The sequence below is a fragment of the Agrococcus sp. BE272 genome, from assembly GCF_031457935.1.
Classification (GTDB): Bacteria; Actinomycetota; Actinomycetes; order Actinomycetales; family Microbacteriaceae; genus Agrococcus; species Agrococcus sediminis.
The window spans coordinates 1-55,194 of record NZ_JAVDXL010000005.1; the positions used below are offsets into that span (position 1 = coordinate 1).

Consider the following 55,194-nt stretch of genomic DNA (forward strand, 5'->3'; position numbering starts at 1 on the left):
CGCAACACGAGAAGAGCCCCCGGCCGATGGCCAGGGGCTCTCTCTTCGTGACACATGTCGCGACTCAGGTGAGACCTATGTCGCGACTCATCACAGTGCGCGCCCGGAGGGACTCGAACCCCCAACCTTCTGATCCGTAGTCAGATGCTCTATCCGTTGAGCTACGGGCGCTTGGCCGAACGGCCAGCGATCAGACTACCCGATCACTGGCCGTCGACGCGAATCGAGGCACGTCATGGACGCGCCCAGGCTCACAGGGGGCGGATGTTCGCAGCCTGCGGGCCCTTGTTGCCCTCAACGATCTCGAACTCGACTGCCTGAGCCTCTTCGAGGGTCTTGAAGCCGTTGGACTGGATCTGGCTGTAGTGAGCGAACAGATCCTTGCCGCCGTCGTCCGGAGCGATGAAGCCGAAGCCCTTGCCGGAGTCGAACCACTTGACGGTGCCGGTTGCCATATTTCCTTCAATCATGCTGTGCGGCCTGAGCCGCGCGAAAAGCGCAGAACAAGAATCGTCCTGCGCCACGGCAAGCGTAGCGGTCATCGCGTTCCGCCGCTGAGAAATCTCGCAGAGGGCCCCCGGCGCCGGCCGCCGCGGGCCTCAGCCGCAGCGCGTCAGCGCCGCCGAGGCGGCAGAGAGCGTCGGCTCGCCGCCGAGCACCACGAGCTGCTCCGGCTGGTACTGCTCGCGGATCATCGCGACGGTGTCGTCGGGCACGCAGAGCCGCCCGGCCAGCAGCAGCGGGCCCGCGCCCGCGGCGATCGCGGCGCCCGCGAGCGCGTCGGGGAAGTTCTGCCCCGAGGCGAGCAGCACGTTCGGCGAGCCCGCCAGACCGGCGGATGCGGCGAGCAGCCGGTTGGTCTCGTAGCGGTCGCTGCCGGCGATCCGCTCCGGCTCCGCGCCGACCACCTCGCGCAGCTGCGCCTCGACGTCGGCCGACACGCTGGGCTCGCCGCCCGCGACGACGGTCGACGCGATGCCGCTCTCCTCGAGGTAGGCGCGCACGCTCTCCGGCAGGCTCCCCGCCGGCGTCAGCAGCACCGGCGCATCCGCCGCGGCAGCGACCGGCGCGGCCGACAGCGCGTCGGGGAAGAGGCGTCCGGATGCGACGTAGGCGGTCGTCGCGTCCGGGAAGACCTCGCGCGCGATCATGACCGCCGTCTCGTAGCGGTTCGCTCCGGCCAGCCGCTCGACCGTCGCACCTGGCAGCGCGGCGGCGACCTGCGCCGCGACGTCGGGCGCGACCGAGTCCTGTGCACCCACGATGACCACCGCATCCGGCGTCAGCCGCTGCAGCTCATCGGCGACGACGTCCAGCAGCGCCGACTGCGGCGTCAGCAGCAGCGCGCTGCCCTCCTGGGCGGCTGCCGGCGCGAGCGCGAGTGCGTCGGGATAGCGCTCGCCGGTGGCGAGGTAGACGGTGTCGACCGCCGCGGGGTCGTTGTACGCGCGCGAGACCTCGACGGCCGTCTCGTAGCGGTTGGCGCCGGCGAGGCGCGCGGCCTCGATCGGCATCTCGACCGTGCGGCAGCCGAGCGACTCCGACTGGCCCGCCCCGAACGAGTCCTCGGCCCGCACGCAGACGCGGTGCACGGCGCCGGGCGTGCCCGGCACGGGCACCTCGAAGTCGTGGCCCTCGCGCCACTCCCCCGCACCCCACGGCCAGAGGCGAGCGCTCGCATCCACCGTCACCGACCGGGTGCCGTCGACGGTCACGGTCACGCTCGAGGCCAGGTCGCGCCGGGTGAAGTCGAACGCCCAGCCGGAGACGCGGATGGTGTCGGGGGCGGATGCGCCGACGTCGCGGAGCGCGCCCACGACGTCGTCGCGCGAGACCTCACCTCCGCTCGCGAGCCAGTCGTCGATCGAGGCGAAGCTGGGCGTCGTGCTGCCTTCGGGCATCGTGCCGAAGTTCGTGGTGCCGTACAGGTAGCGCCCGAAGGCGATGCCGACGCCCATCACCGAGTGACGCGGCCCCAGCATCATCGACCGGTGCGGCGGGGAGTCGATCCACTGCTGCACCAGCCCGGCGGCGTCGTCGCCGGTACGGGCGGCGATGATCTCGCCGCCGCCTGTCAGGCCCGGCGGGTAGAGCGTCCAGTGCTCCTGGCGGTGCACGAAGCTGCCGGTGGCGGCCATCTGGTCGCTCCAGCTCTGCGCGAGCGCGAAGAGGTCGGGCGCGAAGCGCAGCCTCGGCAGGCCGGCGGATGCCCGGTAGTCGTTGATGCCGTCGAAGACGGCCCGCACCTCGTCGAGGTGCTCGACCGGCACGACCTCGCCGGTGGGCAGCTGCACGGTGCCGGCGGCAGCGACCGGGGCCACGGTGGGCGCGGCAGCGATGCCGGTGACGGCGAGCGCGGCGGCGGCGGTGACGGCGAGCAGTCTGCGGAGCATGCGGCGTCCAATGCTGGTGCGGCAAGGGGCGACGGCGAACCGCCGCTCGGAGCGTATCCGGGCGCGCATGCCGGGCGCCAGCGACGCGGCGAGCCGCGCTGACGCCTCCGAGATCGACGATGCCCCTTCGTGGCGAGACGAAGGGGCATGCGTGGAGACGGAGGGATTTGAACCCTCGGTCCCCTATTGGGGACTCCACCTTAGCAGGGTGGTGCACTAGGCCGGACTATGCGACGTCTCCTCGGCCCGCCGTCAGGCAGGCCGACCGCAATGCTACCAAAGGGTGCGGATGCGCTTCGCCGCCGGGCGAGCGGGCCCGATCAGGCGAGCGACAGGAAGAGCTTCTCGAGCTCCTCCACCTGCGCGGTGTCGTCGCCCTCGGGATCGGTCAGGCACTCGCGGAGCGCGGTCGACACGACGAGGAAGCCCGCCCGGTCGACCGCCTTCGAGACCGCGGAGAGCTGCTGCACGATGTCGCGGCAGTGCGCCTCCTGCTCGACCGCCGCGATGACGGCACCGAGCTGCCCGTGGGCGCGGCGGAGCCGGTTGATGATCTTGCGCTGCGCCTCGGCATCGAGCCCGGCTGCCAGTTCGCTCGCCATGATGACCTGCTTCCTTCGTGGTGTTGACAACAAGGATACCCCTCGGGGTATCGTAGAGATATACCCCCCGGGGTATCAAGATCAGATCCACGAGAGGACCACACCATGTGCATGCGCATCACTTGCGACACCTGCGGCAAGCCGACCTGGGCCGGCTGCGGCCAGCACGTCGACGAGGCGCTGGCCGGCGTCGCGCAGGCCGACCGCTGCAGCTGCTGAACAGCGCAGACCACCACTGAGAGCGAGAGAAGGAGCACCATGCTGCTGGAACGCATCTACGACGAGGACCTCGCGCAGGCGAGCTACGTCATCGGCTGCCAGGCGAGCGGCGAGGCCGTCGTGGTCGACCCGCGCCGCGACATCCGCGTCTACCTGGAACTCGCGGAGCGCAAGGGCATGCGGATCGCCGCCGTGACCGAGACGCACATCCACGCCGACTACCTGTCGGGCACCCGCGAGCTCGCGGCCGCCACCGGCGCCACGATGTTCGTCTCCGACGAGGGCGGGCCCGACTGGACCTACGGCGACGGCTTCGACGACGCCGTGCGCATGAAGGACGGCCACCGCATCCGCCTCGGCAACATCACCGTCGAGGCCGTGCACACGCCGGGCCACACGCCCGAGCATCTCTCCTTCCTCGTGACCGACGGCGCGCAGGCGGACGAGCCCGGCTTCATGCTGACCGGCGACTTCGTCTTCGTCGGCGACCTGGGCCGCCCGGACCTGCTCGACGAGGCCGCCGGCGGCGTCGACACCCGCTTCCAGGGAGCGAAGGACCTCTTCGCGAGCCTCCGCGACCGCTTCCTCACGCTGCCCGACTACGTGCAGGTGCTGCCCGCGCACGGCGCCGGCAGCGCGTGCGGCAAGGCGCTCGGCGCGATCCCCGCGTCGACCGTCGGCTACGAGCGCGCGTTCTCGTGGTGGAGCACGTACCTGCGGAACGACGACGAGCAGGGCTTCATCGACGACCTGCTCGGCGGCCAGCCGGATGCGCACGCCTATTTCGCGCGCATGAAGACCGAGAACCGCGTCGGCCCGGCGCTGCTCGAGGGCACCGGCGAGCTGCGCGAGTACACCGCGGCAGAACTGACCGCGGCCCTCGGAGCCGATGAGGCGATCTTCGTCGACAGCCGCGACCACCACGCGGTGCACGAAGGCACGGTGCCTCGCTCGCTGAACGTGCCGGGCATCGCGAAGGCCGCGAGCTACGGCGCGTGGGTCTACGACCCGCAGACCGAGGAGCGCCCGCTCGTGCTGCTCGCCGCCGACGCCGAGGAGGCCGCCGAGCTGCGCGACCACCTGGTGCGCGTGGGCATCGACCGGGTCGCCGGCTACGTGACGAGCCTCGAGGGGCTCGAGCTCGTCGAGCCGAAGCTCGTCTCGCCCGACGCGCTCGGCGACTTCCCGCACGTGCTGCTGCTCGACGTGCGCAACCGCACCGAGCACGCCGACGGCAGCATCCCGGGCTCCGAGCACCTGAGCGGCGGCCGCGCCCTGTGGCACACCGACGAGCTGCCCGCCGAGGGCACGATCGTCACGTACTGCCAGAGCGGCGTGCGCAACAGCGTCGTCGCGAGCGCGCTGCGGCGCGAGGGCTTCGACGTGGCCGAGCTCGACGGCTCGTACCAGGGCTGGGTGTCGGTCGCGGGCAACGAGCCCGTGCTCGCCGGCGCGGCGGCGTGAGGCAGCGGCATGGCTGACATCACCGTGCACGACGTGCAGCGCCGCCTCGGCGGCGACGCGCAGCTGGTCGACGTCCGCGAGGACGCCGAGGTCGCCGCGGGGATGATCCCCGGCGCCCGCCACATCCCGCTGGGCGACCTGCCGTACCGCTTCGACGAGCTCGACAAGGCGCGCCCGGTCATCGCGATCTGCCGCTCCGGCAACCGCTCGGGCCGCGCCGCGATGTTCCTCGAGGACGCCGGCTTCGCCGTCGACAACATGCAGGGCGGGATGCTCGCATGGGTCGAGGCGGACCTCCCGATGGCCCGATGACGACGGCCGGCCCGGCAGATGCCCCTCGCATCGGGCGGCACCTGCCGGGCTACGCCGTGCCCGTCGTCGACGAGCGCGCCGTGCGCGCCGCCGCCGGCCTGCTGCTGCTCGCCGGCGGCATCGCCTTCGGGCTCGCTGCGGCGACCGGCTCGCAGGCGCCGCTCCAGCCGTTCGGCGTGCTCTTCATGCTCGACATGCTGCTGCGCGTGACGGTGAGCGACCGCTGGTCGCCGACCTTGCGGCTCGGCGCCCTCATCGTGCGCCGCCAGCAGCCCGAGTGGGTCGGCGCTCCCCAGAAGGCGTTCGCGTGGTGGCTGGGCCTCGGGCTCGCCACCGTCTCCTGCGCCGCGATGGGCGTGCTCGGCGCCCCGCTCTGGGTCACCCTCGCGCTCTGCGCCCTCTGCCTCGGCATGCTCTTCGCCGAGACCGCCTTCGGCATCTGCGTCGGCTGCGCCCTCCAGCGCGCCTTCGGCACGACGCCGCCCCAGCACTGCCCCGGCGGCGTCTGCGCCGCATCCTGAACCGCTTCCCCCGCACCCTCCCCACCACCGAAGGAACCACCATGGCCACCAAGCCCCGCACCATCGCATCGCTCGTCGCCGTGCTCGCCGTCGCCGTCTCGGCCGTCGGCTGCGCCAGTGCCGCCGAGCCCACCGCATCCGCCCCCCTCGCCGCCGACACGATCGTGCTCGACGTGCGCACGCCCGAGGAGTTCGCCGGCGGCCACCTCGAGGGCGCCGAGCTGCGCGACGTCAGCAGCGGCGAGCTCGCCGCGGCGCTGCCCGAGATGGACCCGGACGCCGCCTACCTCGTCTACTGCCGCTCGGGCAGCCGCGCCGCGCAGGCCGAGGCCCTCATGGAGCAGGCCGGCTTCGACGACGTGACGAACCTCGGCTCGCTCGACCAGGCGGCGGCCGCCACCGGCCTCCCGATCGTCCAGCCCTAGCGGAAAAATACCCCAGGGGGTATACTCGAACCATGAGCACTCACGAGATCACCGCACAGAACCTCGAGGCCGCGATCACCGGCAACGACATCGTGCTGCTGGACTTCTGGGCCGGCTGGTGCGGCCCCTGCCGCATGTTCGCGCCCATCTTCGAGCAGGCGGCGACCAAGCACCCCGACATCCACTTCGGGAAGGTCGACACCGAGGCCCAGCAGGACCTCGCCGCCGGCTTCCGCATCACCTCCATCCCGACGCTGATGGCGTTCCGCGAGGGCGTCCTCGTCTTCTCGCAGCCCGGCGCGCTCGGCGCTCCGCAGCTCGACTCGGTCATCGAGGCCGTGCGCGGGCTCGACATGGACGACGTGCGTCGTCAGATCGCCGAGCAGCGCGCCTCGCAGCCCGCGTCATGACCGACGGCCGTCGCCCGGCGCGAGCTCGCGCCTGCGGCGCCGGCCGCGGCGAGCGCATCGCGCAGGCCCTCGTGGGCCTGCTGCTCGCCGCCTTCGCGCTCGACAGCCTCGACCAGCCCCTGCTGGCCGGGGCTGTCGGCGCGTTCGCGGCGCTCGTGCTCGTCGGCGCGGTGCGGGGCTGGTGCCCCGGCTCGCTGCCGATGCTCCTCGCCGCCCGTCGCGCGGAGCGCCCCAACAGCCACGGCATCCCCGAGGCGCGCCAGGACCTGCTGGGCTGAGCCTGCTGAGCCGCCTCAGCCGCCGAACGGCACCACGCACGACTCCTGCGACGCGTCCTGGCCGATGACGCCGTCGAGCTCGTCGGTGGGCGTCGGGGTCGGGGTCGCGCCCGGCTCGAGCGTCTCGGTCGGCGCCGCCGTCTCGGTGGCCTCGGGCTCGGCCGTCGCGGTCGCGTCCGGGCCGTCGGTCGGCGCCGGCGTCTCGTCGGTCGACCCGACGCCGAGCGAGTCCTCGCCGAGCTCGATCGGCTGCTCGAGGCGGATGCGCCGCATGAGCTCGTCGGCGCGCTCCTCGTCGGGCACCACGCGCACCCCCTCGGGCACGTTCGGGTAGAGCACGAACTGCATCGTCTCGAGCGGGATGTCGGCGAGCACCCGCGCCATCGACACCATCGTGCCGACGTCGCCCAGGCCCGACGAGAGGGTCATGTTCTCGATCGCCACCTGCGAGATCGCGTACAGCCGCGTCACGTCCGTCAGCACCGCATCCGACTGGAGCGTGCGCACGAGCGACGACAGGAACACCTGCTGCGACGAGATGCGCGCGAGGTCGGAGCCGTCGCCGACGCCGTGCCGCGAGCGGAGGAACGCGAGCGCCTGCTCGCCCTCCAGCTCGTGCACGCCGGCCTCCGGGATCTGCAGGCCCGTCCACGGGTCGTCGATCGGGCCGGCGAAGCACACGGGCACGCCGCCCACGGCGCTCGACATCGAGATGACGCCCTGGAACGTGATCATCGCGGCGTACGGCACCTCGATGCCCGTGAGGTCGGTGACGACCTCGGCCACGCACGAGAGCCCGCCGCGGTTGAGGGCCTGGTTGAACTGCACGCCGTCGGCCGCCGGGGCGACCTCGCCCGTCTCCGGGTCCTCGCACGCCGGGAAGTCGACCACGAGGTCGCGCGGGAACGAGACCACCCGCGCGAGGCTGTGGTCGTCGCTCACGTGCAGCAGCATCGTGACGTCGTTGAGGCGCTGCCCGTCGTACGCGCCCTCGCCGAACTCGGCGCCCTGGCCCTCGCGCTGGTCGGAGCCGACGAGCAGGATCGTGAACCCGCCCTCGTAGGGCGCGAACCCGGCCTGCGCGGGCGGCACGTCGCCGCCGAGGTCGACGGTGGCGATGCCCGTGGTCAGCCGCAGCAGCGAGATGCCGGCGACGCCGACGACGGCGACGAGCACGACGGCCATGCCGAGGCCGAGCCAGCGCAGCACGTGCGCGAGGCCGGAGTGCCGGCGCAGGCGGCCGTGCCGGGGCGCCATCGCCGAGGTGTCGACGACCGAGCCGGTGCGCTCGTCTGCCATGGCCTGCCCCTCTCGTGCGTCGTGCTGTCGGCGGTGCGGAGGGCGTGGGATTCGAACCCACGAGGCATCGCTGCCCACCGGTTTTCAAGACCGGCTCCATCGGCCGCTCGGACAGCCCTCCCGATGCTCCCTCCGCGGCTGGGATGCGGCGGGGCTTCGGACGAGTCTACGGCCGGAGCGGATGCGCCGCCTACCGGCGGGCTGTCGGGATCCTGTGGGTGCGGGGCCGGCCCCGCCGCGCCATCGCGGCCTCAGGCCCGGACGAGCAGCCCCTCGAGCACGAGCGCCAGGCCGTCGCCCTGCACGTCGGCGGTGACCTCGGTCGCCGCGGCCTTCACCTCATCGGGCGCCTGGCCCATCGCCACGGCCCTGCCGCCGCCCTCGGCGACCCACTCGAACATCTCGATGTCGTTGCGGCCGTCGCCGACGACGACGATGCGGTCGCGCGGGATGCCGAGGTCCTCGGCGACGTGCGCGAGCCCCGTCGCCTTGTTGACGCCCTCCGGCGCGATGTCGAGCCACGACGAGTAGCCGATCGCGTAGGAGACCTTGTGCAGGCCCATCCCCTCGACGATCTCGAGGAACTCGTCGACCTCGTGGTCGGGGCTCATCACGACGACGCGCAGCGCCGGCACCTCGAGCAGGTCCTCGAACTCGACGCGCTCGGCGACGTCGAGGTTCCAGTCGACCATGCCGTCGGTGTAGCGGCGGTGGCCCGTGGCGTCCTCGACCATGAAGGAGCCGGTCGGCAGCCCCTGCGCGATGGTGCGGAGGGCGTCGGACGGGTCGAAGGTCTCGACGTGCACCGGCTCGTAGACATCGCCGCGGCGCGCGAGCACGAGCGCGCCGTTCGCCGACACGAGGTGGCTCGGCTCGATGCCGAGCCGCACCGCCGTCGACTCGGTGGTCGCCTGCGAGCGGCCCGTGGCCAGCACGACGACGTGACCGGCCTCGACGACGCGGCGCACCGCATCCGCCACCCTCGGCGAGAGCGAGTCGTCCTCGTGCACGACGGTGCCGTCGATGTCGAGGCCGATCAGCAGCGGCTCCATCAGGCGCTCGCGCCGACCGGCTCGATGACGTCCATGCCGCCCAGGTAGGGCTGCAGCGCGGCGGGCACGCGCACCGAGCCGTCGGCCTGCTGGTGCGTCTCGAGGATCGCGACGAGCCAGCGCGTGGTCGCGGCGGTGCCGTTGAGCGTCGCGGCGGGCGCCGTGCGGCCGGTCTCGGTGCGGTAGCGGGTACCGAGGCGGCGCGCCTGGAAGGTCGTGCAGTTCGAGGTGGAGGTGAGCTCGCGGTACTGCTGCTGCGACGGGATCCACGCCTCGATGTCGAACTTGCGGGCGGCGGAGGAGCCGAGGTCGCCGGCCGCGACGTCGATGACGCGGTAGTCGAGCTCGCACGCCTGCAGCATGCGCTCCTGCAGCGCGCGCATGCGGTCGTGCTCCGCCTCGGCCTCGTCGGGCTTCACGTACGAGAACATCTCGAGCTTGTTGAACTGGTGCACGCGCAGGATGCCGCGGGTGTCGCGGCCCGCCGAGCCCGCCTCGCGGCGGTAGCAGGTCGACCAGCCGGCGTAGCGCTTCGGCTGCTCGAGGTCGACGATCTCGTCGGCGTGGAAGCCTGCGAGCGCCACCTCGCTCGTGCCCGTGAGGTAGAGGTCGTCGGCGGGCAGGTGGTAGACCTCGTCGGCGTGCTCGCCGAGGAAGCCGGTGCCGCGCATGATCTCGGGCCGCACGAGCGTCGGCGTCGTGAGCGGCGTGAAGCCGTCGGCGAGCACCTGGTCGAGGCCCATGAGCATGATCGCCAGCTCGAGCCGCATGCCGATGCCGGTCAGGTAGTAGAAGCGGCTGCCCGCGACCTTCGCGCCGCGCACGATGTCGAAGGCCTGGAGGCTCTCGCCCAGCTCGACGTGGTCGCGCGCCTCGAAGTCGAACGCGCGCTCCTCGCCGTGCGTCGAGAGCGTGACGAAGTTGGCCTCCTCGCCGGCGGGCACGTCGGGGTGCACCAGGTTCCCGAGCCGAGACACGGCGGCGTCGAAGGCCGCCTCAGCCTCGGTGACGCGCGCCTGCGCCTCCTTGACGCCCGCGGCGAGCGCCTTGCCCTGCTCGATGAGCGCCGGCCGGTCCTCCTTGGCGGCGGCGCCGACGAGCTTGCCGTGCGCATTCTGCTCGGCGCGCTGCCGCTCGAACTCGGTGATGGCGGCGCGGCGGGCGCGCTCGGCCTCGAGCGCCTCGTCGACGTACGACACCGGGTCGCCGCGGCGCTCCTGGCTGGCCTTGACGAGGTCGGGCTGCTCGCGCAGCAGCTGGGGATCGATCACGCCCCAAGTCTACGAGCGGCAGGTGAACGCCCCGACTGCTGCGGCCCAGCATCCGCGGGGTACTGTTCGAGCATGCGCGCAGGGATCGTCTACAACCCCATCAAGATCGACCGCGACGAGCTCGCGGTCCAGGTCGAGTCGGCGCAGCCGCTCGAGTGGTCGGAGCCCGTCTGGTTCGAGACCTCCGCCGACGACGCCGGCGAGGCCGCCGTGCGGTCGGCCCTCGACGCGGGCGTCGACCTGCTGCTCGTCGCCGGCGGCGACGGCACGGTGCGGGTCGCGGCCGACGCGGTGACGAGCGCGCACGTGCCGCTCGCGATCATCCCGGCCGGCACCGGCAACCTGCTGGCCCGCAACCTCGGCATCGACGTGACGAGCCTGAAGAACGCGGTCGTCAACGCCTTCGAGGGCGACGAGCGCGAGATCGACCTCGGCGAGCTCGAGATCGAGGCGCCCGACGGCACCCGCTCGAAGCACGCGTTCGCGGTGATGGTCGGCTTCGGCCTCGACGCCGAGATGATCGAGAAGACCGACGAGGAGCTGAAGAAGAAGGTCGGATGGCTCGCCTACGTCGACGCCGCGGGTCGCGTGATCTCGGGGCTCGACAAGGTGCGCGTGCAGGTGCGCCTCGACGGCGGCCGCACGACCCGCTCGACCGTCAACACGATGCTGATCGGCAACTGCGGCACGGTGACGAACGGCATCGTGGTGCTGCCCGACGCGGTCGTCGACGACGGCATGCTCGACATCGCGCTCATCCGCCCGCAGGGCGCGCGCGGCTGGCTGCAGGTCGCCGGCTACGTCGCCCGCAACAACCTGCTCGTCACGAAGCTGCTGCGCCGCACCGGGCACCTCGGGCGCCAGCGCACCGGCGCCGCGCTCGGCTACGGCCAGGCGAAGGAGACGCACGCGCGGCTCGAGGAGCCGCGCGCCGTGCAGGTCGACGGCGATGTGGTCGGCGACGCGATCGCGTTGCGCGCCGGCGTCCGCGAGGACGCGCTCGTGGTGCGCGTGCCGCACCGCCGCTCGCACGAGGGCGTCGCGGTCTAGGGCTTCTGCACCGTGATGGTCCAGCTCGCGTCGCCGGTGCGCTCGAAGGCCGTCACGGGATAGCCCTCGTCGGCCGCCCAGCGCGGCAGCGAGTCGGTCGCCTGGGTGCAGTCGAAGTCGATGCGCAGCTCGTCGCCGGATGCGATGCCCGCGATGGCGCGCTTCGCCTCGACGAGCGGGAACGGGCACACCTGGCCCTCGGTCTCGAGCACGTGGACGGTCATGGTTCCTCCTGATGGTCGGTCGATGAGCGGTCGATCGACGCGGATGGTCGATCGATGCGGATGGTCGCGGGATGCGATGGCCGTCAGACGCCGACGGGCGTCGGTGCCGCGACCGTGCGCTCGGCGCGCCGGGCGCCGAACACGAAGCGCACGGCGATGCCGGTGCCGAGCAGCATGGCCGCGAACGAGACCCAGCCCTGCAGCGTGAAGGTGGCCGAGCCCACCATGGCGTTGCCGATGGTGCAGCCGCCCGCGATCGCGGCGCCGACGCCCATGAGGAGCCCGCCGCCGGTGGAGCGCAGCACGGTCTGCGCGTCGGGCACCCGCACGCGGAACTCGCCCGAGCCCTTCGCGGCGATGAACGAGCCGAGCAGGATGCCGAGCACGAGCATCACGCCCCAGTCGACGAGCTCGACGTCGCCCGTGACGAGGAAGGCGACGATGTCGGCGCTCGGGGTGGTGATGCCGAGGCCCGACTCGCGGCCGGTGGCCCACGAGAGGGGGAACGCGGCGATGCCGATGAGGCCGATCACGAGCGCCGTGGCGAACGCGTTCCAGGGCCGCTCGAAGAGGATGCGCGCGAGGCCCGTGCGCCGCGCCGGCAGCTGCACCGGCTTCGGCCGGGCGGCGTCCTTGCGGAGGTGGTGCCAGACGGCTGCGGCCGTGCCGGCGACCAGCAGGGCGACGAGGATCCACGGGCTGACGCCGAGCAGCTCGTGCACGGTGCCCACGGGCGCCGAGACGCCGCGCAGCGCCTCGACGACGGGTGCGCCGGGCCCGTGCTTCATGATGGCCGCCGCGAGCGCGTACCCGCCGAGCGCGATCCACGAGCCGATGAGGCCCTCGCCGGCCCGGTAGTAGGTGCCGGTGGCGCAGCCGCCGGCGTAGACGATCGCGAAGCCGAACACGAGCCCGCCGAGGATCGCCGCGAGCCAGGGGAAGGCGCCGCCGCCGAGCTCGATGACGCCCGCGGCATCGAGCGCGAAGGCGCCGACCGCCTGCACGGCGATGGTGACGAAGAAGGCGGTGAGCCAGCGCGACTGCCGCGCGAGCCACACGTCGCGGAAGGCGCCGGTGACGCAGAACCTCCCCCGCTGCAGGGCGAAGCCGAGGAGTGCGCCGAGCGCGAGACCGGTGAGGATCACGGTGAGCCTGTCTTCCTGTCGGGGGCGGTGGCCGTCGACAAAACCTAACGCAGGCTTATGGCTCCTATCGTCATATCGCGTAACAGAGCCGAGCGATCAGGCGTCCGGCTCCCCCGCGAGCAGCCCCCGCAGCCAGTCGCGCGCGTCCTCGAACGACGCGTTCGAGTAGCGGTGCTCGACCTCGATCCGCTGGCCGTCGGCCCGCGGGTACGAGCCCAGGAACGTCACCGACGGGCTGAAGCGCTTGAGGCCGAGCAGCGCATCCGCCACCCGCTCGTCGCGGATGTGGCCGTCGGCGTCCATCACGAAGCGGTAGCGCCCGAGCCGGTCGCCGATGGGCCGCGACTGGATGAGCGAGAGGTTGACCCCGCGGGTGGCGAACTGCTCGAGCATGTCGAGCAGCATGCCCGGCTCGTCGCTCGGCAGCTCGACCACGAGGCTCGTCTTGTCGGAGCCGGTCGGCTCGCCGGGCGCGCCCGCGCGGCCGACGAACAGGAAGCGCGTCACCGCATCCGGGTTGTCGCCGATCCGGTCGGCGAGCACGTCGAGGCCCTCGACCCAGTGGCCGATGGTGGGCGTCGAGAGCGCCGCCTGCGCGGTGCCGCTGCCGAGGTCGGCGGCCGCGGTCACGTTGGAGGCGGCGGGCAGGTGCGCGCGACCGGGCAGCTCGCGCTGCAGCCAGCCGGCGCACTGCGCCCACGCGACCGGGTGGGCGGCGATGACGCGGATGTCATCGAGCCGCGTGCCCGCGGGCGCGACGAGCGAGAAGTTCACGCTCACGACGTGCTCGGAGAGGATGCGGATGCCGGGGGTCGCGGCGAGCGCGTCCTGGGCGGCGGTGACGCCGCCCTCGATCGAGTTCTCGATCGCGATCATCGCCGCGTCGGAGCGGCCCTCGGAGACCGCGGCGAGCGCCTCTGCGACGTTCGCGACCGGCACCCGCTCGGCGTCCTCGAGGCCGGGGACCTGCTCGAGCGCCGCCTCGGTGAACGTGCCGCGGGGGCCGAGGAACGTGACGACGCGGGGCTGGATCATGGCTCCAGCCTAGGTCGCGGCGGCGCGACGTCAGGCGGCGGCGAGGGCGCGGATCGCGGCGAGCGTGCGCTCGACATCGGCCGGCTGCGTCGCCCACGACGACATCGAGCAGCGCAGCGCCGCGCGGCCGCGCCACTCGGCGCCCGTCACGACCGCGGTGCCCTCGGCGAGGATCGCGGCGCCGAGCGCCCGTGTCGCCTCGTCGGAGCCCATCCGGAACATGACCTGCGTGAACGGCACCTCGGCCACCACCTCGACGCCGTCGATCGCGTCGAGCCCCTCGGCCATCGTGAGCGCGTTGGCCCGCAGCCGGTCGACGAGCGCCGCGACTCCGGTGCGGCCGAGGCTGCGCAGCGCCGCCCAGGCGGGCACGCCGCGTGCGCGGCGCGAGAGCTCGGGCGTCACGTCCCACGGATCGAGGCCGGTGTAGACGAGGTAGTCGCCGCCGGTGCGGAAGGCGGCGATCGAGTCGGCCGGGTCGCGCACGATCGCCATGCCGCAGTCGTAGGGCACGTTGAGCGTCTTGTGCGCATCGGTCGCCCACGAGTCGGCATGCGCCATGCCCTCGGTGAGGTGCCGCAGCGCCGGGCTCGCCGCCGCCCACAGCCCGAAGGCGCCGTCGACGTGCACCCACGCCGCGTTGCGGTGCGCGATCGGGATGAGCGCGGCGAAGTCGTCGAAGGCGCCCGTGTGCACCTCGCCCGCCTGCAGGCAGACGATGAGCGGCCCCTCGCCGTGCTCGAGCGTGCGCTCGAGGGCATCCGGGCGCATCCGCCCCGCGTCGTCGGCATCGACGACGACGATCTCGCTGCGCCCGATGCCGAGGAAGCGCACTGCGCGGTCGATCGAGCCGTGGCGGTCGGCGCCGACGACGAGGCGGATCGCGGGGGCGCCGTGCAGCCCGAGGTCGGCCAGGTCCCAGCCCGCCCTCTCGAGCACGGCGTTGCGGCCGGCGGCGAGGCACGTGAAGTTGGCGACCTGGCCGCCCGTGACGAAGCCGACGCTCGCCGTCGCCGGCAGGCCGAAGAGGTCGAGCATCCACTGCCCCGCGACCCGCTCGAGCGCCACCGTCGCAGGGGTCAGCATCGCCGAGCCGGAGTTCTGGTCCCACGCCGACACGAGCCAGTCGGCCGCGAGCGCCGCCGGGAGCGTGCCGCCGATCACGAAGCCGAAGAAGCGGGGGCCCGGGATGCCGGCCAGGCCCGCGTCGGCGCCGCGCGCGAGCTCCTCCACGACCGCCGCCGGGTCGGCGCCCTCGTCTGACAGCGCTCCGCCGAAGACCTCGAGCATCTCGTCGAGGCTCGCGCGCGGCCACACCGGCCGCTCGTCGAGCGTGCCGAGGAATGCCGTCGCGCTGCGGTGCGCGGCGTCCAGAGCCCTCGCCCGGTCGTCCACGGCCACAGTGTGGCACCGGCCCCGGGCTGCGACAACGGGTGACATCCTGCCGCCGCGGCTCAGGCGCGCGGTGCTTGGATGGTGCCATGAGCAGAGCCGGCACCGTCGCCCAGCCCCACGACCTCATCGATGTCGCCGCCCTCGAGCGCGCGTACTACGAGCTGACGCCCGACGTGACGAACCCCGACCAGGCGGTCGCGTTCGGCACGAGCGGCCACCGCGGCAGCGCCCTCGACACCGCCTTCAACGAGGCGCACATCCTCGCGATCACCCAGGCGATCTGCGAGTACCGCGCGAGCCAGGGCATCACCGGGCCGCTCTTCATCGGCCGCGACACGCACGCGCTGTCGCTGCCGGCGGAGCGCTCCGCGCTCGAGGTGCTCGTCGCCAACGGCGTGCGGGTCATGGCGGATGCTCGCGGCTCGGTCACGCCGACCCCCGCGGTCTCGCGGGCGATCCTGGCGTACAACGCCGAGGCATCCGACGACGACCGCGCCGACGGCATCGTCGTGACCCCGTCGCACAACCCGCCGCGCGACGGCGGCTTCAAGTACAACCCGCCGCACGGCGGCCCGGCCGACTCCGACGCGACCGGGTGGATCGCGAAGCGCGCCAACGAGCTCATCGCCGCCGGCCTCGAGGGCGTGCAGCGCGTCGAGGTGACCGGCGGCAGCGACCACCGCGTCGAGCTCTACGACTTCCGCGAGGAGTACGTCTCGGCGCTCGGCCGGGTCATCGACTTCGAGGCGATCGCGGCCGCCGGTCTCCACATCGGCGCCGACCCGCTCGGCGGCGCGGCGGTCGACTACTACGGCGCCATCGCCGAGCGCTACGGCATCGACCTGACGGTGACGAACCCGGCCGTCGACCCGACGTGGTCGTTCATGACGCTCGACTGGGACGAGAAGATCCGCATGGACTGCTCGAGCCCGAGCGCGATGGCGTCGGTGCTCGCGCGGCGCGAGGAGTTCGACATCCTCACCGGCAACGACGCCGACGCCGACCGGCACGGCATCGTCACGCCCGACGGCGGGCTCATGAACCCCAACCACTTCCTCGCCGTCGCGATCGAGTACCTCTACGCGCACCGGCCGCACTGGCGCGCCGACGCCGCGATCGGCAAGACGCTCGTCTCCTCCTCGATGGTCGACCGGGTGGCCGAGTCGCTCGGGCGGCGGCTGTGGGAGGTGCCCGTCGGGTTCAAGTGGTTCGTGCCGGGGCTCGTCGACGGCTCGGTCGGCTTCGGCGGCGAGGAGAGCGCGGGCGCCTCGTTCCTGCAGATGGACGGCACCGTCTGGACGACCGACAAGGACGGCATCCTCTTGTGCCTGCTCGCGTCCGAGATCCGCGCGGTGACGGGCAGGAGCCCGTCGCAGCTCTACGCCGAGCTGACCGAGCGCTTCGGCGCGCCCGTGTACGAGCGGGTGGATGCGCCGGCGTCGCGCGAGCAGAAGGCGCGGCTGGGCAGGCTGACGGGCGACGCGGTCGCGGCGACCGAGCTCGCCGGCGACCCGATCGTCGCGAAGCTGACCGAGGCGCCCGGCAACGGCGCCGCGATCGGCGGGCTGAAGGTCGTCACCGAGCGCGCCTGGTTCGCCGCCCGCCCGTCGGGCACGGAGGACGTGTACAAGATCTACGCCGAGTCGTTCGCGGGCGAGGAGCACCTGCGGCAGGTGCAGGCGGAAGCGAAGCAGATCGTCGACGCGGCCCTCGCTGGATAGCGGACCCCACTCGCTGATCGAGTAGCGCGAAGCGCGTATCGAGATCTGGACCGCCGTCCGAGCGGTCGTCGTCTCGATACGACCGCTGCGCGGCCTGCTCGACGAGCGGAGGGAGCGACCCGCCGGGCCGGGTCAGGGCGCGAACGACTCCGTGACGATGCGCACGTCTGGACCGAGCACATCCGTCACGAGCTGCACGCCCGACTCGACCGTCAGCTCGTTGCGCCACGCCGAGCGCGTGATGGGCTCCGCCGCATCGACGAGCGGGTGCAGCTGCAGGTTGCGCCGGTTGACCCACGCGCCCGACTGGAACTGCGCGGGCGTCAGGTCGAAGTGCATGTAGAGCGGCACCGCCGCCGGGTCGACCACCTCGACCGGGCCGCCGGGCTCCCCGACGAGGTCGAACTGCGCGACCGCGCTCACGACGCGCGGCACGGCCATCTGCGTCGAGAGCGCGTTGCCGAGCGAGTAGTAGACGAACGCGCGGGTGCCGTCGGCGCGCTCGATCCACTCGGCCTCCTGCAGCACGTGCGGGTGCGTGCCGAGGATCACGTCGGCGCCGAGGTCGGCGAGCCGCTGCGCCTGCTCGCGCTGGCGGTCGCTGACGACCGCCGAGTACTCGTTGCCCCAGTGCACCGCGACCATCGTCGCGTCGGCGACCTGCTCGGCCTCGGCGAGCTGCTGCTCGACGAGCGGGTCGTCGAGCCAGGTGACGACGTGGTCGTTCGTGGGCGTGTTCGACAGGTCGACGAAGCTCAGGAACGCCACCGCGAGCCCGTCGACGTCGGCCACGGGCACCTCCGCCTGCTCCTCGGGGCTCCGGAAGCCGCCCGAGAAGAGCAGCGGGTCGAGCTCGTCCCACACGGCGCGCGTGCGGTCGACGCCCTCCTGGCCGCGGTCGAAGGTGTGGTTGTTGCCGAAGCCGATGACGTTGCAGCCGGCGTCGGCGATGCCCTCGGCGAACTCGCGCGGCGCGTTGAACGCCGGATAGTAGGTGAGCCCCAGCTCGACGCCCGCCGACGGCGCCTCCTGGTTGCAGTAGACGAGGTCGCTGTCGGCCCAGATCGGCCGCGCGGCGTCGAAGAACTGGCCGTAGTCGTAGCTGCCGTCGGGCTGCAGGGCGTCGGCGGTCACCGAGTCGTGCGGCAGCATGTCGCCCATCGCCGACACCGAGACGGTGGCGGGCTCGGGCGTGGGCGTCGGGGTGGCGGATGCCTCGGGCTGGGCCGCGGGGTCGGTCGCGGTCGCACCGGGGTCGGCTGTGGCGGGCTGGAACGCGCCCTGGCAGCCGGAGAGCAGCAGCGCGGACGCAGCGGCCACCGCGAGGAGCGGCCTCGGGAGTCGCGTGCGCGCCGTCGTCATGCGCTCAGGCTACGCGTCGGCGCATCCGGCTCGCGTCAGCCGACGCCGTAGGTGAGGAAGAGCGCGATCGCGAGGATGGCGATGATCAGCACCCACGAGACGGCGCTCGGCGCCTCGCCGCCGCTGCCGCGGTGCGGGCGCGAGGAGCCGCCCGTCGAGGGGCTCCAGTTCCAGGAGCTGCGCGAGCGCGAGCTCGACGATCGCCCCCAGGAGCCGCCGCCGAACGAGCCGCCGCCGCCCGAGCGCGACCCGCCCCCGAAGAAGCTGCGCGACCCACCGCCGAACCCTCCGCCGCCGCCGCTGCGGCCGATGCTGCGTCCTGCCTTCGCCATGGCGGCAGGCTACGTCGCTACCCTGCGAGCCGCCCGCATGCCCATCATCCGTAGTCCGGCGCGCTGCCGGCGCCGAAGTGCTCCTCGAGCGTGCGGGTGCCCCGCTCGTGCATCGCGACCGACACGTCGGTGCCGACGTAGCGCAGGTGCCAGGGCTCGTAGTGGTAGCCCGTGATGCCCTGCAGCCCGTCGGGGTAGCGCACCACGAACCCGAACCGCCACGACTCCGCGGCGACCCAGCGGCCCGCGGCGGTGCCGCCGAAGCAGACGTCGAGCCGGCACTGGCCGCTCGTGCCGACGACGTCGACGGCCAGGCCCGTCTGGTGCTCGCTGTGGCCCGGCCGGGCGCTCGTGCGGTCGGCGGCGGCCTGCCCGCTGCTCGCGACGTAGCCGTTGTAGAGCTCGGTCTGGCGCGCGAAGCTGCGGTACGACGAGAAGACGTGCAGCCCCTCCCCCAGCTCGGCGCGCATCGCGGCGTCGAGCTCGCGCAGGGCCGCATCGACCTCGGGCCGCACCCACTCGCCGCCGCCGTCGACGTCGCGCGAGATCGAGACCGCGACGACCTCCGGCACGTAGTCCTGCGGCTGCAGGGGCCGGCGCTTGTTGACGAGCACCTGCAGGCTCGACGCGCTCCCGTCGGCCTGCGGCGGCGGCGGCTCCTGCGTCGCCGAGGGGCTCGGCGTCACGGTCGGGGCGGCCTCCGGCGTCGGCGGGACGCTCGGGCTCGGCGAGGGCGTCGGCGTCGGCGTCGGCGTCGGCGTCGGCGTCGGGGCGACGGATGCGCTCGGCGAGGCGGGCGCCGAGGCCGTCGGTGCCGGGTCGGCCGGCTCGCCGCAGCCGCTCAGGACCAGCGCCGCCGTCACCGCCACCACCACGCTCGCTCGCCGCACGCATCCATCGTGCCATCCGTGGCGCCGGGCTGGCGCCCACGCAGACCATTCGCTAGACTAACGATCTTCCCCACACGCGAATCCTTGAGAGCAGGACCCTCATGTCGCAGCGCGAGTCGCGCTCCGTCGAGGGCGCCGACGCGCCCGACGCACCCCTGATGACCCACCGCCAGATCATGCTCGTGCTGGCCGGCCTCATGATCGCGATGTTCCTGTCGTCGCTCTCGCAGACCGTCGTCGGCACCTCGATGCGCACGATCGCCGACGACCTGCAGGGCCTCGACCTGCAGGTGTGGGTCGTGACCGCGTTCCTCATCGTCTCGACGATCGTCACGCCCATCTACGGCAAGCTCAGCGACATCTTCGGCCGCAGGCCGCTCTTCCTCATCGCGATCGTGCTGTTCCTGCTCGGCTCGATCCTGTCGTCGTTCGCGCAGGACATGATCCAGCTCGCGGCGTTCCGCGCGATCCAGGGCCTCGGCGCCGGCGGCCTCATGTCGCTGCCGCTCACGATCATGGCCGACGTGCTGAGCCCCCGCGAGCGCGCCAAGTACCAGGGCTACTTCCTCGCCGTCTTCGGCGTCTCGTCGATCCTCGGGCCGCTCATCGGCGGCGTGCTCGCCGGCGCCGACCGCATCCTCTTCCTCGAGGGCTGGCGCTGGGTGTTCCTCGTCAACCTGCCGATCGGCGTCGCCGCGCTCACGATGGTCTGGCGATTCCTGCACCTGCCCGCCCACCACGAGCGCGTGCGCATCGACTGGTGGGGCGCGGCGCTGCTCGCCATCGGCGTCGTGCCGCTGCTGCTCGTGGCCGAGCAGGGCCGGGAGTGGGGATGGGCGTCGCCCGCCGCGATCGCCTGCTACGTCGTCGGCGTGCTCGGCATCGTGGCGTTCATCGCCGTCGAGCGCCGCATGGGCGATGCCGCGCTCATCCCGCTGCACCTGTTCGGCAGCAGCACCTTCTCGATGGCGACCGTGCTCGGCGTCTTCACCGGCTTCGGCATGTTCGCGGGCATGATGATGATCCCGTTCGTGCTGCAGATCGTGCACGGCATGAACCCGACCGAGGCGGGCCTCGCCACGCTCCCGATGATCCTGGGCCTCATGATCGCGTCGATCGCCTCCGGGCAGATCGTCGCCCGCACGGGCCGCTACCGCTTCTTCCCGGTCGTGGGGCTCGCGATCATGGCCGTCGCCTACGGCGTGCTCGTCACGCTGCGCTTCGACAGCCCGCTGTGGGTGCTGCTGCTCGGCCAGCTGCTGCTCGGCCTCGGCCTCGGCCAGCTCATGCAGACGCTCACGATCGCGAGCCAGAACGCCGTGCAGCCGAAGGACATGGGCGTCGCGACGAGCGCCGCCACGTTCTTCCGCCAGCTCGGCGGCACGGCCGGCGTCGCGGTGGTCTTCTCGATGCTGTTCGCGCGCCTGCCCGAGACGCTGCAGACCGCGTTCGGCCGCCAGGACCTCCGCACCGACCTGGCCGCGGCGATGCAGGATCCCGCGGTGCTCGCCGACCCGGGCAACGAGCGCATCCTCGACGTGCTGCAGCACCCCGAGCGCATCGGCGGCGCGCTCAACGAGGACTCCTCGTTCCTCAACACCGCCGACCCGCGGCTCGCCGCGCCGTTCCTCGACGGCTTCTCCAACGCCACGAGCGGGCCCTTCTGGGTGGCGCTCGCCGTAGTCGGAGTGGCGCTCGTGCTGTCGTTCTTCTTCAAGGCGCCGCCGCTGCGCCAGAAGTCGGCGATGGAGGAGGCGATGGCCGAGCGCGCCGCCCAGGCGCAGCTCGAGGCGGATGCGTCGGCCCCCGGATCGGTCGCCCCGCCCGTCACGACGTCGTCGATCCCGGTCGTGCGCCCGGCCCGACGCATCCTGAGCAGGCTCCCAGGCTCGCCGCCTACGTTGTACCCCGGAGCCGCTCAGACCGGGCGGACTCCCACCGATCAAGGAGGTTGAGATGGGTCTCGACGACAAGATCTCGAACGCAGCCAAGGAAGCAGTCGGCAACGCCAAGGAGGGCATCGGCGACGCGACCGACAACGAGCGCCTCGAGGCGCAGGGTCAGCACGACCAGAACGTCGCGAACGCCAAGCAGGCGGGCGAGCACGTGAAGGACGCCGGCGACGACGTCAAGGACACGTTCCGCTGAGCCGACCGGCTCGAACCGCAGAGGGCGGGGCGCTTCGGCGCCCCGCCCTCTGCCGTGCTCGGGGTGCGCCGCTCAGTAGTTCAGCTGCTCCAGTGCGGTCGCCTCGGCCTCGACGCCGAAGTCGCGCGCCTGCGCCTGGATCTTCTGTGCGCGGGCGAGGCGCGGCAGGTCGCTGCCGTCGGTGATCTTCCCGCCCGACTCCTCGAAGGCGCGCACGAACGCGTGCGCCCACGCGACGTCCTCCGGGCTCGGGGCGAGGCCCGCGTTGATCGCGGCGGCCTGCGTGTGCGTGAGGCAGAGCTTGCCCGACATGCCCATCTCCTTCGCGAGCCTCGTGCCGTCGGCCAGCGCATCCGTCGACAGCGTCGGGCCGTCGATGGGCGCCGGCAGGCGAGCCGCGCGCGAGGCGATCACGAGCTGCGAGCGCGCGTAGGCGAGCGCGATCGGGTCGTCGCCGGTGGCGGTGTCGCGCTTGAAGTCGCCGGTGCCGAACGCGAGGCGGAAGGTCGCGGGCGCGTTCGCGATGCGCTCGACGTGCAGCACGCCGCGGGCCGTCTCGACGAGCGCGAGGATGCGCGTGCCCTCGGGCAGGCGGTCGGCCGTGTCGTCGACGTGGCTCGCCGACTCGGTCTTCGCGAGCATGATGCCCTCGAGCCCCTCGACGTCCTTGAGCGCGGCGCAGTCGGTGCTCCAGAACTCGCTCGCGGCGTCGTTGATGCGCACCCACGCGCGGTGGCCGGTCGAGAGCCACTCGACGGTGTCGGCGCGGGCCTGCGCCTTGTCCTTGGCCGCCACCGCGTCCTCGATGTCGATGATGATCGCGTCGGCGTCGCTGGCCTGCGCGATCTCGAAGAGCTCGGGCTTCGAGGCGGGCACGAGCAGCCAGGAGCGGGCGATCAGGGGCGAGATGTCGGTTCTGGGCACGTGCTCCAGGGTATCGAAGCGGGATGCGCGGGCCGGGCCGGGCGCCGCGCGGCGGTCGGCGGGGGCATCGCCGGCCCCGCGGGCTACGCTCGCGCCATGTCGCTGATGACCTTCACCCCGCTCGCCGTGCTCAGCATCATCGCCGGCGTGCTGCTGCTCGTCGTCGGCGCCCTCCTGCTCGTGCGCGGCTCGCGGCGCCGCGACGACTCGTCGTCGCGGCCGCTGCTCGCCTTCGGCGTCACCGCGCTCGTGCTGGGCACCTCGCTCACGGTGCCGGCGCTCCTGTGGCTCGTCATGGGGCTCGTCGTCACGACGTAGCCCTCAGCCCGCGCGGCCCCGCAGCCGATCGATCTCGCGGCGCTCGCGGCTCGACGGCCGCCCCGCGCCCTTCGCGCGGCGCGGCACCTGCGCCGCGTCGATCGCCGTGGGCCGCTCCGGCGAGCGGTCGTCGATCGCGGCGGCAGCGAGCGGCGCGCTCACCCGCTTCGACAGCAGCTGCTGCACGCCGACCACGCGGTCGAAGCCCGAGATGCGCACCCGCACCTCGTCGCCGATCCGCACGGGCTGCGCCGCCTTCGCGGCCTGGCCGTTGAGCTTCACGTGCCCGCCGCGGCAGGCCGCGGTCGCCGCCGCGCGCGTCTTGACGAGCCGCACCGCCCAGATCCAGACGTCGAGCCGCACGCGCTCGCTCATGCCGCCGCCAGCACCTCGAGCACGGCCTCGCCGTAGCGCTCGAGCTTCGACTCGCCCACGCCCGAGACGGTCGACAGCTCGACGAGGCTCGTGGGGCGCCGCTCGGCGATGGCCGCGAGCGTGCGGTCGTTGAAGACGACGTAGGCGGGCACCGCCTGCTCCTTCGCCGTCGTCGCGCGCCACGCGCGCAGCGCCCGGAAGCGGCCCTGGTCGGCGTCGTCGAGCTGCGTGGTGCTGGCCGAGCGCCTGGCCGCCTTCGGGGGTGCCTTCGCCTCGTGCCGCAGGCGCACCTGCCGGTCGCCCGCGAGCACCGCCGCCGACGCATCCGTCAGCGCCAGCACGCCGTACTCCCCCTGCACCTGCAGCAGGCCCTGCGCGAGCAGCTGCCGCACGATGCCGCGCCACTGCGTCGCCGGCAGGTCGCCGCCGATGCCGTAGGTGGCGAGCTGGTCGTGCCCGAGGCGGCGGATGCGCTCGGTCTCGGCCCCGACGAGGATGTCGACCAGGTGGCCGGCGCCGAACGACTGCCGGCGCTCGCGCTGCAGCCGCACGACGGTCGAGAGCAGCTTCTGCGCCGGCACCGTGCCGTCGTAGGAGTCGGGCGGGGTGAGGCACGTGTCGCAGTTGCCGCACGGCTCGCTCGGCTCGCCGAAGTAGCCGAGCAGCTGCTGGCGGCGGCACTCGACCGTCTCGCAGAGCGCGAGCATCGCGTCGAGGTGCAGCGTCTGGTTGCGCTTGCGCTGGGCGTCGCCGTCGCCGTCGGCGATCATGCGGCGCTGCTGCACGACGTCCTGCAGCCCGTAGGCGAGCCAGGCGGTCGACGGCTCCCCGTCGCGGCCGGCTCGGCCGGTCTCCTGGTAGTAGCCCTCGACCGACTTGGGCAGGTCGAGGTGGGCGACGAAGCGCACGTCGGGCTTGTCGATGCCCATGCCGAAGGCGATGGTCGCGACCATCACCACGCCGTCGTCGCGCAGGAAGCGCTGCTGGTTGCGGGCGCGCACGGCGCCGTCGAGGCCCGCGTGGTACGGCAGCGCGTCGACGCCCTGCGCGCGTAGCCACTCGGCCGTGCCCTCGACCGACTTGCGGGAGAGGCAGTAGACGATGCCGGCGGCGCCCGGGTGCTCGTCGCGGATGATGCGCAGCAGCTGCGCCTTGGCGTCCTGCTTGGGGGCGATGCGGTACTGGATGTTGGGCCGGTCGAAGCTCGAGACGAAGACCCGCGCGTCGCGCAGCCCGAGCCGCTCGACGATCTCGGCGCGCGTCTCGGCGGTGGCCGTCGCGGTGAGCGCGACGCGCGGCACGTCGGGCCAGCGCTCGCCGAGCACCGACAGCTGCAGGTAGTCGGGCCGGAAGTCGTGGCCCCACTGGCTGACGCAGTGGGCCTCGTCGATCGCGAAGAGCGCGATGGGGGCCGCGTCGAGCAGGCTCTGCGCCACCGGCAGCCGCTCGGGCGCGAGGTAGAGCATGTCGAGCTCGCCCGCGAGCAGCCGCCGCTCGACGTCGCGCCGCTCGTCGATCGACTGCGTGGAGTTGAGGAACGCGGCACGCACGCCCAGCTGCTCGAGCGCGTCGACCTGGTCGTGCATGAGGGCGATGAGCGGGCTGATGACGACGCCCGTGCCCTCGCGCACGAGCGAGGGGATCTGGTAGCAGAGGCTCTTGCCGCCGCCCGTGGGCATGAGCACGACCACGTCGCGGCCGGCGACGACCTCGTCGATGACCTCGGCCTGCTGCCCGCGGAACGCGTCGTAGCCCCACACGCGCGTGAGCGCCTCGAGCGGGGTGGCGGCCTTCGCGGTCGCGGCGACGCCGGGCGCGCGCGCCGGCGCGGGAGCGCGGCGCACCGCGGTGCGCGTGCCGCCGGGCCCGCTCGAGGGTGCGTCGTCGTCCGACGGCGGCACCCAGCCGTCGTCGGGCTCGCCCCACGAGTCCCAGGGCTCGGGTGCGTCGTCGTCGCTGGGCGGGGCCCAGCCGTCGTGCGTCGCGTCCGTCACGCGTCCCCCTTCGCGGCCGTCACGCATCCACCCTAGGTGCGACCGCCCACGCGCGCCCGACGCGGGCGGGATGCTGGGGATTAGCGGCGGCGCGCGAGCCACTCCTCGAAGGTGACGGTGCCCTTGCGCTGCTCCGAGAGGTTGGCGCCCGAGCGCAGGTAGTCGACCATCGACGGCGGGAACGGGCCGTTGACGATGAGGCCTCGCGCGCCCGTCGCCGCCTGCCAGGCCCTCGCCAGGTCGCGCGAGACCCGCACCTGCGGCCCCGCGATCTCGAGCATCCGCTCGCCCGAGGGCTCGAGCGCCTCGTCGGCGACGAGGTCGGCGACCTCGCTCACCGCCACCGGCTGCAGGCGGCCGCCGAGCACCACCGGGATCGCGCCGAGCGCCGAGCCCGCCTCGAAGAAGTCGACCGACCACTCGTGGAACTGCGCGGCGCGCACGATGGTCACGTCGAGCGACGAGCCGAGGTAGGTGAGCTCCTGCTCGCGCTTGCGGCGGTGGTACGACAGCTTCGAGCGGTCGACGCCGATGATCGAGAGCACCACCGCGCGCCGCACGCCGGCGCGCTCGGCCGCCGCGACGAGGTTGCGCGCGCCGATCGTGAAGGGCTTCAGGTCGAGCGGGTTGCGCGAGTTCGCGGCGTCGACGACCACGTCGGCGCCCGCGAGCGCCTCGTCGAGCCCCTCGCCCGTGACGATGTCGGCCTTGACGCCGGGCGCTCCCGCGATCGCCTTGCCCGAGCGCGACATCGGCACCGCCTGGGCACCGCGCCTGCCGAGCGCCCGCACGATCGCCGAGCCCGCATTCCCCGAACCACCGACGACCACGACGCGCATGCCCTCACGCTAGGCCAGCGGCCGCACAGCGCAAGCCCGACGGGGCGCGGATGCGGCAGACGGCCCGGATCGCGGGGATCCGGGCCGCCTGCGGGCGCTGCGGGCTTGCGTCGTGTGCGAGCCGCTACGAGGCGGGGACCGCCTCGGCGGCCTCCGCGCGGCCGGACGACGGCGGCATCGTGAGGGTGTCGAGCAGGTCGTCGCCGGGGACGACCGGGATCATCGGCGCCTCGATCTCGGCCCGGTCCAGCAGCTGCTGGGTGCGCTTGCGGCGCGCGGGGGCGATCACGGTGACGACGCGGCCGTCGTTGCCCGCGCGGCCGGTGCGGCCCGAGCGGTGCATGTAGGTCTTGTACTCGTCCGGCGGGTCGGCCTGCACGACGAGCGCGATGTCGTCGATGTGGATGCCGCGCGCGGCGACGTCGGTCGCGACGAGCACGTCGACCTTGCCGCGCTTGACCTTGTCGAGCGAGCGGTTGCGCTTCGCCTGCGTCAGGTCGCCGTGGAGGCTCACCGCCGCGACGCCCGCATCGTCGAACTGCTCGGCGAGCCGCTCGGCGTAGGCGCGGGTGCGCGTGAAGACCACGATGCGGCCGGGGTTGCGCACGATCTGCTCGAGCACGGCGTCCTTGTCGTAGCGGTCGACGACGAGCACCTGGTGGTCGATCGTCGACGTCGACTGCTCCTCGCCCGCGACCTCGTGCACGGAGGGCTCGGGCAGGAACTCCTTGACGATCGTCTGCACCTCGGCGTCGAGCGTCGCCGAGAAGAGCAGCTTCTGGCTGCCGGGGCGGGTCTGCCGCAGGATGCGCTGCACGGGCTCGAGGAACCCGAGCTCGGTCATGTGGTCGGCCTCGTCGACCACCGCGATCTCGACGCTGCCGAGGTTCAGCTTGCGCTGCTCGACGAGGTCCTCGATGCGGCCGGGGGTGCCGATGACGATGTCGACGCCGCGACGCAGCCCCTCGACCTGGCGGTCCTGCTTGACGCCGCCGACGATCACGGTCGTGAAGACGCCGACCGACCGGCCGAGGGTCATGATCACGTGGTTGATCTGCTGCGCGAGCTCGCGGGTCGGCGCCAGGATCAGCGCGCGCGGGGCGCGGCCGATCTCGCGGCGGTCGGGACGGTTGCGCGTGAGCAGCTCGACGATCGGAGCGCCGAACGCGATCGTCTTGCCGGAGCCCGTGCGGCCGCGGCCGAGCACGTCGCGGCCGGCGATCACATCGGGGATGGTCGCGGCCTGGATCGGGAAGGGCGCCTCGGCGCCCATCGCGGCCAGCGCCGCGGAGATGCTGTCGCCGAGGCCGAGGTCGCCGAAGCTGATGCCCTCGACGTCCGCGGCGCTCGTGGACTGCGCCTCGAGGCGCTCGAGGACGACGTCCTCCTTGGGCGTGAACGGGTTCGCGTCCTTGGCCGGGTAGTAGGTGCTGTCGCGCCGGGGGCGGTCGTCGAAGCGGCGCTCGCCGCCCCGGCTGTCGCGGCCGCCGGAGGAGCGCTGCGGGCGCTCGTCGCGCTCGAAGCGTCGCTGTGGGCGCTCGGTGCGGTCGTCGGAGCGGCGCTGCGGGCGCTCGTCGCGGTCGAAGCGGCGCTGCGGGCGCTCATCGCGGTCGAAGCGATGCTCGCCGCCGCCCCGGTTGCCGCGGTCGTCGAACGAGCGCTGCGGGCGGTCGTCGCGGCGGCGGTCGCCGAAGCGGTCGTCGCGACGGTCGCCCTGCGGACGACGGTCGCCACCACGCGCATCCCGGTCGCCGAACGACCGCTGCGGACGGTCATCCCGATCGAAGCGACGGTCACCACCACGCGCATCCCGGTCGCCGAACGACCGCTGCGGACGGTCATCCCGATCGAAGCGACGGTGGCCACCACGCGCATCCCTATCCGAGAACGAGCGCTGCGGGCGGTCATCCCGGTCGAAGCGACGGTCGCCGCCACGCGAGTCCCGGTCGCCGAACGACCGCTGCGGACGGTCATCCCGGTCGAAGCGACGGTCGCCACCACGCGCATCCCGATCGCCGAAGGACCGCTGCGCACGGTCATCCCGGTCGAAGCGACGGTCGCCGCCACGCGCATCCCGATCCCCGAACGACCGCTGCGGGCGGTCGTCCCGGTCGAAGCGGCGCTCGCCGCCACGGCGGTCGTCGGTGCCGCGGCCGCGGTGGTCGTCGCGGGCGCGGTCGAAGCCGCGGGGGCGCTCGCCGCGGTGGAGGCGGTCGTCGCGCTGCTGGTCGCGGCCGCCCTGGTGGCCGCCGCGGGTGCGGAACGCGGGGGCGCGACGGTCGTCGTGCTTGCGCTCCTCCGGCGGGGTCCAGTTGGGCCGGCGCGAGCCGCCCTGCTGGCCGCCCTGGTCGCGGCGGTCGCGGTCGTCGCGGCTCCAGCGGTTCTTGCCGGGCTGCTCCTCGCGGTGGCCGCGGTGGCCGGGGCTGCGGGAGCCGGGGCGGCTGCCGCTGCGGTCGTTCGGTCGGTGGGCGCCCTGGGGACGCTGGTCGTTACGTGCCATCGCTCGTCTCGTGATCGCGCGCAAGACGAAGGCTTGCGCTGGTAGAGCCGCAGTTCATCGCGGGATCATCTGGTTCGTCCGCGAGGGTGCTCGCGGGAACTCCGGCCGCGGCGACACTCCATGTGGCGCGCACAACCGCGCCTGTCCCGAGCCGACCTGTCCACACTACGGCATCCCCTGCCGGGGCGACAGGGGCAATCGGCGCGGCCTCAGCCGGGCAGGTCGTGCGTCCGGGCCCCGCCCCGCATGACCGACGACGTCCACTGCTGGCCGTCGAACCAGCGCAGCTCCGCGCGCCGGAAGGGGTCGGGGTACCAGGCCGGCTGCGCCTGCCCCGCGTTCGCAGGAACGAGCCCGATGGGCCGCGGCGCGCCGTCGTGCTGCGCGGGCGGCTCGTGCGACGTCGCGCGCTGCTGCGCCGCCCACGCCTCGTAGGCGCGCGCCTGCGCGGCGCCCGCCTCGCGCTCGAGGCGGTCGAACTCCTCGGGCGTCGGGATCGCCGGCGGCTGCCGCTGCCCGAACGACGGCTGGGGATGCGCGGGTCCGGCGGCCCCGGGCGCCGGGTGCGCCGGGCTCGCCTGCACGGGATCGACGCGGGCGCCCTGCTCGTGCCCGAAGCTCGACGGCGACGGCGGCACCGAGGCCGTCGAGCCGGGCGTCGGGCCGACGGCCTGCGCGGGCGGCGCGAGCGGCGCCGCGGCGGGTGCGACGATCCGCACGCCGGAGGCCGCGCGCGAGCGCCCCTCGCCGACGGGCGGGAGCGGATGCGTCGGCGCGGCGAGCACGCGGGCGTCGCGCGCCGCGTAGTAGTGCATCGACGAGTCGGCCGCCCACTGCCCGTCGATGCGCAGCTGGGAGGTGCCGCCGGGCTGCAGCGGCGGGATGAAGGTGAGCCTGGTGCCCGTCCCCGCGGGCGCGCGCACCGTGATCTTGGCGCCCTCGATCTGCCCGTCGGTGCGGACGACGTAGACGGTGACCGGCAGGTCGCCGGCCGGCACGTGCAGCGTGATGTCGCCCCAGTCGAGCGGGGCGCGCAGTCCGCCGATGTCGAGGGTCGGGGGCTGCCGGTAGGCGTCGAACCTGCCGTCCTGGATGACGGAGTGCACGATGAGGAAGCTGGGCATGCGTCCTCCTCGGGATCACGGGTGCCTCGGGCGCGCCCATTCAACCAACGCGCGACCGCGCATCCGCTGTGAACCCGGTCAGCGCACGCTGGCCGCCTCGAGCTCGCCGCGGCGCTCGGCGCGCGTGCCGGTGCCCTGGCGCACCCGACGGCGCTCGATGGCACCCTCGACGACCAGGTACAGCACCGGCAGCACGATGAGCGTCAGCAGCGTCGACGAGATGAGTCCGCCGATCACGACGATCGCGAGCGGCTGCGAGATGAAGCCGCCCTGCCCGGTGAGGCCCGCCGCCATCGGCACGAGCGCGAAGATCGTCGCCGCCGCGGTCATGAGGATGGGCCGGAGTCGCCGCTCGGCGCCCTCGACGAGCGCCTCGCGCACGCCGAGCCCGCGGTCGCGGTACTGGTTGACGAGGTCGATGAGCACGATCGCGTTCGTCACCACGATGCCCACGAGCATGAGCACGCCCACCATCGAGGCGACGCCGAGCGGCACCCCGGTGATGAGCTGCATCGCGATCGCGCCGGTCGCGGCGAACGGCACCGACACGAGCAGCAGGAACGGCTGCAGGAGGCTCTTGAAGGTGGCGACCATCACGACGTAGACGAGCAGGATCGCGATGAGCGCCGCGATGCCCAGCTGGGTGAACGCATCCGTGATCTGGGTGGCGACGCCGCCCACCGAGGCCTCGGCCCCGTCGGCGAGCTCGAGCCCCGCGAGCGCCTCGCCCACGCCGGCCGAGACGCCGCCGACGTCGGCCGCGTCGGGGGTGACGGTGACGGTGGCCGTGCGGCTGCCGTCGCTCGTCGAGATCGACACCGGCCCCTCGATCTGCGTGACCTCGGCCACGTCGGCGAGCGGCAGCGGGCCGTTCGGCGTCGGCAGTTCGAGCTCGCGCAGCTCCTCGAGCGTCGCGGCCGGCGCGATCGCGTCGAGCCAGATGCGCACGAGCGAGCCGTCGAGCTGGATCTCGCCCGCCGGCGTCGGCTGCATCGCCTGGGCGACGAGGCCCGAGACGGCGGCCTCGCTGAGGCCGAGGCTCGCGGCGAGCTCGCGGTCGACCGCGACCTGCACGAGCGGCTGCGCGCCCTCGAGCGAGTCGGTGACCTGCGCGACGCCGTCGACGTCGCCGACCGCGTCGACGACGGATGCGGTGGCCGCCTCGAGCGCGTCGGGCGTGGGCGCCTGCACCTCGATCTCGATGTCGCTGCCGCCGAGGCCAGCCGACTGCCCCACGGTCACCTCGCCGTCGGCCGCGTCGGCGGCCTCGCGGATGCGCTCGCGGAGCGCGGGCATGTCCGTGCCCTCCGCGGCGATCACGCCGTACGAGATCGCGCCGCCGCCCCCGCCGCCCGTGAAGGCCGCGAACGACGATGCGCCGCTCGAGACGGTCGCCGAGACCGTCTCGACGCCGTCGATGGCCTCGAGGTCGGCGGTGAGCGCCTCGGCGGCGGCGAGCTGCGCGTCGAGCGAGGCGCCGGGCTCCAGCTCCTGCGAGACCTGCACGGTCGTCTGGCCGTCGTCGCCGAGGAAGTTGGTGGCCATGAACGGCAGCGCCGCGCCGCTCGCGGCCAGCACGAGCACGGCGCCGACGAGCACGAGCCAGGGCCGCCGCAGCGTCGCGAGCAGGATCGGCCGGTAGCCGCGGCGCAGGCGGTCGGGCCGCTCCTCCTCGATCGGCGCGGGCGGCACGGGCTGCGCGGCCGGCGCGCTGCGCTCGCGGGCGGATGCGCGGCGGCGCCAGAAGGGCGCGCGTCGCGTCGGCCGCGCCGGGGCATCCGCCGCAGCGGCGGCCTGCGCCGCGGCCGCCTCCTCCGCCGCGACCGCGTGCTGCGGCCGCCGGAGCAGCCAGGAGGCCAGCACCGGCACGATCGTGAGCGAGACGACGAGCGAGGCGAGCAGCGCGATCGACACCGTCAGCGCGAACGGCCGGAACAGCTCGCCGGTGATGTCGCTGACGAACGCGAGCGGGAGGAAGACGATGACCGTGGTGACCGTCGACGCCGTGATGGCGCCCGCGACCTCGCGCACCGCATCCAGGATCGCCTTCGACCGCGACGCCTGGAAGGCGAGGTGCCGCTTGATGTTCTCGATGACGACGATCGAGTCGTCGACGACGCGACCGATCGAGATGGTGAGGGCGCCCAGGGTGAGCACGTTGAGGGAGTAGCCGGCGCCCCACATGCCGATGAAGGTCATGAGCACCGAGATGGGGATGGAGACCGCGGTGACGATCGTCGAGCGCAGCGACCAGAGGAAGATCAGGATGACGAGGATCGCGAAGGCGAGGCCGAGCGCCCCCTCGACCGCGAGCGCCTCGATCGAGTGCTCGATGTATGGCGCCTGGTCGAGCACCGTCGTGAAGGTGACGCCGTCACCGAGCTCGTCGCGGAGGCCCGGCAGGATCTCCTGCACCGCGTGCGAGACGTCGACGGTGTTCGACGCCTGCGTCTTCGTGATCGAGAGGATGATCGCCGGCTCGCCGTCGACGAGCGCGATCGACGTCACCGGGTCCTGCTCGAGCACGACCTCGGCGACGTCGCCGATCGCCACGGTCTCGGCGGCCGGAGGGGCGTTCGGCGGGTTGGCCGGGTCGGGCTCGGTCGTCTGCTCGGCGCTGAGCGGCAGGCTCGCGACGTCGTCGACCGAGCCCAGGCGCTCGCCGATCTGCACGCTGAGCGTCTGGTCGCCGTCGTCGACGGTGCCGCCGGGCAGCAGCTGCCCGTGCTCGTCGATGGCCTCGCTGATGTCGAGCCTCGTGAGGCCCGCGGCCGCGAGCGCGGCGTCGTCGGGCGCGATGGTGATGCGCTGGCCCGGCGCGCCCTGCAGCTGCACGGCGCGCACGCCGTCGACGCGCTCGAGCTGCGGCACCGCGATCGTCTCGATCCGGTCGACGAGCGCGGCCTGCTCGCCGGGCCCCGAGATGGCGATGCGCAGCACCGGGAAGTCGGCGATCGAGCCGGTGACCACCGTGGGCTCGGCGCCCTCGGGCAGCTGGCTCACGATGCGGTTGACGGCCTGCTGCACGCGCTGCTCGGTCGTGGGGATGTTGATGCCGTACGTGAACTCGGCGAAGACGACGCTCGAGCTCGTCGACGACGTGCCGCTCGTGCCCTCGAGCCCGGGCACCGACTGGATGGCCCGCTCGATGGGCCCCGTGACGTCCTCGCTCATGATCTCGGGGCTCGCGCCCGGCAGCGTGGTCGTGACGACCACGGCGGGCAGCTCGAGCTCGGGCGTGAGCTCGGTCTTCAGGCTCGAGAGGGCGACGCCGCCGAAGATGGCGATGCAGATGGTCGCGAGGGCGACCAGCGCGCGGTTCTTGAGGCTGGCGAGCGAGAGCAGATGCACCCGCCGATCCTCCCATCGCCCGGTGTGGGCTCCCTATGGGGCCAGCCCCCGCATCCGCCCGGCTTCGGCCCACCGCGTCGACGTCGAAGCGGGGCGCGGCCCGCGTCCGCTCCCACGACCCCGTCGACCCGGCCAGACCCGGTGCACCGGGTCGCGCAGGGTGCAACGGGTCGCTGGAGCTGGTCGACGGCCAGGCGGCGGAGCCCGCGCCGCGCGGGTGCCTACGCTGGTCGCATGCAGCTGCTGCGCTCCGTGCTCGCCGTCGCCCTCGGCGGCGCGCTGGGCACGGCGGCCCGCGCGACGATCGAGTCGTCGCTCGGCGACGGCTGGGCGCTGCTCGGCGTGAACGCGCTCGGCAGCCTGCTGCTCGGCGTCTCGACGGCGGCGCTCGCCGGGGCGCCCGACTGGCTGCGGCACGGCATCGGCGCGGGTGTGCTCGGCGGCTTCACGACCTTCAGCGCGGTGGCGGTCGCGAGCGCCGCGGCCCCGGCGGCGGGCGGCTGGAGCGCGTTCGTGCCGGCCCTGCCCGGCATCGCGCTCGCGCTCGCCACGCTCGTGGTGTGCCTGCTCGCCGCGTGGGCCGGGCTGCTGCTCGGCCGCCGCGTCGCGAGGCGGCGGGCCGCGTGAGCGCGGTCGAGCTGCTCGCCGTCGCCGCGGCCGGCGGCGCCGGCGCCGTGGTGCGCTTCCTCGCGGGCGCGCTCCCCCACCGGCGGCCCGTGCGGGCGACGCTGCTCGTGAACCTCGCCGCGAGCCTGCTCGCGGGCGCGCTCGCGGGCGGCCTGGTCGCCGACGAGGCCCTCCGCGCGATCCTCGTGACCGGCTTCTGCGGCGGCCTCTCCACGTACTCGGCGTTCGCGGTGCAGGCGGTCGAGCAGCTCGACGGGCGCCGCAGCGGCCCCGCCCTCGCGACGCTCACGGCCACCGTCGTCGGCGGAGCGATCGCCGCGTCCGCGGGCCTCCTCCTGGGCGCGGCGCTCGCGCCCGCGCTCCCGGCCTGATCCCTGCCGCGCGCACTCCCCAGGCATGGCCCGCGCACAGTCGCCAGGCCCCCTCGATGCTACGATCGAGGTTGGACGTAGCATCGCAGTTCTCACATCGTTCGCCGGCTCATCGTCGGCGCCGTCCGCAAGGGGGGTCCAGCATGGGTCGTGGTCGCCAGAAGGCCAAGCACACGAAGCTGGCACGTGAGCTGAAGTCATTCAGCCCGAACATCAACTACTCCGTGCTCCAGCAGGAGCTCGGCGGTGGCCCCTCGAACGACGAGCTCGTCGACAAGTGGGCCGACTACGCCGAGTACTCCACCGAGGACGACGAGTACGCTGACGAGCGTCAGCAGGGGCGCAGCGCCTGACGACGCAGCACTGAGCCGCCACCCCTGGCTCCGCTGCCTGAGGCGAAGGAGCCGATCGTGACGTCGCACGCCATCACCAACGGACAGGTGCAGGAGCCGACCGCGATCGGCAGCCATGCCACCGCGACCGCGCCGGTGTTCGAGTCGCTGTCGGTGCTCGACCTGTTCAAGATCGGCATCGGCCCGTCGTCGTCGCACACCGTCGGCCCGATGCGCGCCGCGCTCGACTTCGTCGCGCAGGCGGATGCGTCGGGTCGCTTCGACGAGGTCGTGCGGCTCCGCGTCGACCTGCTCGGATCGCTCGGCGCCACCGGCTCGGGGCACGGCACCGACACCGCCGTGATGCTCGGCCTCTCCGGACTCGCGCCCGACACCGTCGAGACGCCGCAGATCGCCGAGACGCTCGAGCGCATCCGCGCCACCGGCGAGCTGCGCCTCGGCGGCAGGCTGCCCGTCGCGTTCGACGAGGCGAAGGTGTTCGTCTTCCGGCCGCTCACCGTGCGCCGCGAGCACCCGAACGCCCTGCGCATCACCGCCTACGACGCATCCGACGCCGAGATCGCGACCGCCGGCTACTACTCGATCGGCGGGGGCTTCGTCATGCGCCACGACGAGGGCGACGTGCTCTCGCCCGTGCCGGCGCCGGCGCGCCAGCTGCACCCGGTGCCCTACCCGTTCACGCACGGCGACGAGCTCGTCGCGCTCTGCCGCCGCACGGGCCTGTCGGTGGCCGAGCTCATGCTCGAGAACGAGGGCGCCTGGCGCTCGCGCGAGCAGACGATCGCGCAGCTCGAGCGCATCTGGCAGGTCATGCAGGAGTGCGTCGCGCACGGGATCGCGACCGACGGCATCCTGCCGGGCGGGCTCGACGTGAAGCGCCGGGCGAAGGACTGGCACGCGAAGCTCATCGAGCGCGACGCGGCCCCGAAGGCGGGCCGCCCCGACCTGCTCGAGGGCATGGAGTGGGTCAACCTCTACGCGCTCGCCGTCAACGAGGAGAACGCCGCGGGCGCGCGGGTCGTGACCGCGCCGACGAACGGCGCCGCGGGCATCATCCCCGCCGTCATGCACTACGCCGACCTCTTCGCGAACTGCGTCGACGACGAGGTGCCGTGGGAGGTGCGCTTCCTGCTGGTCGCCGGCGCGATCGGCATCATCATCAAGTCGAACGCCTCGATCTCGGGCGCCGAGGTGGGCTGCCAGGGCGAGGTGGGCTCCGCGTGCGCGATGGCCGCGGCCGGATTCGCCGCGGTGCTCGGCGCGACGCCCGAGCAGATCGAGAACGCCGCCGAGATCGGCATCGAGCACAACCTCGGTCTCACGTGCGACCCCATCAAGGGCCTCGTGCAGATCCCCTGCATCGAGCGCAACGCGATGGCGTCGGTCAAGGCGATCAACGCCGCGCGCATGGCGAAGCAGGGCGACGGCACGCACTACGTGAGCCTCGACACCGCCGTCGAGACGATGCGCCGCACGGGCGCCGACATGAGCGACAAGTACAAGGAGACCGCGCTCGGCGGCCTCGCGGTGGCGTTCATCGAGTGCTGACCGCCGCCGGACTGCTCTCTGGCGGCCCGGCCGCTTCCGTGGGACAGTCGGGCCATGAAGGCAGAGCAGCTCGACCGTCCCGGGATGCGCGCGGCCCTCGGCGCCGCAGTGGCCTGGAGCCTCGCGTGGAAGGGCGCGTCGCTGTGGCGCGCGGCGAAGCACCGCGACAAGGCGTGGTTCGCGACGCTGCTCGTCTCGAACACGCTCGGCGTGCTCGACGCCGTCTACCTCTTCGGCGTGAGCCGCGACCGCGAGCGGCGGGCGCGGCAGGAGGCCGAGATCCTCGCGCGCACCGGCGAGCCGCCGCAGCTCGGGCACTCGCAGGAGACCTGAGCCGCGCGGCCCGCACGCCGCCGACGCTCGAGGGGGCCCGCCGATCGGCGAGCCCCCTCGAGCGTGCGGCTGCGGCTGCGGCTCAGTAGGCGCCGGACTCCGCGACGGCGGCGAACAGCAGGCCGAACACGACGATCGGCCAGAAGATGAAGCCCCAGATGAAGCCGAGCACCGAGGTCACGATGCCCCAGATGGCCATCGTCTTGCCCTGCGGCTCCTTCGCCAGGCCGATGCCGGAGAGCACGCCGCCGGCGATGGCGTTGAGGAAGATCGGGATGATGATGCTGGAGATGCCGAGGATGAGGCCCCACATGGAGAGCTTCTTCGACGTCGAGGCCGGCGCTGCGGCGTAGCCGCCGTACTGGTTGCCGGTGGCCGGCTGGTAGGGCTGGTAGCCGCCCTGCTGGGGCTGCTCGGGGGGCGTGTAGGTCATGGCGTTCTTCCTCGGGTCGGTGCAAGGACGCGCTGCGTCGCGCACAGCCTAGGCCCGGACGGTGAACGCGCGCCCAACGGATCGGGAGCGGAGGCCGACGGTTCAGCTCGTGCTGACGGCGAAGAGCATCGCCGCGACCACCCCGGCGAGGGGCAGCAGGTAGAACAGCAGCACCCACAGCATGCCGCCGATCGAGGTGAGGAGCCCGGTGAGCGCCAGCGGTCGCCCGGCAGGCTCGCGCCGCAGCGCCAGGATGCCGAAGACGAGCCCGATGATGGGCAGCACGACGAGCGTCCAGCCGAAGGTCACCGAGATGAGCCCCAGCACCATCGCGGTGATCGACAGGCCGCGCGAGGGCGGCGCCGCGGTCGCGTAGACGGGCGCGTGGTAGACGGGCACGCCGTAGGGCGTGACGCTCGAGGCCTGCGCGGCGGCGGGGTGGATCAGCTGCGCGTCGCGGCCGGCGTGGAGCGGATGCGCGTAGCCGACCGGCGCGGACGGCCGCGGCACCGAGCCGGGCGCGGCGTACTGGTGCGGAGGCGGCGGCTGCTGCGGAGGCGCGGGCTGCTGCGGCAGCGGCTGCTGCGGCATCGACCGCTGCCACGGGCCGGGCGGAGGCGTCGGCGGCGGGGCGTCGGGCGGCGAGGTGGGACGGATGCTCGGCCCCTGCTGCATCGGCATGGGGACGAGGTTGCGCACGCGAGGGCCCGGCGGAGCGGGGTCGGGGGCCGGCGGCGTCGGCGGCGTCTGCTCCGAGATCGAGCCGTAGGACGGGTCGGGCTGCGGCGAGGCGGGCTGGCCCTGGTCGCGAGGCCGGAAGCGGTCCGCGTCGGACGTCATCACGCACCTCCCGTCTGCGATCCCGATCGGCGATACCGGTCGTCACGCTCCGGCGGATGTGCCGTCGCGCTCGAACCTGCCGTCACGGTACGCCCGCAACGTCCGAGTCTCCTGGACGTCCCCTCGCCGCCGCAGCGGCCGCCGGCGCACCGGTGCCGCACGGGTCAGCGGTAGCTGCCGGTCAGGCGCACCGCGCCGCCGTCGACGCCCTTGGCGCCCTGCACCCATCCGCTCGGATCGGCGGGGGCTGCCTCGACCCGGCCGATCGTCGAGGCAGGGATGCCCGCGGCCTCGCTCGCCGCGACGACGCCCGCGGCGTCGGCCTCGCCGACGACCACGAGCATGCCGAGGCCCAGGTTCCAGGTGCCCTCGGCGTCGGTGAGCGGGAAGTCTCCGAGCTGCGCGAGCGCGTCGAACACCGCAGGCACCTGCCAGCCCTGCCGGTCGATCTCGACGGCGAGGCGCTGCGGCAGCACGCGCGCGAGGTTCGCGGCGATGCCGCCGCCCGTCACGTGCGAGATGGCGCGGATGCCGAGGCCCCGCTCGAGCATGCCGAGCAGCGGCAGCGTGTAGAGCCGCGTCGGCTCGAGCAGCACCTCGGCGGCGACGCCGCCCAGCTCGTCGACGCGGTCGGTGAGCGCGATGCTGCGCTCGGCCAGCACGTGGCGCACGAGGCTGAAGCCGTTGGAGTGGAGCCCCGAGGAGGCCATGGCGACCACGACGTCGCCCTCGCCGACGCGCTCGGCGCCCAGCACCGCATCCGCCTCGACGATGCCGACGGCCGCACCGGCCACGTCGTAGTCGTCGGGCTCCATGACGCCCGGGTGCTCGGCCGTCTCGCCGCCGACGAGCGCCGTGCCGGTCGCCTCGCACGCCTCGGCGATGCCGCGCACGATGTCGGCGATGCGCTCGGGCACGACGCGGCCGCACGCGATGTAGTCGGTCATGAACAGCGGCTTCGCGCCGACCACGACGATGTCGTCGACGACCATGCCGACGAGGTCCTGGCCGATCGTGTCGTGCTTGTCGATCGCGCGGGCGAGCGCGATCTTCGTGCCGACGCCGTCGGTGGAGGTGGCGAGCAGCGGCTTCGCGTAGGCGCCCGCGGCCGACAGGTCGAAGAGGCCGGCGAAGCCGCCCACGCCGCCGAGCACGCCGGGGCCGTGGGTGCGCGAGACGGCGGCCTTCATGAGCTCGACCGCGCGGTCGCCCGCCTCGGTGTCGACGCCGGCGGACGCATACGGATCGGTCATGCCCCCAGGCTACCGAGCCGCCGGTGCTGCCCGGGTGCGCCGATCGCCAGCCCGACCCGCGCACAACGCAAGTCCCACGGCCCGGAACCGGGGCGTGGAACCGTCCTTCCCCGGATCCGCCGCGGAACGGGGCCGGCGGGCTTGCGTTGTGCGCCGTCACCCCGGGGCCCGCTCGGGATCAGTGACGGCGGGCGGGTGGCAGGATGGTCGCGGCACACCCACCACCGTCGACGGAGACGCCCATGCACGCACTCGTGACCCGAGGCAAGCCAGGACTCGAGCTGGTCGAGATCCCCGAGCCCGCGACTCCCGCGGGCCACGTGAAGGTGCGCGTGCTCCGCGCCGGCATCTGCGGCACCGACCTGCACATCGACGCGTGGGATGCGTGGGCCCAGTCGGCCGTGACGCCCGGGCTGACCGTCGGCCACGAGTTCTGCGGCGAGATCGTGGAGGTCGGCGAGGGCGTCACCGACTACGCCGTCGGCCAGCTGATGAGCGGCGAGGGGCACGTCGTGTGCGGCCACTGCCGCAACTGCCGCGCCGGCCGCCGCCACCTGTGCATCCGCACCTCCAACCTCGGGGTGCAGCGCGACGGCTGCTTCGCCGAGTACGTGGTGCTCCCCGCCTCGAACGTCTGGGTGCACCCGGGCGTCACCGCCGACTCCGCCACCGAGCAGCAGCTCGACGTCTTCGGCATCTACGACCCGTTCGGCAACGCGGTGCACACGGCGCTGAAGTTCCCGGTGGTCGGCGAGGACGTGCTCGTCACCGGCGCAGGCCCGATCGGGCTGATGGCCGCGATGGTCGCCCGGCACGCCGGCGCGCGCCACATCGTGATCACCGACATCGCCGAGCCGCGGCTCGAGCTCGCGCGCTCGCTCGGCTTCCGCGCGCTCAACCCGCAGGAGGCGTCCGACCCCGACGGCGTCAGCCCCATCGCGGCCGTGCAGCGCGAGCTGGGCATGCAGGAGGGCTTCGACGTCGCGCTCGAGATGTCGGGCTCGCCGACCGCGCTCGTCGGCATCATCGAGAACCTCAACTTCGGCGGCCGCATCGCCATGCTCGGCCTGCCGTCGCGGCCCATCGAGGTCGACTTCGGGAAGGTCGTCTCGCACATGCTGACCATCCAGGGCATCTACGGCCGCGAGATGTACGAGACCTGGTACGCCATGGCGTCGATGGCCCAGACGGGCCTCGACGTCGCCCCCGTCATCACCGACCGCTTCGCCTTCGCCGACTGGGAGGGCGCGTTCGAGCGCGCCCGCTCCGGCGCCGCGGGCAAGGTCATCCTCGACTTCACCGACCTCCAGGGAGCCTGAACCGTGTACTCCGTCCGCGACGCCATCGCCGCAGAGCTCGCCGAGATCGAGGCCGCCGGCCTCACCAAGCGCGAGCGGGCCATCGACTCGCCGCAGGCCGCGACCGTCTCGGCCGGCGGCCACGACGTGCTCAACTTCTGCGCCAACAACTACCTCGGGCTCGCCGACGACCCGCGCATCGTCGAGGCGGCCAAGGCCGCGCTCGACGAGTGGGGGTTCGGGATGGCCTCGGTGCGGTTCATCTGCGGCACGCAGACTCAGCACCTCGAGCTCGAGTCGCGGCTCGCCTCCTTCCTCGGGCAGGAGGCGTGCATCCTCTACTCGTCGTGCTTCGACGCGAACGGCGGCCTCTTCGAGACGCTGCTCGGCGCCGAGGACGCCGTCATCTCCGACGCCCTGAACCACGCGTCGATCATCGACGGCATCCGCCTGTCGAAGGCCGCCCGCTACCGCTACGCCAATCGCGACATGGCCGAGCTCGAGGCGCGCCTGCAGGAGGCCTCGGGCGCGCGCCGCCGCCTCGTCGTCACCGACGGCGTCTTCTCGATGGACGGCTACCTCGCGCCGCTCGAGGCGATCTGCGACCTCGCCGAGCGCTACGACGCGATGGTGATGGTCGACGACTCGCACGCGGTGGGCTTCACCGGCCCGACGGGCGCCGGCACCCCCGAGCTCGCCGGCGTGCAGCAGCGCGTCGACATCATCTCGGGAACGCTCGGCAAGGCGCTCGGCGGCGCCTCGGGCGGCTACATCGCCGCCCGCCAGGAGATCGTCGACCTGCTGCGGCAGCGCTCGCGCCCCTACCTGTTCTCGAACGCGCTCGCGCCGTCGGTCGTGGCCGGGTCGATCGCCGCGCTCGACCTCGTCGAGGGGGCGGGCGAGCTGCGCGAGCAGCTGCAGCGCAACACCGTGCGGTTCCGCGAGGGCATGGAGGCCGCGGGCTTCGAGCTGCTGCCCGGCGAGCACCCGATCACGGCGGTCATGTTCCATGACGCCCGGCTCGCGGCCGACATGGCGGATGCGATGCTCGAGGAGGGCGTGTACGTCACCGCCTTCTCGTTCCCGGTCGTGCCCCGTGGTGAGGCGCGCATCCGCGTGCAGCTGTCTGCCGCCCACTCGGACGCCGACGTCGACCGGGCCGTCGCGGCGTTCGCGGCGGCGCGGGAGCGCGTCGCGGGCTGACCGCCCCGCTGGTCGAGGAGGTCGGCGCAGCCGACCGTCACCCCGCTGGTCGAGGAGGTCGGCGCAGCCGACCGTCTCGAGACCACCATGGCCTCGACTCGCCGGCCCGGAGGGCCGGCGGCTCGACCAGCGGTGAGGGGCCGCTAGAACACGGGCTTGCCGCCGGTGACGCCGAGCACGGTGCCCGAGACGTAGCTCGCGTCGTCGCTCGCGAGGTAGACGAACGCGGTCGCCACCTCGATCGGCTGGCCCGGGCGGCCGAGCGGGGCGTCCATGCCGAAGTCCTTCACGCTCGGCTTCGTCGACGGCTGCAGCGGGGTCCAGATCGGGCCGGGGGCGACCGCGTTCACGCGGATGCCGTCGCTGCCGACCTGCGCGGCGAGGTTGACGGTGAAGTTGTTGATCGCCGCCTTCGTCGACGCGTAGTCGAGCAGCGTCTCGGAGGGGTCGAACGCCTGGATCGACGAGCAGTTGATGATGCTCGCGCCCGCCTTGAGGTGCGGGAGCACGGCGCGCGTCAGGTTGAACATCGCGAAGATGTTCGTCTCGAACGTCTGCCGCAGCTGCTCGTCGGTGATGTCGGCGAGCGACTCCTGCGCCATCTGGTAGCCGGCGTTGTTCACGAGCACGTCGAGCCCGCCGAGGCCATCGACGGCCTGCTGGGCGAGGTCGAGGTTGGCCTGCTCGGTGCGCTGGTCGCACGCGATGAGCACCGCCTTGCGGCCCGCGGCCTCGACCTGGCGCTTCGTCTCCTCGGCGTCCTCCTGCTCCGCCGGGAGGTAGGCGATGGCGACGTCGGCGCCCTCCTTCGCGAAGGCGATCGCGGTCGCGCGGCCGATGCCGGAGTCTCCGCCGGTGATGAGGGCGCGCATGCCCTCCAGGCGGCCGCGGCCGACGTAGCTGGTCTCGCCGTGGTCGGGGACGGGCTGGAGCTGCTCGGTCCAGCCGGGCCACTCCTGCGTCTGCTCGGGCAGGTGCTTGATGGATTCGGTGTCGAAGCTCATGTCCCCCACTGTGCTCCCGCTCCCTGGACGTCGCATGGACGGCCGAGCGCATCCGCCGACGCCGTCCGGGACGCTCCGGGAGCGCGCCGCTCGGTAGGCTGGAGGCCTCCCCTCGCAACAGAAGGAGCTCGCCTGTGTGCGGCATCGTCGGCATCGTCTCCGACTCGAGCGTCAACCAGCAGGTCTACGACGCACTGGCCCTCCTCCAGCACCGCGGGCAGGACTCCACGGGCATCGCGACCGCCCAGGGCCGCTCGATCCACGTGCGCAAGGCGAAGGGGCAGGTGCGCGAGGCGTTCCGCACCCGCGACATGCGCTCGCTGCTGGGCACCTTCGGCCTCGGCCACGTGCGCTACGCGACCCGCGGCGAGGCGGCGAACGAGCTCGAGGCGCAGCCGTTCTACGTGAACGCGCCGTACGGCATCGTGCTCGTGCACAACGGCAACCTGACGAACACCCGCGAGCTCGAGGTCGAGCTCGCGACCGTCGACCACCGCCACGTCAACACCGGCAGCGACACCGAGATGCTCGTGAACGTGCTCGGCTCCGAGCTGCAGTCGCTCGTGAAGGGCGGCGAGCTCGACGCCGACCGCCTGTTCACGGCCGTGCGGCGCGTGCACGAGCGCATCCGCGGCTCGTACGGCGTGATCGCGCTCATCGCCGGCCACGGCCTGCTCGCCTTCCGCGACCCGTTCGGCATCCGCCCGCTCGTGCTCGGCAGCCGCGTCGCCGAGTCGGGCCGCACCGAGTGGATGGTCGCGAGCGAGTCGGTGGCGCTCACCGGCTCCGGCTTCCACCTCGAGCGCGACGTCGCGCCCGGCGAGGCGGTCTTCATCACGCCCGACGGCGAGCTCGCGTCGGCGATGACGCACGACTCCCCCGTGCTGCTGCCCTGCTCGTTCGAGTACGTCTACCTCGCCCGCCCCGACTCGGTGATGAACGGCATCAACGTGTACGAGTCGCGGCTGCGGATGGGCGAGCGGCTGGCCGACACGATCGCGCAGTACACGCCCTCCGGCGCGATCGATGTGGTCATGCCCATCCCCGACTCGTCGCGGCCCGCCGCGATGGAGGTCGCGCGCCGGCTCGGCATCGAGTACCGCGAGGGCTTCTACAAGAACCGCTACGTCGGCCGCACCTTCATCATGCCGGGGCAGCAGGAGCGCAAGAAGTCGGTGAAGCAGAAGCTGAACGCGCTCGAGAGCGAGTTCCGCGGCAAGAACGTGCTCGTCGTCGACGACTCGATCGTGCGCGGGACGACGAGCCGCGAGATCGTCGAGATGATGCGCTCGGTCGGCACCAACACGGTGACCTTCACGTCGGCCGCGCCGCCGGTGCGCTACCCGCACGTCTACGGCATCAACATGCCCTCGCGCGCCGAGCTCATCGCATCCGGCCGCTCCATCCCCGAGGTGAACGAGGCGCTCGGCAGCGACTTCCTCGTCTACCAGGAGGTCGACGACCTGCAGCGGGCGATCCTCGACGGCACCGACATCCAGGGCCTCGACCTGTCGTGCTTCACGGGCGAGTACGTCACGGGCGACGTGACCGACGAGTACCTGGCCTGGGTGGAGCAGACGCAGCTCAGCTGAACGGTGGAGCTGGGAGCGACGACCCTTTCGGGTCGTCGCCGCGACCCCAGTTCCGACGCCCGTCCCGGGCGTCGGGCACGCTGCGCGCGAGCGCGGGCGACCACGCGCCGAGCGCCGCGACCAGGCACGCGAGCGCGGCGCCGAGCACCACGTCGGGCAGCGGCACGGCGGCGAGCAGCAGCGCGGCGAGCAGCGCGCCCGCAGCGCCGGCGAGCAGGAGGACCGCGCCGGTGGCCGGCGCCGGCCGCACGTCGGCGCGGCGCGCGAGCTCGACGAGGGCGACGGATGCGGCGAGCGCGACGCCTAGGAACGCGGCGGCCACGAGGTCGAGCGCGCCCGGACGCGCGATGGGGGCCGCGAGCGCCGCGACGCCGCCGAGGGTCGCGACGGCCGGGAGCGCGCGGGCGCCGAGCAGCCGCTCGGCGAGCACCGCGAGCGGCGGTCCGAGCAGGGCGCCGAGCGCGAGGGTGAGCGCCGCGGGCCATGCCGGCTGCGGCGACTCGGCGCCGAGGGCCGACAGCGCGGGGCGGAGCGCCGCGATCGCGGCCGCGCCGACCGCGGCGAGCGCGAGCAGGCCGAGCGCCTGCGGGTCGAGGGCGCGCGGGCCGGCGCCGTGCGCACCTGTGTCGAGGGGGTCGGCGCCGTGCGCGTCGCCCTCGCGCAGCCGCTCGTCGGCGTCGGCGCCGAGCGGCGCGGGCGACGCAGCGCGGCCGGCCCCGATCGCGAGCGCGAGGGCCCCGAGCTGCAGCACCGCGGCGCCGACGAGCTGCGCGCCGGTCGGCACCCCGAGCATGGCGGCGCCGGCGACGAGCGCGGTGCCGAGCGCGGCGGCGAGCAGCGTGGGCGCGGGCCGCACGCGCGGCGCGAGCGCCGGCTCGGCCGCGGCGGCCGCCGCCGACCCGTGCAGCTGCAGCCCGGCGGCGAGCCCGAGCGCGGCCGCCGGCAGCACGCCGATCGGCTGCTCGAGCAGGGCGAGCGCGGCCGTCCCCGCGAGCGCCGCCAGGGCGAGCGCTGCGCCCGCGGCCGTCGCCGCCCGCGGCGCGAGCCGGCGCGAGCCAGGGAGCGCGAGCACGAGCAGCGCGAGCGCCGCTGCGGCGATCGCGGCAGCCGGCCCGAGCGCGAGCGCGACGGGCGAGCCCTCGCGACCCACCGCATCCGCCGCCGTCGACGCCGCGGCGGCGCCCAGCGCGGCCCAGGCGAGCGCGTGCGCGCCCGCGTGCAGCGCCAGGCGCCGGGCCATCAGCCCTCGCGCGGTCGGTCGTCGCCCGGTCGTGCGTCGCCGGGCCGGTCGCCGTCGCCGAGCTCGTCGCGGCGGTCGCCCGCCGGCCCGAGGGGCTCGAAGGTCGCGTCGCCCGCATCCTCCGGGCCGGACGGCGAGGGTCGCTCGGCGACGTCGACGTGCTCGGCCGTCACGGTGTGCAGGCGCTTCGAGAGCGCGCGGTCGATGAGCACGGCGACGAGCGCGCCGAGCGCCCCGCCCACCACGAAGCCGACCACGAGCATGAGGCCGATCACGGGCGTCGTGTCGACCGGCTGCTCGGCCTGGTTGACCGCGGGGGGCATCGCCGTCGAGATCCACCATGCCGCGAGCATCGCCAGCAGCGCGCCGATCGCCATGAAGACCCCGTAGCGGGGCGAGCGCCGCACCTGCATCTGCTGCGTCTCGTGCGTCTCGCGGTGCGCGCGAGCGCCCTCCTGCTCGGGGGTCGGGTCGGGCTGCGCGTCCATGCCCACCATGATCCCACCCGCCGCCCGTGCGGGTCCGCGCCCCGCGGGGTAGCGTGCGGAGCGGGGCCGTGCCGCAGCGCACGGGCGCCCGGAGGAGGAGGCCGCACCGTGACCGTCTCGTCGGGACCGCCCGTGCCGCACCGCGCATCCGGGACCGACGTCGAGGTCGACTGGGCGCTCGTCGACGCCGACGACGCGGTGCGTGCGCTCGGCACGTCGGCCGAGCGCGGGCTCACCGGCGTCGAGGCCGCCGCCCGGCTCGCGCGCCACGGGCCGAACGAGCTCGACGCCGACCCGCCCGAGCCGGCCTGGCGCCGCCTCGTCGCGCAGCTCGTCGACCCGCTCATCCTGCTGCTGCTCGCCGCGGTCGCGATCTCGGCCGTCGCGTGGGCGTTCGAGGGCGCGGTCGGGGTGCCGGTGGATGCGGTCGTGATCCTGCTCGTCGTGGTCGCGAACGCCGCGCTGGGCGTCGTGCAGGAGGCGAAGGCGGCCGACGCGGTCGCGGCGCTGCGCGACATGACCGCCGTCGCCGTGACGGTGGTGCGCGAGGGGCGCACCGAGCGGCTGCCCGCGGCGGCACTCGTGCCGGGCGACCTGCTCGTGCTGGCCGAGGGCGACGCGGTCGGCGCCGACGCGCGGCTCGTCGCGGCGTCGTCGCTGCAGATCGCCGAGGCTGCCCTCACCGGCGAGTCGGCGCCCGTGACGAAGTCGCCCGCGACGCTGCCGTCGCACGTGCCGCTCGGCGACCGCACCGACCTGGTCTTCAAGGGCACGGCCGTCACGCAGGGCTCGGGCCGCGCCGTCGTGACCGCCACCGGCATGCGCACCGAGATGGGGAGGGTCGCGGCGCTGCTCGCCGAGACGGAGCAGGAGCCGACGCCGCTGCAGCGCGAGATCCACCGGGTCGGCCGCACCCTCGGGTTCGCGGTCGTGGTGATCGCGGTCGTCGTCATGGTCGCGGTGGGCGCGACGAGCGGCATCGGCTCGGTGCAGGACGCCGTCGACGTGCTGCTCATCGGCGTCTCGCTCGCGGTCGCGGCGGTGCCCGAGGGGCTGCCCGCGATCCTCTCGGTGGTGCTCTCGATCGGGGTGCAGGCGATGAGCCGGCGCGGCGCGATCGTGAAGTCGCTCTCATCGGTCGAGACGCTCGGCTCGGCGACCGTCATCTGCTCCGACAAGACCGGCACGCTCACGCGCAACGAGATGACGATGCTCAAGGTGCGCACGCGCTCGGGCGTCGCCGACATCTCGGGCGTCGGCTACGCGCCCGACGGCGAGGTGCTCGTCGACGGCCGCCCGCTGCTCGCGCAGGACGCGGCGCTGGACCTGCGGGAGGAGGACATCGTCGTGCTCTCGGGCGGCACGCTCGCGTCGAACGCCGAGGTGCGGCAGGCGGAGGACGGCACGTGGGAGGTCGTGGGCGACCCGACCGAGGCGGCGTTCGTGGTGGCCGAGCAGAAGGCAGGCCTCGCCGAGCGGCGCCGCGAGCGCTTCGCCCGCCTCGGCGAGGTGCCGTTCACCTCGGAGCGCAAGCTGATGTCGGTCGTCGTCGAGGATCGGGAGCACCGCGACGCGGCGGGCCGGCCGCTGCCCGTGCTCATCGCGAAGGGCGCGCCCGACGTGCTGCTCGAGCGATGCTCGCGCGTGCGGCAGGGGCTCGAGACGGCGGCGCTGACCGACGAGGACCGCGCCCTCGTGCACGCCGACGTCGCGGCGATGTCGGCGGATGCGCTGCGCACGCTGGCCGTCGCCTACCGGCCGCTCACGCGCGCCGAGCTCGCGGCCGCGACCGGGCCGGACGGCGCGATCGACGCCGCGGCCGGCCTCGCCCTCGAGCGCGACCTCATCCTCGTCGGCACGGTCGGCATCATCGACCCGCCCCGCGCCGAGGCGGCGCGGGCGATCGACGAGGCCCGGCGGGCCGGAGTGCGCGTCGTCATGATCACCGGCGATCACCCGGAAACCGCGCTGCGCATCGCTCGCGACCTCGGCATCGGCAGCGACCGGGTGCTCACGGGCGCCGACCTCGACGGGCTCGACGCGGATGCGCTCGCGCGCGCCGTCGAGGAGGTCTCGGTCTTCGCGCGGGTCGCCCCCGAGCACAAGCTGCAGCTCGTCGAGGCGCTGCAGCGGCGCGGCCACGTCGTGGCGATGACGGGCGACGGCGTGAACGACGCGCCGGCGCTCAAGCGCGCCGACATCGGCGTCGCGATGGGCATCACCGGCACCGAGGTCTCGAAGGAGGCCGCCGCGATGATCCTCACCGACGACGACTTCTCGACCATCGTCGCGGCGATCCGGCAGGGGCGGGTGATCTTCGGCAACATCCGCAAGTTCCTGCGCTACCTGCTGTCGTCGAACATGGGCGAGGTGCTCACGATGCTGCTCGGCGTGCTGCTCGCCGGGTTCCTCGGGCTGAGCGGCCAGGGCGAGGCGATCGTCGTGCCGCTGCTCGCGACCCAGATCCTCTGGATCAACCTCGTCACCGACTCCGGTCCCGCGCTCGCGATGGGCGTCGACCCCGAGACGGAGGACGTGATGGCGCGCGCCCCGCGCCAGCCCGAGCAGCGGGTGATCGACGGCCGCATGTGGGGCTGGATCCTCGCGATGGGTACGGCGATGGCGGCGGTGACGCTCCTGGCCCTCGACATCCACCTTCCGGGCGGCCTCGTCGACGGCGACGCGGGCGTCGAGACGGCGCGCACGGCGGCCTTCACGACGCTCGTGCTCGCGCAGCTGTGCAACGCGCTCAACGCGCGCTCCGAGTCCGCCTCGGCCTTCCGCGGCCTGTTCGCCAACCGCTGGCTGTGGGCGGCGATCGCCTTCGGCGTCGTCACGCAGGTGCTGGTCGTGCACGTGCCGCTGCTGCAGGCGGCCTTCGGCACCGCGCCGCTCTCGGCCGGCCAGTGGCTGCTGTGCCTCGCGCTCGCCTCCTGCGTGCTGTGGCTCGACGAGCTGCGCAAGCTCGTGGTGCGGGTTCGGGGGCGGATGCGTCACGGCCACGGGCACTGACGGCCCTCACCTGCGGCTATGGTCGGAAGCGGTGCGCGCCGGCGCGCCGTCCCCATGCACACAACGAGGTGAACCATGCCGAACGCCCCTGCCGAGACCCGCGAGTCGGGCGCGCCGCTCGCCCGCGCGATGCGGCCCATCAACACCGTCGTCGAGCGCTGGATCCCCTCCGCGCTCGTCTTCGCGATCATCCTGACGCTCGTCGTCGCGCTGCTCGCGCTGACGGTCACGCAGACGAACCCCGTCGACCTCGTCGTCGGCTGGGGCGACGGCCTGTCGGGCCTGCTCGCCTTCATGACGCAGATGGCGCTCATCCTGCTGCTCGGCCACATGCTCGCCAACACCCGGCCCGTGCGTCGCCTGCTCACGCGCCTCGCCGCGCTGCCGCAGACGCCCGTGCAGGCCTACCTGTTCGTCTTCGTCATCGCCGCCGTCGCATCCCTCATCACCTGGGGCCTCGGCCTCGTCGTCGGCGGCCTGCTCGCCCGCGAGGTCGCGGCCTCCGGCAAGGAGCGGGGCCTCCGCCTGCACTTCCCGATGCTCGTGGCGGCCGGCTTCTCGGGCTTCGTCGTCTGGCACATGGGCTACTCGGGCTCCGGCCCGCTCACGGCCGCGACGCCCGACTCGTTCATCGCCGAGCACCTCGGCGGCCAGGTGATCCCGGTCTCCGAGACCACGTTCGCGCTCCCGAACATCATCGGCGCGGTCGCGACGATCGTCGCCGTCGCGGTGGCGCTGTCGCTCGTCGCGCCGCGCGGCTCCGACCGCATCGTCGAGCTGCAGTTCGACGCCCGCGAGCAGCTCGTCGAGCACGAGGAGGAGGTCGTCACGCCCGCCGACCGCATCGACGCGAGCCGCATCGTCACGCTCATCGTCGGCGCCGCGCTCACCCTCTACCTCGTCGTGCACTTCGTGCAGGGCGGCACGATCACGCTCGACATCGTCAACTGGTCGTTCCTCGCGCTCATCTTCCTGCTGGTGCGCAACCCGTTCGAGATCATCCGCCTCACGAAGGAAGCCGCCTCGAACGTGGGCGAGATCCTGCTGCAGTTCCCGCTCTACGCGGGGATCCTCGGCATGATGACGTCGTCGGGCCTCATCCAGGTGCTGTCGGATGCGTTCGTCGCGATCGCGAACCCGGTCACGTTCGGCGTGCTGGCACTGCTGTCGGCCGGGCTCGTGAACTTCTTCGTGCCGTCGGGCGGCGGGCAGTTCGCCGTGCAGGCGCCGATCCTGCTCGACGCCGCCGAGCGCATCGGCGTCGACCCTGCGATCCCGATCATGGCGGTCGCGTACGGCGACCAGTGGACGAACATGATCCAGCCGTTCTGGGCGCTGCCGCTGCTCGCGATCGCGGGGCTGAAGATGCGCGACATCCTCGGCTACACGACCGTGACGCTCATCGCATCCGGCCTCGTCTTCGCGGCGGTGCTGGTCGTCTGGTCGCTCTGACGCGCTGACTCGCCGACCAGGCACGCTGGCCCTCTCCGCTCCGGAGGGGGCCAGCGGCGTCCGTGCGGCAGCCGCGCGCCGGGCGCTCAGCGGCGGTGCTGCAGCAGCGAGTTCAGCGTGAGCGACGTCTTCGAGAGCGAGCTGGTCGCGAGCGACGAGCGGGTGAGCGAGGAGCCGCGGCGGCGGATGCGCTCGTTGTCGGCGAGGTCGAGCCGGCCGATGAGGGCGGTCACCTCGTCGGAGGGGTTCGGCAGCTGGCGCTGCTGCACCCGCGCGGCCTCATCGGTCGCCGCCTGGCGCACGCGGTCGGCGGCCTGCCGCCCGGCGTCCTGCAGCTGCCCCACCTGCTGCTGCACGCGCGAGTCGACCTGGCGCCGCAGCTGCTCGATGCGCGCGAGCCGGTCGGAGCCCGGCGCCTGCTGCGGCTCGCGCTGCTGCTGGCCCTGGTACGCGGCTTGGCCCTGGTAGCCCTGCTGACCCTGGTAGACCTGCTGGCCTTGACCCGGGTAGCCCTGCTGCCCCTGGCCCTGCCGCTGCGGCTGCGGCTGCGGCTGCGGCTGGCGCGGGGCCTGCGGTCGCGGCTGCTGCGGCCGCTGCTGCTGCGGCGCGTGCACCTGCGGCTGCGCTCCGGAGCGTCGCGCGCGCTCGCCCTCGACCTCGCGCGCCGCCGCCTCGATGCGCTCGCGCCACGACTGCGGTACCGCGTTCTGCAGGTGCTCGGCCTGCCCGACCGCCTCGCCGTAGCGCTGCCCGGCCTCCCGCCGCACCTGCTGCACGCCGCCGCGCACCTGCTCGCGCGCCCGTTGGCCGGCGCCGCGCAGCACGCCGCGCAGCGACGTGAAGCCGCCCCGCACCATCGCGAGGCCGATGATCGACGCAGCCGCGGACAGGATGAGCGGGATGAACGCGGTGTCGAAAGCGCTCTCGATCCCGACGACGAGCGCTGACTGGCCGATCCAGCCGATCCACTGCAGCAGGCCCGGCACGCCGTTGAACAGCAGGATGGCGCCGATCACCATCGTGACGAGGGGACCGATGAACCCCTGCGGGCGGACGACCTGAGCCATGGGTTCAGTATGGCCCTCCGCACCTGCGCGCGACGGGCGGATGCCGAGCACGAGCGGGAGCCCGACCCTGGCGGTCAGCGCGCGGCGTCCGGTGTGCTCACGGGGAGGATGCGTTCCACGAGTGCGTCGACGATCGCGTCGGTGGGCGTCGCCGGGTCCAGCGGCGTCGTCAGGCGGTCGAGCATGAGCCCGTCGATCGCGTAGTGGACGAGCGCCAGATCGGCCCGGGCGCCCGGGAGGCCCGCCGCCTCGTTGAAGGCGACGTCGTCGGCGAAGGCGCTCCGTCGCCACGCGCCGAGCGCCTCCGCCACCTCGGGTCGGCGCGACGCCTCGAGGCGCAGCTCGAACAGCGCGAGCGGCACGTGGGGATCCTCCGAGAGGCGCCGGACCACGTCGCGCACGTGCTCGGCGAACGCCGCGCGATCGGGCGCTCGCCCGGAGCCGGAGCCGTGCGCCGCTGCCGCCGGTGTGAGCCGCTCCTCGATGCGCGCGACGAGTGCGGCGATGAGGTCGCCTCGCGTGGGGAAGTAGTTCGACGCGGTGCCGCGAGGAGCCTCCGCAGCCGCGTCGACGGCGCGGTGGGTGAGCCCGCGCGCGCCCTCCGTGGCCAGGACGCGGATTCCGGCATCCGCGAGCTCGCCGCGGCGTCGGTCGTTGCGTGCCATGCTCCCGAGCGTAGCGCGACCACGACATCTGTCGTATGTTGATCACGACAGATGTCGTGATTGGAGCAGCATGCGAGACCTCGTCTACTACGTCGCCGTCAGCCTCGACGGCCGGATCGCCGACCAGGACGGCGGCTACGACGCGTTCCTCGTCGATGGGGATCACGCATCCGTCGTCGTCGACGAGTACGCCGACGCGCTGCCCGCGCACGCCCACGCCGCGCTCGGCACCACTCCGCCCGGAACACGGTTCGACACCGTGCTGATGGGCTGGCGCACGCTCACACCGGCGCTGGACGCCGGCATCGAGAGCCCGTATCCGCACCTGCGTCAGATCGTCGCGAGCAGCCGCCCTCGCGAGGTCGCGGCCGGCATCGAGGTGAGCGACGATCCGCTGGCGACGGTGCGCGCGCTGAAGCGGGCCGACGGCCTCGACATCTGGCTCTGCGGGGGCGGAGCACTCGCGGCGTCGCTGCTGCCCGAGATCGATCGGCTGGTGCTGAAGCGCCACCCGATCGTGCTCGGCGACGGTGTCGGCCTCTTCGGCAGCCGTCGGGCGGTGCCCCCTCGGTTCCGCCTCGACGCGACGCGACCGTTCGCCTCGGGCGTGGTCGTCGAGGAGCACTCGGCCCGCGGCCGCGCGACCGCGGGCTGACGCCGCACCGACGCCCGGCGGTCAGCCCGCGGTCGGGCGCACGAGCGGCAGCCACGGCGAGACGTCGGCGCGCACGCCCGAGGCGCGCACCGCGCCGCGACCCACCGCATCCGCCCACGCCTCGCCGCCGGTCGCGAGCGCGAGCCAGGTCGCGGCGTCGGTCTCGACCACGTTGGGCGGCGTGCCGCGCGTGTGCCCGGGGCCCTCGACCGCCTGCACGGCGCCGAACGGCGGCACGCGCACCTCGACCGACTTGCCGGGCGCCCGCTCGGCGAGGCACTGCAGCGTGTAGCGCACCGCGAGCGCCCGCTCGGCGCGCCCGGCGTCGGGCGCGAGCGCGGCGCGCACCGCGTCCGTGCCGTCGAGATCGGGGATGCGCCTGGCCACGTCCGACAGGCTAGCCGCGGCCGGCGACGTGGTCGCCTGGTGGCCGCCGGGCGCCCTCATCGCCGATGCATCGAGCCCGTCGGCCCGGCGGGCTCGCCGCGTTCGTAGAATGGGCGCGTGCGGATCCTGGTACTCGGCAGCGGCGCGCGTGAGCACGCCATCATCGCGGCACTCCTCGAGGAGGGCGGCCACGAGATCACGGCCGCGCCCGGCAACGCCGGGATCGGCGTCGAGGTCGAGGCGGTGCGCGTCGACATCAAGGACCCGCAGCTCGTCACCGACCTCGCCGTCGACGGCGGCTTCGACCTGGTCGTCATCGGCCCCGAGGCGCCCCTCGTCGCGGGCGTCGCCGACGCCCTCAAGCAGGCCGGCGTGCCGGTCTTCGGCCCCACGAAGGCGGCCGCCGCCATCGAGGGCTCGAAGTCGTTCGCGAAGGCGGTCATGGCGCGGGCCGGCGTGCCGACGGGCGCCGACACCACGGCCGTGACGCTCGACGACGTGCGGGCCGCGCTCGACGCATCCGCTCCCCCGTGGGTGCTGAAGGCCGACGGGCTCGCCGCAGGCAAGGGCGTCATCGTCACCGACGACCGGGCCGCGGCCGAGGCGCACGCCGAGGCCTTCCTGCCCGACGGCCCGCTGCTGATCGAGGAGTACCTCGCCGGGCCCGAGGTGAGCCTGTTCGTGCTCACCGACGGCGAGCACGCCGTGCCGCTCGCGCCCGCGCAGGACTTCAAGCGCCTCGGCGACGGCGACACCGGCCCCAACACCGGTGGCATGGGCGCCTACTCGCCGCTGCCGTGGCTCGCCGAGCGCTTCGGCAGCGAGCAGGCCTTCGTCGACGAGGTCGTCGAGACGGTCGCGCTGCCCACGATCCGCGCGATGGCCGAGGCGGGCACGCCCTTCACGGGCCTGCTCTACTGCGGCCTCATCGTCACCGACGACGGCGTGAAGGTCATCGAGTTCAACGCGCGCTTCGGCGACCCCGAGACGCAGGTGGTGCTGCCCCGCATCGAGTCGGGACTGGCGGATGCGCTGCTGGCGGCCGCGAACGGATCCCTCGGGTCGGCAGCGCCGCTCGTGTGGCGCGACTCGGCGGCGGTGGCCGTGGTGCTCGCGAGCGAGGGCTACCCGGGCGACCCCATCACCGGTCGCCTCATCACGGGCGTCGAGGATGCCGAGCAGCTCGAGGGCGTGCGGGTGCTGCACGCCGCCACCGGCCGCGGCGAGCAGGGCCTGACCGCCACCGGCGGCCGCGTGCTCAACGTCGTCGGCACCGGCGCGACGCTCGCCGAGGCGCGCGAGCGCGCCTATGCGGGGCTCGGCAGGATCTCGCTCGAGGGCGGGCAGTCGCGCTCCGACATCGCTGCCCGGGCATGACCGGGCTCGACGGCTGGGAGCTCGCCTACTCGGGCAAGGTGCGCGACCTCTATGTGCCGGTCGGCACCGAGCTCGCGACCGCGCCCGAGATGCTCATGGTGGCCTCCGACCGCGTCTCGGCCTTCGACCAGGTGCTCGAGCCCGCGATCCCCGGCAAGGGCGAGCTGCTGACGACGCTCACGCGCTGGTGGATCGACCGACTAGGGCTCCCGTCGCAGCTCGCCCCCGACGCCGACGCCCGCACCCCGGACGCGGTGCGCGGCCGCGCGATGCTCGTGCGCACGCTCGACATGCTCCCGGTCGAGTGCGTCGTGCGCGGCCGCGTCACCGGCTCGGGCCTCAAGGAGTACCGGCAGGTCGGCTCGATCTCGGGCGTCGCGCTGCCGCCGGGCCTCGAGGACGGCGATGCGCTGCCCGAGCCGATCTACACGCCGGCCTGGAAGGCGCCGCAGGGCGAGCACGACGAGAACGTGTCCTTCGAGCGCACGGTCGAGCTGGTCGGCGCTGACGACGCGGCCGCGATCCGCGACCTCGCGCTGCGCGTGTACGCGCAGGGCGCGGCGATCGCCGCCGAGGCGGGCCTCGTGCTCGCCGACACGAAGCTGGAGTTCGGCCGCGACCGGGATACGGGCGAGCTGGTGCTCGCCGACGAGGTGCTCACCTCCGACTCGTCGCGGTACTGGGACGCCGCGGCGCTCGATCAGGGCCGCGTGGAGTCGTTCGACAAGCAGATCGTGCGGGACTGGCTCGCCGCGAACTGGGACGGCGAGGGCGAGGCGCCCCGGCTGCCCGCCGACGTCGTCGAGCGGACGGCGGCGCGCTATCGGGAGCTGATCGAGCGGTTGACCGGGTCGCCGCTGGTCGAGTAGGGGGCGCGTCGACGAGCGGCGGGGATCTCGATACGCCCGACTGCGTCGGGCTACTCGATATTGAGAATGGGCGCGGCGGCCTCGCGGGCGCCTGACTTGCTACTCGACAGGCTCCTCGGATGCCTTGCGCTGGATCTGTCGGTGGCTGTCGTGG

General features: G+C 73.7%; 53 protein-coding genes and 3 tRNA genes. 24 read left to right on the top strand and 32 right to left on the bottom strand.

The annotated features are described in order from the left end of the window. Positions 1–98 precede the first annotated feature (98 nt). From J2X49_RS12450 to J2X49_RS12470, 5 genes are all read right to left on the bottom strand, one after another. Positions 99–171: transfer RNA gene (locus tag J2X49_RS12450), tRNA-Arg, on the bottom strand. Positions 172–251: 80 nt separating this feature from the next. Beyond that, complete coding sequence (locus J2X49_RS12455; RefSeq protein WP_092666090.1) at positions 252–455, bottom strand: cold-shock protein; 204 nt, start codon at positions 453–455, stop codon at positions 252–254. A gap of 144 nt (positions 456–599) precedes the next feature. Next, positions 600–2,393, bottom strand: a complete 1,794-nt coding sequence (locus J2X49_RS12460; protein WP_310126854.1) for a cell wall-binding repeat-containing protein — start codon at positions 2,391–2,393, stop codon at positions 600–602. A gap of 152 nt (positions 2,394–2,545) precedes the next feature. Further along, positions 2,546–2,634, bottom strand: a tRNA-Ser gene (locus tag J2X49_RS12465). Positions 2,635–2,713: 79 nt separating this feature from the next. Continuing rightward, positions 2,714–2,995 (bottom strand): metal-sensitive transcriptional regulator, encoded by a 282-nt coding sequence (locus tag J2X49_RS12470; protein ID WP_146355116.1) that lies wholly within the window; start codon positions 2,993–2,995, stop codon positions 2,714–2,716. Between the two features lie 258 nt (positions 2,996–3,253). Between J2X49_RS12470 and J2X49_RS12475 the strand changes: the two genes are divergently transcribed. The 6 genes from J2X49_RS12475 to J2X49_RS12500 are packed head-to-tail and all read left to right on the top strand — an operon-like array spanning position 3,254 to position 6,624. Then, on the top strand, positions 3,254–4,678 hold the full coding sequence (locus J2X49_RS12475) for a rhodanese-like domain-containing protein (protein WP_128189803.1): 1,425 nt from the start codon (positions 3,254–3,256) through the stop codon (positions 4,676–4,678). Between the two features lie 9 nt (positions 4,679–4,687). After that, positions 4,688–4,990, top strand: a complete 303-nt coding sequence (locus tag J2X49_RS12480) for a rhodanese-like domain-containing protein (protein WP_128189804.1) — start codon at positions 4,688–4,690, stop codon at positions 4,988–4,990. After that, a complete protein-coding gene (locus tag J2X49_RS12485; protein WP_310126859.1) occupies positions 4,987–5,511 on the top strand; it encodes a DUF4395 domain-containing protein in 525 nt (174 codons plus the stop codon). The genes J2X49_RS12480 and J2X49_RS12485 overlap by 4 nt, the downstream gene beginning before the upstream one ends. Before the next feature lie 41 nt (positions 5,512–5,552). Continuing rightward, positions 5,553–5,936 (top strand): rhodanese-like domain-containing protein, encoded by a 384-nt coding sequence (locus tag J2X49_RS12490; RefSeq protein ID WP_310126863.1) that lies wholly within the window; start codon positions 5,553–5,555, stop codon positions 5,934–5,936. Positions 5,937–5,968: 32 nt separating this feature from the next. Further along, positions 5,969–6,346, top strand: a complete 378-nt coding sequence (trxA, locus tag J2X49_RS12495) for a thioredoxin (protein ID WP_128189806.1) — start codon at positions 5,969–5,971, stop codon at positions 6,344–6,346. Continuing rightward, complete coding sequence (locus J2X49_RS12500; protein WP_310126867.1) at positions 6,343–6,624, top strand: hypothetical protein; 282 nt, start codon at positions 6,343–6,345, stop codon at positions 6,622–6,624. The genes trxA and J2X49_RS12500 overlap by 4 nt, the downstream gene beginning before the upstream one ends. A 15-nt stretch (positions 6,625–6,639) precedes the next feature. On the opposite strand, the gene J2X49_RS12505 is transcribed toward J2X49_RS12500, so the two are convergent. From J2X49_RS12505 to serS, 4 genes are all read right to left on the bottom strand, one after another. Further along, positions 6,640–7,923, bottom strand: a complete 1,284-nt coding sequence (locus J2X49_RS12505; RefSeq protein WP_310126869.1) for an LCP family protein — start codon at positions 7,921–7,923, stop codon at positions 6,640–6,642. 36 nt (positions 7,924–7,959) lie between these two features. Beyond that, positions 7,960–8,044: transfer RNA gene (locus tag J2X49_RS12510), tRNA-Ser, on the bottom strand. Positions 8,045–8,174: 130 nt separating this feature from the next. Beyond that, on the bottom strand, positions 8,175–8,975 hold the full coding sequence (locus J2X49_RS12515; protein ID WP_246992393.1) for an HAD family hydrolase: 801 nt from the start codon (positions 8,973–8,975) through the stop codon (positions 8,175–8,177). Beyond that, the gene (gene serS, locus J2X49_RS12520) at positions 8,975–10,246 is read right to left on the bottom strand and encodes a serine--tRNA ligase (protein ID WP_246992395.1); all 1,272 of its coding nucleotides are present in this window, start codon (positions 10,244–10,246) and stop codon (positions 8,975–8,977) included. The genes J2X49_RS12515 and serS overlap by 1 nt, the downstream gene beginning before the upstream one ends. Before the next feature lie 72 nt (positions 10,247–10,318). On the opposite strand from serS, the gene J2X49_RS12525 reads away from it, so the two are divergent. Next, positions 10,319–11,296 (top strand): diacylglycerol kinase family protein, encoded by a 978-nt coding sequence (locus J2X49_RS12525; RefSeq protein ID WP_246992397.1) that lies wholly within the window; start codon positions 10,319–10,321, stop codon positions 11,294–11,296. Here the strand turns inward: J2X49_RS12525 and J2X49_RS12530 are convergent. The 4 genes from J2X49_RS12530 to J2X49_RS12545 form a co-directional block, all read right to left on the bottom strand. Beyond that, a complete protein-coding gene (locus tag J2X49_RS12530; RefSeq protein WP_128189812.1) occupies positions 11,293–11,520 on the bottom strand; it encodes a sulfurtransferase TusA family protein in 228 nt (75 codons plus the stop codon). The two genes, J2X49_RS12525 and J2X49_RS12530, sit on opposite strands and share 4 nt — an antisense overlap. An 83-nt stretch (positions 11,521–11,603) precedes the next feature. Next, entirely contained in the window at positions 11,604–12,665 is a 1,062-nt protein-coding gene (locus J2X49_RS12535) for a YeeE/YedE family protein (protein ID WP_310126876.1), read from the bottom strand. Between the two features lie 96 nt (positions 12,666–12,761). Beyond that, the gene (gene pheA / locus J2X49_RS12540) at positions 12,762–13,700 is read right to left on the bottom strand and encodes a prephenate dehydratase (protein WP_310126879.1); all 939 of its coding nucleotides are present in this window, start codon (positions 13,698–13,700) and stop codon (positions 12,762–12,764) included. 30 nt (positions 13,701–13,730) lie between these two features. Then, the gene (locus tag J2X49_RS12545) at positions 13,731–15,095 is read right to left on the bottom strand and encodes an aminotransferase class V-fold PLP-dependent enzyme (RefSeq protein ID WP_310126882.1); all 1,365 of its coding nucleotides are present in this window, start codon (positions 15,093–15,095) and stop codon (positions 13,731–13,733) included. An 86-nt stretch (positions 15,096–15,181) separates the two neighbouring features. On the opposite strand from J2X49_RS12545, the gene pgm reads away from it, so the two are divergent. Further along, a complete protein-coding gene (pgm, locus tag J2X49_RS12550) occupies positions 15,182–16,816 on the top strand; it encodes a phosphoglucomutase (alpha-D-glucose-1,6-bisphosphate-dependent) (RefSeq protein ID WP_310126884.1) in 1,635 nt (544 codons plus the stop codon). A gap of 132 nt (positions 16,817–16,948) precedes the next feature. Here the strand turns inward: pgm and J2X49_RS12555 are convergent, their stop codons facing one another. From J2X49_RS12555 to J2X49_RS12565, 3 genes are read right to left on the bottom strand one after another with little or no spacing between them, the layout of a single operon-like run. After that, positions 16,949–18,178: a CapA family protein gene (locus J2X49_RS12555; protein WP_310126886.1), complete on the bottom strand. Its 1,230-nt coding sequence runs from the start codon at positions 18,176–18,178 to the stop codon at positions 16,949–16,951. Positions 18,179–18,213: 35 nt separating this feature from the next. After that, positions 18,214–18,510, bottom strand: a complete 297-nt coding sequence (locus tag J2X49_RS12560; RefSeq protein WP_192575823.1) for a hypothetical protein — start codon at positions 18,508–18,510, stop codon at positions 18,214–18,216. 44 nt (positions 18,511–18,554) lie between these two features. Further along, entirely contained in the window at positions 18,555–19,400 is an 846-nt protein-coding gene (locus J2X49_RS12565) for a M15 family metallopeptidase (protein WP_310126889.1), read from the bottom strand. A 101-nt stretch (positions 19,401–19,501) separates the two neighbouring features. On the opposite strand from J2X49_RS12565, the gene J2X49_RS12570 reads away from it, so the two are divergent. Both J2X49_RS12570 and J2X49_RS12575 read left to right on the top strand, forming a co-directional pair. Further along, positions 19,502–21,355: an MDR family MFS transporter gene (locus J2X49_RS12570; protein ID WP_310126892.1), complete on the top strand. Its 1,854-nt coding sequence runs from the start codon at positions 19,502–19,504 to the stop codon at positions 21,353–21,355. A gap of 1 nt (position 21,356) precedes the next feature. Further along, positions 21,357–21,548: a CsbD family protein gene (locus tag J2X49_RS12575; protein ID WP_128189819.1), complete on the top strand. Its 192-nt coding sequence runs from the start codon at positions 21,357–21,359 to the stop codon at positions 21,546–21,548. A 72-nt stretch (positions 21,549–21,620) separates the two neighbouring features. On the opposite strand, the gene J2X49_RS12580 is transcribed toward J2X49_RS12575, so the two are convergent. Then, a complete protein-coding gene (locus J2X49_RS12580) occupies positions 21,621–22,472 on the bottom strand; it encodes a CoA ester lyase (RefSeq protein WP_310126896.1) in 852 nt (283 codons plus the stop codon). A 96-nt stretch (positions 22,473–22,568) separates the two neighbouring features. Here J2X49_RS12580 and J2X49_RS12585 point away from each other — a divergent pair, with 96 nt between their 5' ends. Beyond that, complete coding sequence (locus tag J2X49_RS12585) at positions 22,569–22,790, top strand: DUF308 domain-containing protein (protein ID WP_128189821.1); 222 nt, start codon at positions 22,569–22,571, stop codon at positions 22,788–22,790. A gap of 3 nt (positions 22,791–22,793) precedes the next feature. On the opposite strand, the gene J2X49_RS12590 is transcribed toward J2X49_RS12585, so the two are convergent. The 6 genes from J2X49_RS12590 to J2X49_RS12615 all read right to left on the bottom strand — a co-directional run bounded on the left by J2X49_RS12590 (position 22,794) and on the right by J2X49_RS12615 (position 32,973). Then, a complete protein-coding gene (locus tag J2X49_RS12590) occupies positions 22,794–23,165 on the bottom strand; it encodes a S4 domain-containing protein (RefSeq protein ID WP_310126900.1) in 372 nt (123 codons plus the stop codon). Next, positions 23,162–25,186, bottom strand: coding sequence for a DNA helicase RecQ (gene recQ, locus J2X49_RS12595; protein WP_396131385.1), 2,025 nt, complete (start codon positions 25,184–25,186; stop codon positions 23,162–23,164). The genes J2X49_RS12590 and recQ overlap by 4 nt, the downstream gene beginning before the upstream one ends. 53 nt (positions 25,187–25,239) lie before the next feature. Then, entirely contained in the window at positions 25,240–25,998 is a 759-nt protein-coding gene (locus tag J2X49_RS12600) for an NAD(P)H-binding protein (protein WP_310126905.1), read from the bottom strand. A gap of 124 nt (positions 25,999–26,122) precedes the next feature. Beyond that, positions 26,123–28,498: a DEAD/DEAH box helicase gene (locus tag J2X49_RS12605; protein WP_310126907.1), complete on the bottom strand. Its 2,376-nt coding sequence runs from the start codon at positions 28,496–28,498 to the stop codon at positions 26,123–26,125. Between the two features lie 209 nt (positions 28,499–28,707). Next, entirely contained in the window at positions 28,708–29,622 is a 915-nt protein-coding gene (locus J2X49_RS12610; protein WP_310126910.1) for a DUF2510 domain-containing protein, read from the bottom strand. Positions 29,623–29,700: 78 nt separating this feature from the next. After that, complete coding sequence (locus tag J2X49_RS12615; protein WP_310126912.1) at positions 29,701–32,973, bottom strand: efflux RND transporter permease subunit; 3,273 nt, start codon at positions 32,971–32,973, stop codon at positions 29,701–29,703. Between the two features lie 234 nt (positions 32,974–33,207). Between J2X49_RS12615 and J2X49_RS12620 the strand changes: the two genes are divergently transcribed. The 5 genes from J2X49_RS12620 to J2X49_RS12640 all read left to right on the top strand — a co-directional run bounded on the left by J2X49_RS12620 (position 33,208) and on the right by J2X49_RS12640 (position 36,205). Further along, entirely contained in the window at positions 33,208–33,600 is a 393-nt protein-coding gene (locus J2X49_RS12620) for a CrcB family protein (protein ID WP_310126915.1), read from the top strand. Next, complete coding sequence (locus J2X49_RS12625) at positions 33,597–33,971, top strand: CrcB family protein (RefSeq protein WP_310126917.1); 375 nt, start codon at positions 33,597–33,599, stop codon at positions 33,969–33,971. Before J2X49_RS12620 ends, J2X49_RS12625 begins: the two co-directional genes overlap by 4 nt. Before the next feature lie 143 nt (positions 33,972–34,114). Then, positions 34,115–34,324 carry a DUF3073 domain-containing protein gene (locus J2X49_RS12630; protein WP_128190376.1) on the top strand — a complete coding sequence of 70 codons (210 nt, stop codon included), beginning with the start codon at positions 34,115–34,117 and terminating at the stop codon, positions 34,322–34,324. 135 nt (positions 34,325–34,459) lie between these two features. Then, positions 34,460–35,872 (top strand): L-serine ammonia-lyase, encoded by a 1,413-nt coding sequence (locus J2X49_RS12635; RefSeq protein WP_310126961.1) that lies wholly within the window; start codon positions 34,460–34,462, stop codon positions 35,870–35,872. A 54-nt stretch (positions 35,873–35,926) separates the two neighbouring features. Beyond that, complete coding sequence (locus tag J2X49_RS12640) at positions 35,927–36,205, top strand: DUF5652 family protein (protein WP_128190375.1); 279 nt, start codon at positions 35,927–35,929, stop codon at positions 36,203–36,205. 82 nt (positions 36,206–36,287) lie between these two features. On the opposite strand, the gene J2X49_RS12645 is transcribed toward J2X49_RS12640, so the two are convergent. From J2X49_RS12645 to purM, 3 genes are all read right to left on the bottom strand, one after another. Continuing rightward, positions 36,288–36,638, bottom strand: a complete 351-nt coding sequence (locus tag J2X49_RS12645; protein ID WP_246992428.1) for a hypothetical protein — start codon at positions 36,636–36,638, stop codon at positions 36,288–36,290. Between the two features lie 102 nt (positions 36,639–36,740). Beyond that, positions 36,741–37,478 (bottom strand): DUF4190 domain-containing protein, encoded by a 738-nt coding sequence (locus J2X49_RS12650; RefSeq protein ID WP_246992430.1) that lies wholly within the window; start codon positions 37,476–37,478, stop codon positions 36,741–36,743. Between the two features lie 164 nt (positions 37,479–37,642). Further along, complete coding sequence (gene purM, locus J2X49_RS12655) at positions 37,643–38,731, bottom strand: phosphoribosylformylglycinamidine cyclo-ligase (protein WP_246992432.1); 1,089 nt, start codon at positions 38,729–38,731, stop codon at positions 37,643–37,645. A gap of 242 nt (positions 38,732–38,973) precedes the next feature. Here purM and tdh point away from each other — a divergent pair, with 242 nt between their 5' ends. Continuing rightward, positions 38,974–40,050 (top strand): L-threonine 3-dehydrogenase, encoded by a 1,077-nt coding sequence (gene tdh / locus J2X49_RS12660; protein ID WP_246992434.1) that lies wholly within the window; start codon positions 38,974–38,976, stop codon positions 40,048–40,050. Between the two features lie 3 nt (positions 40,051–40,053). Beyond that, positions 40,054–41,232 carry a glycine C-acetyltransferase gene (locus J2X49_RS12665; RefSeq protein ID WP_128190514.1) on the top strand — a complete coding sequence of 393 codons (1,179 nt, stop codon included), beginning with the start codon at positions 40,054–40,056 and terminating at the stop codon, positions 41,230–41,232. Positions 41,233–41,375: 143 nt separating this feature from the next. Here J2X49_RS12665 and J2X49_RS12670 read toward each other — a convergent pair whose 3' ends face one another. After that, complete coding sequence (locus tag J2X49_RS12670; RefSeq protein ID WP_310126927.1) at positions 41,376–42,236, bottom strand: SDR family oxidoreductase; 861 nt, start codon at positions 42,234–42,236, stop codon at positions 41,376–41,378. A 134-nt stretch (positions 42,237–42,370) separates the two neighbouring features. On the opposite strand from J2X49_RS12670, the gene purF reads away from it, so the two are divergent. Further along, positions 42,371–43,828 (top strand): amidophosphoribosyltransferase, encoded by a 1,458-nt coding sequence (purF, locus tag J2X49_RS12675; RefSeq protein WP_128190512.1) that lies wholly within the window; start codon positions 42,371–42,373, stop codon positions 43,826–43,828. On the opposite strand, the gene J2X49_RS12680 is transcribed toward purF, so the two are convergent. Together J2X49_RS12680 and J2X49_RS12685 are read right to left on the bottom strand one after the other, a co-directional pair. Then, positions 43,821–45,068, bottom strand: a complete 1,248-nt coding sequence (locus tag J2X49_RS12680; protein WP_310126929.1) for a hypothetical protein — start codon at positions 45,066–45,068, stop codon at positions 43,821–43,823. The genes purF and J2X49_RS12680 overlap by 8 nt on opposite strands. Next, the gene (locus tag J2X49_RS12685) at positions 45,068–45,556 is read right to left on the bottom strand and encodes a hypothetical protein (RefSeq protein ID WP_310126932.1); all 489 of its coding nucleotides are present in this window, start codon (positions 45,554–45,556) and stop codon (positions 45,068–45,070) included. The genes J2X49_RS12680 and J2X49_RS12685 overlap by 1 nt, the downstream gene beginning before the upstream one ends. 108 nt (positions 45,557–45,664) lie before the next feature. Between J2X49_RS12685 and J2X49_RS12690 the strand changes: the two genes are divergently transcribed. Together J2X49_RS12690 and J2X49_RS12695 are read left to right on the top strand one after the other, a co-directional pair. After that, complete coding sequence (locus tag J2X49_RS12690) at positions 45,665–48,568, top strand: cation-translocating P-type ATPase (RefSeq protein WP_310126935.1); 2,904 nt, start codon at positions 45,665–45,667, stop codon at positions 48,566–48,568. Positions 48,569–48,643: 75 nt separating this feature from the next. Continuing rightward, positions 48,644–50,020, top strand: coding sequence for a short-chain fatty acid transporter (locus J2X49_RS12695; protein ID WP_246992444.1), 1,377 nt, complete (start codon positions 48,644–48,646; stop codon positions 50,018–50,020). An 86-nt stretch (positions 50,021–50,106) separates the two neighbouring features. On the opposite strand, the gene J2X49_RS12700 is transcribed toward J2X49_RS12695, so the two are convergent. Together J2X49_RS12700 and J2X49_RS12705 are read right to left on the bottom strand one after the other, a co-directional pair. Then, on the bottom strand, positions 50,107–51,087 hold the full coding sequence (locus J2X49_RS12700) for a hypothetical protein (protein ID WP_310126938.1): 981 nt from the start codon (positions 51,085–51,087) through the stop codon (positions 50,107–50,109). A 74-nt stretch (positions 51,088–51,161) separates the two neighbouring features. Then, entirely contained in the window at positions 51,162–51,752 is a 591-nt protein-coding gene (locus J2X49_RS12705; protein WP_310126939.1) for a TetR/AcrR family transcriptional regulator, read from the bottom strand. Between the two features lie 70 nt (positions 51,753–51,822). On the opposite strand from J2X49_RS12705, the gene J2X49_RS12710 reads away from it, so the two are divergent. Next, positions 51,823–52,407 carry a dihydrofolate reductase family protein gene (locus J2X49_RS12710; protein WP_310126943.1) on the top strand — a complete coding sequence of 195 codons (585 nt, stop codon included), beginning with the start codon at positions 51,823–51,825 and terminating at the stop codon, positions 52,405–52,407. A gap of 21 nt (positions 52,408–52,428) precedes the next feature. Here J2X49_RS12710 and J2X49_RS12715 read toward each other — a convergent pair whose 3' ends face one another. Next, a complete protein-coding gene (locus tag J2X49_RS12715) occupies positions 52,429–52,794 on the bottom strand; it encodes a sterol carrier family protein (protein WP_246992448.1) in 366 nt (121 codons plus the stop codon). A 117-nt stretch (positions 52,795–52,911) separates the two neighbouring features. Here J2X49_RS12715 and purD point away from each other — a divergent pair, with 117 nt between their 5' ends. Together purD and J2X49_RS12725 are read left to right on the top strand one after the other, a co-directional pair. Further along, complete coding sequence (gene purD, locus J2X49_RS12720) at positions 52,912–54,171, top strand: phosphoribosylamine--glycine ligase (RefSeq protein ID WP_246992450.1); 1,260 nt, start codon at positions 52,912–52,914, stop codon at positions 54,169–54,171. Next, on the top strand, positions 54,168–55,040 hold the full coding sequence (locus J2X49_RS12725) for a phosphoribosylaminoimidazolesuccinocarboxamide synthase (RefSeq protein ID WP_310126952.1): 873 nt from the start codon (positions 54,168–54,170) through the stop codon (positions 55,038–55,040). Before purD ends, J2X49_RS12725 begins: the two co-directional genes overlap by 4 nt. Positions 55,041–55,194 lie beyond the last annotated feature (154 nt).

What these genes read in the sequence shown, in the direction of transcription:
- J2X49_RS12455 (WP_092666090.1), bottom strand. Translation starts at nt 455, where the DNA reads ATGGCAACCGGCACCGTCAAGTGGTTCGACTCCGGCAAGGGCTTCGGC.
- J2X49_RS12460 (WP_310126854.1), bottom strand. Translation starts at nt 2,393, where the DNA reads ATGCTCCGCAGACTGCTCGCCGTCACCGCCGCCGCCGCGCTCGCCGTC.
- J2X49_RS12470 (WP_146355116.1), bottom strand. Translation starts at nt 2,995, where the DNA reads ATGGCGAGCGAACTGGCAGCCGGGCTCGATGCCGAGGCGCAGCGCAAG.
- J2X49_RS12475 (WP_128189803.1), top strand. Translation starts at nt 3,254, where the DNA reads ATGCTGCTGGAACGCATCTACGACGAGGACCTCGCGCAGGCGAGCTAC.
- J2X49_RS12480 (WP_128189804.1), top strand. Translation starts at nt 4,688, where the DNA reads ATGGCTGACATCACCGTGCACGACGTGCAGCGCCGCCTCGGCGGCGAC.
- J2X49_RS12485 (WP_310126859.1), top strand. Translation starts at nt 4,987, where the DNA reads ATGACGACGGCCGGCCCGGCAGATGCCCCTCGCATCGGGCGGCACCTG.
- J2X49_RS12490 (WP_310126863.1), top strand. Translation starts at nt 5,553, where the DNA reads ATGGCCACCAAGCCCCGCACCATCGCATCGCTCGTCGCCGTGCTCGCC.
- trxA (WP_128189806.1), top strand. Translation starts at nt 5,969, where the DNA reads ATGAGCACTCACGAGATCACCGCACAGAACCTCGAGGCCGCGATCACC.
- J2X49_RS12500 (WP_310126867.1), top strand. Translation starts at nt 6,343, where the DNA reads ATGACCGACGGCCGTCGCCCGGCGCGAGCTCGCGCCTGCGGCGCCGGC.
- J2X49_RS12505 (WP_310126869.1), bottom strand. Translation starts at nt 7,923, where the DNA reads ATGGCAGACGAGCGCACCGGCTCGGTCGTCGACACCTCGGCGATGGCG.
- J2X49_RS12515 (WP_246992393.1), bottom strand. Translation starts at nt 8,975, where the DNA reads ATGGAGCCGCTGCTGATCGGCCTCGACATCGACGGCACCGTCGTGCAC.
- J2X49_RS12525 (WP_246992397.1), top strand. Translation starts at nt 10,319, where the DNA reads ATGCGCGCAGGGATCGTCTACAACCCCATCAAGATCGACCGCGACGAG.
- J2X49_RS12530 (WP_128189812.1), bottom strand. Translation starts at nt 11,520, where the DNA reads ATGACCGTCCACGTGCTCGAGACCGAGGGCCAGGTGTGCCCGTTCCCG.
- pheA (WP_310126879.1), bottom strand. Translation starts at nt 13,700, where the DNA reads ATGATCCAGCCCCGCGTCGTCACGTTCCTCGGCCCCCGCGGCACGTTC.
- pgm (WP_310126884.1), top strand. Translation starts at nt 15,182, where the DNA reads ATGAGCAGAGCCGGCACCGTCGCCCAGCCCCACGACCTCATCGATGTC.
- J2X49_RS12555 (WP_310126886.1), bottom strand. Translation starts at nt 18,178, where the DNA reads ATGACGACGGCGCGCACGCGACTCCCGAGGCCGCTCCTCGCGGTGGCC.
- J2X49_RS12560 (WP_192575823.1), bottom strand. Translation starts at nt 18,510, where the DNA reads ATGGCGAAGGCAGGACGCAGCATCGGCCGCAGCGGCGGCGGCGGAGGG.
- J2X49_RS12570 (WP_310126892.1), top strand. Translation starts at nt 19,502, where the DNA reads ATGTCGCAGCGCGAGTCGCGCTCCGTCGAGGGCGCCGACGCGCCCGAC.
- J2X49_RS12575 (WP_128189819.1), top strand. Translation starts at nt 21,357, where the DNA reads ATGGGTCTCGACGACAAGATCTCGAACGCAGCCAAGGAAGCAGTCGGC.
- J2X49_RS12585 (WP_128189821.1), top strand. Translation starts at nt 22,569, where the DNA reads ATGTCGCTGATGACCTTCACCCCGCTCGCCGTGCTCAGCATCATCGCC.
- J2X49_RS12590 (WP_310126900.1), bottom strand. Translation starts at nt 23,165, where the DNA reads ATGAGCGAGCGCGTGCGGCTCGACGTCTGGATCTGGGCGGTGCGGCTC.
- recQ (WP_396131385.1), bottom strand. Translation starts at nt 25,186, where the DNA reads ATGCGTGACGGCCGCGAAGGGGGACGCGTGACGGACGCGACGCACGAC.
- J2X49_RS12600 (WP_310126905.1), bottom strand. Translation starts at nt 25,998, where the DNA reads ATGCGCGTCGTGGTCGTCGGTGGTTCGGGGAATGCGGGCTCGGCGATC.
- J2X49_RS12605 (WP_310126907.1), bottom strand. Translation starts at nt 28,498, where the DNA reads ATGGCACGTAACGACCAGCGTCCCCAGGGCGCCCACCGACCGAACGAC.
- J2X49_RS12610 (WP_310126910.1), bottom strand. Translation starts at nt 29,622, where the DNA reads ATGCCCAGCTTCCTCATCGTGCACTCCGTCATCCAGGACGGCAGGTTC.
- J2X49_RS12620 (WP_310126915.1), top strand. Translation starts at nt 33,208, where the DNA reads ATGCAGCTGCTGCGCTCCGTGCTCGCCGTCGCCCTCGGCGGCGCGCTG.
- J2X49_RS12630 (WP_128190376.1), top strand. Translation starts at nt 34,115, where the DNA reads ATGGGTCGTGGTCGCCAGAAGGCCAAGCACACGAAGCTGGCACGTGAG.
- J2X49_RS12640 (WP_128190375.1), top strand. Translation starts at nt 35,927, where the DNA reads ATGAAGGCAGAGCAGCTCGACCGTCCCGGGATGCGCGCGGCCCTCGGC.
- J2X49_RS12645 (WP_246992428.1), bottom strand. Translation starts at nt 36,638, where the DNA reads ATGACCTACACGCCCCCCGAGCAGCCCCAGCAGGGCGGCTACCAGCCC.
- J2X49_RS12650 (WP_246992430.1), bottom strand. Translation starts at nt 37,478, where the DNA reads ATGACGTCCGACGCGGACCGCTTCCGGCCTCGCGACCAGGGCCAGCCC.
- purM (WP_246992432.1), bottom strand. Translation starts at nt 38,731, where the DNA reads ATGACCGATCCGTATGCGTCCGCCGGCGTCGACACCGAGGCGGGCGAC.
- tdh (WP_246992434.1), top strand. Translation starts at nt 38,974, where the DNA reads ATGCACGCACTCGTGACCCGAGGCAAGCCAGGACTCGAGCTGGTCGAG.
- J2X49_RS12670 (WP_310126927.1), bottom strand. Translation starts at nt 42,236, where the DNA reads ATGAGCTTCGACACCGAATCCATCAAGCACCTGCCCGAGCAGACGCAG.
- J2X49_RS12680 (WP_310126929.1), bottom strand. Translation starts at nt 45,068, where the DNA reads ATGGCCCGGCGCCTGGCGCTGCACGCGGGCGCGCACGCGCTCGCCTGG.
- J2X49_RS12685 (WP_310126932.1), bottom strand. Translation starts at nt 45,556, where the DNA reads ATGGACGCGCAGCCCGACCCGACCCCCGAGCAGGAGGGCGCTCGCGCG.
- J2X49_RS12695 (WP_246992444.1), top strand. Translation starts at nt 48,644, where the DNA reads ATGCCGAACGCCCCTGCCGAGACCCGCGAGTCGGGCGCGCCGCTCGCC.
- J2X49_RS12700 (WP_310126938.1), bottom strand. Translation starts at nt 51,087, where the DNA reads ATGGCTCAGGTCGTCCGCCCGCAGGGGTTCATCGGTCCCCTCGTCACG.
- J2X49_RS12705 (WP_310126939.1), bottom strand. Translation starts at nt 51,752, where the DNA reads ATGGCACGCAACGACCGACGCCGCGGCGAGCTCGCGGATGCCGGAATC.
- J2X49_RS12710 (WP_310126943.1), top strand. Translation starts at nt 51,823, where the DNA reads ATGCGAGACCTCGTCTACTACGTCGCCGTCAGCCTCGACGGCCGGATC.
- J2X49_RS12725 (WP_310126952.1), top strand. Translation starts at nt 54,168, where the DNA reads ATGACCGGGCTCGACGGCTGGGAGCTCGCCTACTCGGGCAAGGTGCGC.